This is a genomic window from Aliihoeflea sp. 2WW (assembly GCF_000497755.1).
In the GTDB taxonomy this organism is placed as follows: domain Bacteria; phylum Pseudomonadota; class Alphaproteobacteria; order Rhizobiales; family Rhizobiaceae; genus Aliihoeflea.
In genome coordinates, this window is sequence record NZ_AYOD01000011.1 from 55311 (window position 1) to 112981 (window position 57671).

Below are 57671 nucleotides of genomic sequence, written 5' to 3' on the forward strand. Positions count from 1 at the left end.
TACGCGCTGTGGCTGGAACTGACGCGCGACGGCACGCGCATCCTCGGATTGCAGCAGAAACTCGCGACCTACCGCGTGGGCGCGCGAAGCGTCTCGTCGGACAAGATGAAGGTGCTGCGCTTCTTTTGGCACATCTACCGCCATCGCGAAGGCTTCGGGGCGCTTCGAAGTGCATATCTGTGCGGACGCTATGCGGTGCTCAATCGCGCCAAATACGCTCGCTACGACGCAAGTTCCTCGTAGAACGCGACGAGCTTTTCGGCCTCGGCATTCCAGTTATAGCGCGCGACCACCGCCCGCCGACCAGCTTCGCCCATGCGCCTCGCGCGTTCTGGATCGGCGTTCAGGGCGTCGATCGCCGCGGCGATGGCGCGCGGATCGTTCGGGTCGACACAGATTCCGCAGCCCTCGCCTTCGATGATGGTCTTCCACAGCGGGAAATCAGAACCGATCACCGCAAGTCCGGCGGCCATGTATTCGAACAGTTTGTTGGGCTGCGCCGCGACATGGTTCGCGACGGGAAGGAACGTGACGAGACCGGCCACGCACCGCGCCATATGATCCCGCATCGCCGCGCGATCGAGCCTGCCGAACGCCTCGACCCGGCTCCAACCGGGGCTTGCCTCGCACATCGCCTGCCCGCGCTTTTCCGTGAACGGGCCGACGAGCAGCAGCTTCACCTGCGTCCTGCAAAGCGCCATGGCGTCGACGAGCTTCGGAACGCCGCGAATTTCCGTCACCGCACCCGTATAGCAGACGAATCCCGCAGAAATCTGCCGGCCGCCTTCAGGGACGATTTCCTCTTCGATCGGGTAGTTGTTGATGACGCGCGACGCGATACCGCGCGCGCTATAGGCATCGGCGATGGCGTCGTAGGCCGAAACGACGCCGTCGAACCGGGAAAGCGCCCGCTTCTCGAACCAGCCGAACGCTGCCGACACCGGCCGCGCGGAGCCGAATTTCAGATAGGGCTTGGTCAGGATGTCAGTGATGTAGTCTTCGTGGGAATCGAAGACGATCTTCGCGCCGTCGCGCTTCAGCCGCAGCCCGGCCGGGATCAGTTCCGGGTCGTGCAGATGATAGATGTCGGCGCCGGTCGAACGCGCCGCCTCTTCCACGCGGCGCGTCGTCTGCGTCATGCGCTGCGGACGCGATGCAGCCCGCCGGCCGGCATCGACGATGCGGACGCTGTCGCGCGTCTCCGGCCCACGGCCGTCCGCAACGACCAGCGTCACCTCATGACCGGCCCTTGCCAGCGAGCGGCACTGCTTGAGAAAGATGCGGATGTCGTAACGCTCGTGAACGGATGTGAGATGGCATATCTTCATGACGTCTGTCCGTTCTGCCGAGCCGCCCTCCCGCCTGTCTTCCAACCGCCGCTAGAGCGCGGTCGCCTTGAAGAGCGTCTGGCCGGGGCGGACCATGGTGCCGAGCTTCTTGAACTCGTTATGCGCCACCAGCAAGAGCAGGACGTCGGCCGTCTCGACAGCCGTCGCGAGATCGACCTTCTCGCGGCCCGCAAGGCCCTTCGGCAGTTCTTCCACGTTCGGCTCGACGAAGAGCAGCCGGCTTTCCAGCGTGCGCGCCAGTTCTTCGGCGATCTCGACGGCGGGGCTTTCGCGCAGATCGTCGATGTTCGGCTTGAAGGTCAGGCCGAGGCAGGCGATCGTCACGTCCCGCGCCGTGCGGTCGGGATTGTCGAGAAGGAACGCGCCGACCGCTTCCTTGACCTTCGAAATCACCCAGTGCGGCTTGGCGTCATTTACCTCGCGCGCCACGCGCACGAGACGCGCCTCGTTTGGCGTCCGCGCGACGATGAACCACGGATCGACCGCGATGCAGTGACCGCCGACGCCCGGGCCCGGCTGCAGGATGTTGACGCGCGGATGCCGGTTCGCAAGGCTGATCAGTTCCCAGACATCGATGTCCAGCTTGTCGCAGATCAGCGAGAGTTCGTTGGCGAACGCGATGTTCACGTCGCGAAAGCTGTTCTCCGTCAGCTTGCACATTTCGGCCGTCCGGGCATCGGTGACGATGCACTCGCCCTCGACGAAGATCTTGTAGAGATCGACCGCCGCCTGCGAACATTTCGGTGTCATACCGCCGATGACGCGGTCGTTCTGGACGAGTTCGCGCAGAACGTGGCCGGGCAGGACGCGCTCGGGACAATGGGCGATGCGGATGTCGGACGCCTCGCCATGTGTCTGCGGGAAGGTCAGGTCGGGCCGGGCCTCGGCCAGCCACGCCGCCATCTCCTCCGTCGCACCGACCGGCGAGGTGGATTCCAGAATGACGATGTCGCCCGCCTTCAGAACCGGCGCGATCGCCTTCGAAGCCGCCTCGATATAGGCGAGGTCCGGCTGGTTGCCGTCCTTGAACGGCGTCGGCACCGCGATCAGGAACGCATCTGCCGGCTCCGGCGTCGTGGTCGCGCGCAGCCATCCTTCCGTCACCACCGCGTGGACCACCACGTCGAGATCGGGCTCGACGATGTGGATCTTGCCCTGGTTGATCGCCTCGACGGCGCGCGTGGAGACGTCGACGCCGATCACCTTGGTCTTTCGCGAGGCGAAGACGGCGGCGGTGGGAAGGCCGATATAGCCGAGGCCGATGACGGAAATTGTCTTGTAGGTCATGAAATCAACGTTTCTCAAATCTGTTGGCCAGCGCGTCGAGGATGCGCTCGCAGGCCTTGCCGTCGCCATAAGGATTATGTGCCATGCTCATCCGGTCGTAGGCGTCGCGATCGCGCAGCAATTCGCCGATCTCGCCGACGATCCGGTCGACATCCGTACCCACCAGCCGAACCGTCCCCGCATCGACCGCCTCGGGCCGCTCCGTCGTCTCGCGCATGACGAGGACGGGCTTGCCGAGCGAAGGCGCCTCTTCCTGGATTCCCCCCGAATCCGTCAGGATCAGATGCGCCCTGTTCATCAGCCAGACGAAGGGCAGATAGTTGACCGGCTCGATGAGATGGACGCGATCGACGCCGGCCAGCAGCCGGTTGACCGGCTCGCGGACATTCGGATTGAGATGGACCGGGTAGAGGATTTCCACGTCGTCGAAATCCTGCACGATCTTCAACAACGCCTGGCAGATGCGCTCGAACCCGCCGCCGAAGCTCTCGCGACGATGGCCGGTGACGAGGATCAGCTTGCGGTCGTCGCTGAGGAAATCGAATTCCCCGGCGAACTCGCCCTGCAGCGCAGCGTCGGTCTGCGTCTTGTCGACGACATGCAGCAGCGCATCGACCACCGTGTTGCCGGTGACGTGGATGCTGGCCTCGTCGATGCCCTCGCGCAGAAGGTTGGCGCGCGAGCCGTCCGTCGGGGCGAAATGCAGCGCGGCGAGCGCGCCCGTCAGCTTGCGGTTGGCCTCCTCGGGCCAGGGCGAATAGAGATTGCCGGTGCGCAGGCCCGCTTCGACATGGCCGACCGGGATCTTGTGATAATAGGCGGCCAGCGTGGTCGCCAGCGTCGTGGTCGTGTCGCCGTGCACCAGCACGATGTCCGGCTTGAAGCTCTCGAAAACCTCGCCGATCGCGGTCAGGATCGAGGCCGTGATGCCCGACAGGTTCTGCCCCGGCTTCATGATGTCGAGGTCGAAATCGGGGACGAGATCGAAAAGTTCGAGCACCTGGTCGAGCATCTGGCGGTGCTGGGCGGTGACGCAGATGGCCGATTCGAACCTGGCGTCGCGCGCCAGCGCCTGGATCAGCGGTGCCATCTTGATGGCCTCGGGTCGCGTGCCGGTAACGGTCAGCACTTTGAGTGCACTCACGGACAAACTCCTGGGTCGGTTCTGGAAAAGCCCCACACGAGGTCCTTGTGGACGTCAAGCATGATGGAAGGCCGGCAGGCGGCATTGAATGGCGGGTCGGGTGTTACGCGATCTGGCCCCCCCTGACAATCCCCGCGCCGGCACGATGCCGAACCGGATGGGGCGCATTCGGCGAACTTATCCCCACTCCTTCCCGCTGCAGTAGGATCGGGCACAAAAGGAGAACCCGATGACCGCCACCCCCCATCTCGACCTGCCCTTCATCCTCCCGTCCCAGGCGCAGAAGCACGTCACACACAATGAAGCGCTGCGCATCCTCGACGCCGTGGTGCAATTGAGCGTCGCCAGCCGCACCGAAGCTGCGCCCGCAGGCGATATCTCCGAAGGCGTTCGCTACATCGTGCCTGCAGGCGCGAGCGCACCTTGGGCCGGCCAGGACGGGCGCGTCGCCCTTGCACAGGACGGCGGCTGGACGTTTCTGACGCCCCGCGAAGGCTGGCTCGCCTGGGTCCGCGACGATGGCGAACTCGTCGTCCATGACGGCGCTGCGTGGAGCAAGGTCACCTCGGGCGGCACCGATGCCGACATGCTCGGCCTCAATGCCACGGCCAGCGAAGCCAACCGTCTCGCGGTCAGCTCGCCCGCCAGCCTGTTCAGCCACGAAGGCGACAGCCATCGGCTCACCGTCAACAAGGCCACCGCTGCCGATACGGCGAGCCTCCTGTTCCAGACCGGCTTTTCCGGGCGGGCGGAAATGGGCACGGCCGGCACGGACAATTTTCATATCAAGCTGTCGCAGGACGGCACGACATGGAAGGAAGCGGTCGTCATCGACGCCGCCGACGGCGCGCCCACCCTGCCGCACGGCCTGCGAATCGGTGACGGCTCGCTTCTTTCGACCTTTCAATCGGGTGATTTCACACCGACGCTCACCTTCGCCTCGCCCGGCGACCTTTCCGTCAGCTATGCGACGCAAGCCGGGGCTTACTGGCGCATCGGCGATCTCGTCATTGCCTTGGTGCATGTCGCCGCCACCCCGGTTTACGGAACCGCCTCCGGCCAGCTTCGCATCGCCGGCCTGCCCGTCCCCGTCGGCGACCCGATGGTCGCCAACACGTTCCAGCACGGCAGCGGCACGACCTATCCACCCAACGCGCAGACGCTGGTCACGCGGCCGGAAGCGAGCACGACCTTCTTCACCTGCCTTGGCCTTGGACCCGGCGTCGCGAGCGCCCTCACGGTCGCCAACGTGCCGTCCGGACAAGGTTTCGTCGCGCGCGGATTGCTGGTCTACCGCGCCGCGAGTTGAGCGAACCTGCCGGCGGGCTGGTCAGGCGGCGGCACTCCTCATATATGGGGGTGCCTGCCGCGGATCGGACCTCCATGCCCCGCTGCAGAGGCTTGGCACGGAGTACGGCGCGGAATGATGCAGGTTCGAACGGAAGCCGAAGAGCGGGCGTTGGTCGACAGCCTGCACCCCGACATCCCCGGACCGTCAATCTCGGCAGGCCATCAGGACCGCGAACAGAAATGCTTGCGCGCGTTGCACAATTGCGTCTTCGAAATCCTCGACTGGGGCCTGGAAGACCAGCCCGATATCGATGAAGCGCTCGACAAGGTCTGGTCTGCGGCCTGCAAGGCCGGCTGGGGAGAAGCCGAAGTCGGCGTCGCCATCGACGAACTGGGATTGATCCACAGGTCGGGCGGTGCAAGCGAGTTCAGATCCAACGACGAGGATATACTCGATGAGACCACGGCCGTGGAGGACTTGGAAAATGAACCCCAAGAAAACCAAAGACCTTCAAAACGCGTTTCAACAATGGGGACGATAACCGGAATCGCGGCCCGAAACTATCTTGCTGAACGACGGAATGCTCCTTTGTGGCTTGCCGAACAAGACGTCGTGGCAATCTATTTTTCTCACATAGCGGACGGCGGTTCCGTTCTTGATATACCATTCCGCACAGGCCGTTTCGTTGATATTTACAATTCAAAGGGAATGCAAGTATCGGGGCTTGAGTTCTCATCGGATATGCTGCAAGCGGCGCGAGATGCACTCGGCACTACAGTATACGACTCAATCGATGTCCAGATAGGGCGAGCGGACGCATTGCCATATGCTGACGATACCTTTGACGTCGTCGTGTGCTTACGCTTCCTTGAATCTAGCCTACCGTCTCGTCTTGTTCCCGTCTGCCTGAAGGAGTTTCGAAGGGTCTCGAAATCAAACGCATTGGTGTGCTTGAACCATGGAATGGGCGACGTTTCGGGAGCTGATCCGGAGCTTCCGCTGAAAAACCGGCTGTCTAAAGACGGCATCGAGCAGCTCATTCGAGCTTGCGGCTGGCATATAGTCGACAGTCACGTGTTCAGCGAGACCCTGACTGAACAGAAACGTGTTTGGTTCCTTGAGTCAGACAAAGGGTAAGTCTACGTGGCATTCAAAATGTACGTCGATGGCGACGGCATACCTTACAGCGACTATGCCAATTACCGAGGCATCGAGTTGGGGCTTCAGCGATCAATCCTCGCCGTGGCCGAGCGTGGCCTTTGGTACTGGAATGAATTCCTTCGCGGTCGCTTTCAAAGGCCGCTGCTGCTCAGCTACGACTGGAAGCGCTGGCCGGAAAACCGAGGCGGCAATCCGAAAAATGCTGATGACGCGCAAGCCATGCTCATCAAGTGCGCCGACTGGGTGCAGTGACAGATCATCAGAGGTCCCGAATTCTCTTGGTGGGAATACCCATATCCATTCTCGTATTCGACGCCCGCCGGATGGAAATCCGGCCATGCACAAGCCGTCGGGTGCCAGATACTGAGCATCGCAGCCTCGTTGACGGGTAAGGATAGTTACCGAGCTCATATCCCGAGCCTATTGAGGGCATTTGCGGTCGAGATCGACAAGGGCGGGTTATGTGTTCGTACGCGACACGGAAATTTGTGGTTCGAGAAGATCGCCCATCCCAGAAACGATCAGCCACGCGTGCTGAATGGGCATCTCTTTGCGGTGCTAGGGCTATTGGACGTTGCGAAGCGCGAGCGGCTCCTCGACGCGCGGGAACTTGGAATGAGCGGCGTTGCTGCAGCCAGGGACGAAATCGCACGCTACGATCTTGGGCACTGGTCTGCCTACAGCATCGATGGCAAAAGAGCCTCGGCCCACTATCACGGAATCCACATTGAACAGCTTCGCCGGCTCCGCTGGCATGGAGGGCGTCCACTTCGACGCCATTATCTTCAATTTGTTCGACAACGCGACGTGATTAACCTCTAGATTCTTTGGAACGTCGTTTCGGAGGTTTAGGTTGGAGGTTACACGGCCTGGGAATTTCACTATGTTAAGCGCGAGCCGTCGCGCAGGATATTTCATTCTGAATGATTGGCGGTGCGTGGGTAAAGTGGATAGAACTGCAATATGGATAAACGTCTTTTTCGCTTCGGTTTTCTCGCCCATGACCATGACCACGCACCGTCCCCAGATTGGAGCCAGCCGTCTGTGCATTGGTCTGTGCTTGAGTTTGAAGGACTAACTGTCCACCTTCACCCCGAGACTGAATCGCGCATCGCGGCCGACGTTCTGTTTATCGGGGATGTCCACGCTATCCGAGGAACTGTCGAACAAGCAGCAATTGACCGAAACTGGGATGACCTTTCTGGTCGGTTCGCAGCGATATGGAACGATGGCGCACTGCGCATCCTCCACGACGCCTTCGGCGCGCGCACCATTTTTTGGCGGCGGCAGGGCGGTGCTGTGGCATCACATAGCGAAATACTGGCGCTAGCATATGGACATATCCGCTGCCCGGATATGCGCGAGTTCGTCGTGCTCCCGGAGTACAAGGCTCGCAACACCAAGTACCTTCCCGGCCTCCGTACGATTTATAGCGACGTGTTAGCACTCCCGCCAAATCATCACTACAATTTCAGCACGGGTAACATCAGGCGTTTTTGGCCTACAGTCGAATGTCAGCCTTCGACATTTGATCAGTTCGTAGACGAGATGAAAATCACCGTCGCTGCTTTAGCACGGAGCGTCCCGAATCCGGTCATCGGGATAACAGGTGGCATCGACACGCGAGTCTTAGCGGTTGAGTATGCTCGAAGCAGTGTGCCCTTCAAGGCGATTACGTGGTCCGAACCATGGATAAAGCCGAATGAACGTCCGATCATTCAGCGAACGATCGACATTCTGGGTCTTGACCATAGCTACCTAGCCATGACCGGGAGCATCGAAAGCCCAACGGCACGGCTGGCGGGAAGAAATTCTGGAGGCTTTCGGGGGAGGTCAAAGCTGACGGACGACATGATGACCAATCTCAACGAGGGCACATTCATTCGGGGCTACGGCGGTGAAATTATCCGGGGCTTCTATAACCTTACTTCACACAATAAGCTGTACAGCGCGACACCGTCGGAAATGCTTAAGGCCTATGGGAGTTCCATGAAGCCGGTCGAGGTTGGTGAGCGCTATATGTCGATAGGACTGGATGCGTTTTCTGAACTCTGTGAAATGTCTGACTATAGCGATCTCAAGGGATATGGACTCAGTGATGTATTCTACTGGGAACACCGAATGGGGATTTGGGGCGCAGCAATGCACAACGAGATGGATGCGGCCGTTAAGTCAATCACCGGAATGAATAGCAGGCGCCTATACGAGGTCGGACTAGGACTGCCTGAGGACGAGAGGCTGTCTAAGGATTTACTCCATCGCCTTACCGCACGAAGCATACCTGCGATGGCCAAAGTGCCGTACCTATAATTAATTGCCCCTTACCCAAGTTTACTGCAACTCTTCAATAATATATTTGATTTTATCAGCGGCAATCTTGGCAGTAGAATCCCATGTACGTTCTGCCTCCACCCAGCGGCGTCCTTCCCTTCCAAGCTGCATGCGCAGTTCGGGTTCAGCTATCAACAGAGCCAGTGTGTCGGTCAGGCTGGCAACATTATCTTTTTCAAATATAAGTCCCGTCTTGCCGTCCTGCACCATCTCCTGCAAGGCTCCGACGCTCGATGCGACGACAGCCTTTTCCATGGCATAGGCCTCAAGTGGCTTCATCGGCGAGACCATTTCCGTCACCGGCTGCGCCTTGCGCGGGAAAGGTGCTATATCGATCAGCGAGTAATAGCTCTCGACCTGGTCATGCGGTACGCGGCCGGGCATTATCAGCCAATCATCCAGCCCGCGTTCTTGGGCAATACGCTGAACCTCGGTCGTGATCGGACCGGCATCACCGGCTGCGACGTTTTCATTTCCAACAAGAAGCAGCCGGAACGAAAGCCCGCGATCGCGCAGGTTTGCCGCCGCTTCCACGAGGAGCTCAAGCCCCTCATATTGAACGAAGGTGCCGATATAGCCGATGACGGTGACCTCGCTTGGAATGCCCAGCCTTGCCGCTAGCGCCTCGTCGCGCGGGCGCGGGAGAAAACGTTCGGGCTGGCATGAATTTGGCAGAAGCGTAATGTGATCCGCCGCAACGCCACGGCGCACCATCTCCTGCTTCATGGGGCCAGTGAGCGTGAAAACATGGTCGGCACGCTTGGCGGTTTCAGCCTCAAGCAATTCTTGAATCTTGTATGAAGGGGTATGGATGAACTCCGGCTCGCGCGATATGCGCGTAATTTCCCAAAACCCCCGAATTTCATATGCAAACGGAATTCCCAGCCGTCGCGCAGCAAGGAGCGCCGGCAACGCCGTTTGATAGTTGGATGCTGCCAGCACGAATGCAGGCCGAATCTTTTCGAATTCCGCAGCCATCGCATCGGCGGCGGCTTCCATATAGCCAACGGCAGAACTCCCCTGCCGCGACGGGGTCAGCAGTCTACGGTAGGGGATGCCTTCGATCTCGTCCTGCAACGGGATCGAATCCGGCGTCAACTCAGGCTTGGCATCCAACGGGAATCCGGGACGCGTGAGTGCTACCACGTCAAAACCAGCACTTTTAAGACCGAGTGCAACCCCCTGCGCGCGCGTTGCGTATCCTCCTGATGCGAAAGGCAGACTGTTGTGCAGAACGTAACAAATTCGATTGGAAACCGGCGTCAGCTTCTTTTCAGAGCGCGTTTGAACTTTCTCTACGACGGAGAGTTGAAACGCGGCGCTTCTGCTGAGTTTAGCAAGACGCTCGCGCTGCACTTTTGTCGGCTTTTCCCCATACAAGGCGCGCAAGTCACGTATGACAGCCCAAGCGCCTTCCAAATCGACCTCTCGCTGTAGAGACCAATAGAGCGCGCGCAACGATGCATCCGTCTTATCAAGCTTCACGGCATGGCGAAGAAGCACAATGCCATCCAGATATTCACCTTTGCCGTCAAGTTCCTTGGCCGCGGACATCAATGAGGATCGAAGGGCGCCTTCATCTGTGGGATGAAGAGTCGCAATCCATTGGATAAGTCCGTTCGGGCCCGACTTTCGGTACACGCGCCAAAATTCCGACTCGTCGTCGTTGTCCTCGGCCAGCTTGAGCGAGCCTTGGCCCGTTTTTCTGAGCTTGCTGTCCTTGTAGATATTGAGCAAAACTTTCGGCAGGCCAGCGATTTCCTTTGGAGATCGTGCGCTAGCCACCAGCGCACTACCAATCCTGAGCGTCGTCGAGTTCTCAAGGTCGTGCAAACGCATTTCAAGTCGCGACACCCTTCGAGACCAATCCGCCTTCTGCGTGTGAAGGACGTCGTTCTGCGTCTTGACCGCCTGAAGGCTTTCCAGCGATTTTTCCAAGTTAGAGATTTGTCTCATTCGAAGGATGAGATCCGCTCTCAGCGCGTCACGCTCTTCTTTGGCTTTCTTGAGCTTGCCCAGGTCTGCTTCAAGCGCCTGAATTCGCTGCTCCCGTTCCTCAATCCGCAGCTCCAGTTCGTCACGTTCTGCGGTTATCTGCTTCAGTACCATAATCTGCTCTTCTAATAACTGGATACGGCGTCCGCCATGTTTCCATTTCTCAATAGCAGCATCATGGTCGATTTGAATACCTTCAAGCCCGATAATCGCATTTTCAAGTATCTCAATACGCTTTTGACTGTCTCGATTTTTTTGGCGACTAGCGTCCCGTTCAAAAGTCAGTTTCGCAATCATTTGATCACTAGCCTCGATTGCGGCCTGCATTTGCTCGGATTTGCTGTCGTGGTTTGTTAGCTGACGTCGCCGGCGATATGCATCGGCGCTGAATCGGTGCGCCTGCTCATGATAAAAACTACCTGCCGTCGCTGCCAAGGCGGCAATGTCCCGTGCATCTAAAGCACTGCGCCCGACCTGCACCCATTCGCCCTTCAGCCAATCCATCGTCGCAGCGCGCAATGCTTCAAGCCGGGCGGCGGTCTGGGAGAAGTCCAGCGGTCCCGTCGCCGCATCGAATGCCGCCTGTACGGTCTGGCCTACCTCCATCGTCGACAGGTCGAGACAGTCGCTGGGGCGGCCGACGAGGTCCATCAGGCCGGGGATTTTGTGACCGTGGCTTGCGAAATAGAGCCCGTAGCCCGGTTTGCCGCAGACCATGCCCAGGATGAGCGCATGAAATCGGGAGGCGACGACGTGGTCGGCGGCGCTCAGGGCCTCCAGATAGTCGTCGATCGTCGCGACCGGGCGCTTGAGAAAACGGGCCGCCTGCGGCGAGCCGGAAAGCTCGCGCTCCACCGCTTCTGCGATCGCGCGGTCGGCATCTGTCTGGACGAACATGGTGACGCGGTGTTCCGTCTCGTCCAGCACCTTGCGGCTAAAGTCGAGGCTGAAACGGTACGCGGTCTCCTGCTCGGCCATTTCCGGATCGTCGGCCTTGATGTTGAGGCGCGCGTCTTCGGCAATGCGCATGCCCCAATGGCCCGAGCGCATGACGAGGGCGATGTTGCGCGGACCCTCTTCCGGTGCCCGCGCAGGCGGCGGGACGATGAAGAAAGCCGGATCGAGCAGCGCCTGCGGCTCGAAGCCCGGAGCGAGCTCGCGCAGGACATCGATCGAACGCGTTTCTCGCGCTGCGATGCGCGGCCCACCCGCGATGAGCGCCTCCATCAGGGCGCGGGCGGACTTCGTCTCGTAAGGACCGAAGGTCGAAGGCATGACGAGGCATCCCTTGCCGGCCTGTCGGGCCGCGAACGCCGGCAGCGTGCGCCAGAAGAGATTGCGCGGATTCTCGTTGCCCTCGTAGCTGAACAGATGCTCGCCGGCGGCCAGAACGACCAGGTCGGCGTCGGCGACCCCGCAATGGGCCAGCCAACGCTCCGGATCGAGCGCCATGTCGACACCGCTGACGTCGCTGTCGGAGACTTCGACCAGCCGCACCGCGCCTTCGGGGCCGAACGACGCCTTCGACGTCTCCATGTAGCGCGAGTTCTTCACGTTCAGGAGGACGGCCGTTATCTGCGCCTGCGGATAGGCCGCCTGCAGAAGATTCACCTCGCCGCGATTGATCGCGATGTCGCCGACATTGCTGGCAACGTGCCCATAGAAAATGGCTATCGACTTGATGTTCATCTGGTCCAATCGGGTTTCGTGATGGTCGGCGCGTCAGGCGGCGGTGGATGTCCGTGCGGCGACGAGGTCGGAGGGCGCGAGGGCGGGATGGCGCGGCGCGTCGGCAGGCTTTTCTGCCATCATTGTCGTTTTGGCAAAAGCCAATTCGATCCTGCTCACCAGGTTGATCGCGGTGCGGTATTTCTGGCTGGCAAAGGCGCGTTCGAACTCGGACAGCAGCGCGACGAGCATGACGTCGTCGGCCGATACTGCGGAGAGATCGGCGCGTGCCTGGTGGGCATGAGCGAGCCATTCCTGCGCCCTCGCGTGGTCGCGCTTGCCGGTCGACCAGCCGACGCCGATCGGCTCCAGCGCCCAGCGTGCCCAGTGCGTGGCGACCGGCGGTTCGCTCTTGCGGTGCTTGACCTTGTCGATCGTGAAGTCGGGATTGTGGATCGCGAGCGGCATCCGCTCGAGCCACTCGATCAACGGCTGGCGGATGGCGCGCAGGCGCTCGACGTTGCCGCGCTCCTTCGCGCTCGTGGCGACCAGTTCCATCCGTTCGATGTCGATGCCTGCAAGCCGCTGCGGCAGCAGGCGGTGCGAGCGGCGAAAGCGCAGCACCATGTCGCGCGGCAACTGACACGCCCAGCAGCGGCCGCGGATTTCCGCCAGATCGGCCGACCATTCGCGCGCAGTCGGCGCCCGCCCCCTGCCGCGGCGATAGACGAGGCAGGTCATGCCGTCGACATCGGTCGCGCCAAGGAATTCCTGCGTGGGCAGTTGGCCATCCGGCAGCGCCTTCAGGAGAGCGGTCTCGTGGACGGCGGCATGGGCACGCCCTGCGCTGAAGAGCTTGACGAAATAGCGGTCCTCGCCGCGTGCGGCTTCAGCACGCACGTCGAAGACCAGCACATCGGACTGGCCGGTCTGGTGCCAAAGGTCCATTCGCGCCGTGTCGACCTGCGCGCCCGTCGCCGCCGTCAGCGCCGCGGGCAGCCATTTCTCGGGCTCGCCCTTGCCCAGAAGGTCCCAGACGCCCTTGCCGGCGATCGCCGATGCCCCCTGCCAGACATGCCCGCGGAAGAACAGCGAATTGATCTGCAGCTTGATCGGAGACAACGCGATGGCGTTGTTGACGATGCGGGCGAGGCTCTGGAACGTCTGCCGGCCGAGCAGCAGGCTGATGATCGCGAACAGGATGTGGAAGGACGCGCCGCTGATGAATTCCACCACGATCAGCGTCGTGATCGCGAAGAAACCGGTGGAACTCGCCTTCGAGACATATTGCGTGCCGTTGGCCTCCAGCCACTGGCGAAAACCGGGGCTGACGGCGCCGCCGATCGCGGCGACGGCGAACCAGGTGCCCGCCCAGGCGACGACGACGAAGCCGACGCTCGGGTGAAGGTAGCCGATGAGCACGATGACGAGCGCCACGAAGATCGTCGCCGCCAGCGTGTCGGCGAAGCGCCGGCAGGCCTTGTGGACCATGTCGTCCTGGTTGGCGAAGATCGGAAGCTTGTCGGCTTTGGCCAGCACCAGATCCCCGGTGCGCTCGGAGAAGATGTCGATAATCTTGTCGGCGATCAGATGCACGAAATAGATGCCCACGGTCGCGGCGCCGAGGGCGGCGACGAGCACTTCGCGCTCGATCGCCTGGAATGAACTCGGAAAATAGCTCGGCACATGCGGCGAGCCGACAAGGATGATGAGCTTCAGCGGCAGGAAGAACGCGAGCAGGTGCGACACGCGCGAGACGAGCGTCGCCACGACGATGACGGCAAGCGAGACCGGCGCGATACGCACGAGCCGGTTGCAGATCGACAGCGCCCAGCCCGCATAGGCGCGCACATTCCGGATCAGCCACATAGCACTATCCCAATTCGATCGGTCGACTTGCCCTGCAAGCGGCCTCGGCAGATGTTGGCGCGCCGCAGCATAGCGTCATGAGCGACATGTTTCATCATGATTTGACCCACTATCCCTCTATCCCTAAGGGTGGTCCGTCCGCACATAGGCGCGGGGCCTGGCTTCGTCGCCGCCTCCGTCCGTGCCGGAAATCTGCGCGATGGCTACCGCGCCGGTCAGGCGGGCATACATCTCGACCAGAAGATGCTCCTGCGCTTCCCAGTTCAGCCGTTCGGTGGCATTGCGTGCATTGGCCGCGAAGGTTTCCCGCAGGCCGCGATCCTCGACCATCCGTCGCAGCGCCGTCGCCAACGCCTCGGTGTCGTCGGAGGGCACGAGCAGGCCGAGACTGTCGGTCTGGACGATCTTGCGTATCTCCGGAAAATCGGACGCCACGACCGGCAGTCCGGCCATGACATATTCGAACAGCTTGTTGGAATCGGTCGTGTAGTGGTTGAGGCAGGTATTCTCGATCGGCTGCACGCCGATATCGGCCGAACGCGTATAATCCGGCAACTGGTCGAGATCGACCTTCGGGATCAGCTTCACCCGTTCCTCGAGTTTCAATTCGGCGATCACCTTGCGGACGGCGGGTTCCGACTTGCCGCTGCCGATATAGACGACATAGGCGCCCGGAACCGACGCTGCGGCGGCCGCCAGCCGTTCAAGGCCCCGGCCGGACTGGATGCCACCCTGATAGACGATGATCGGCCAGTCCTCGCGCAGCCCCAGTTCGTCGCGAATGCGGGTCGAAGGTACCCATTCCTGCCGGCGCGGCCGGTTCTGGAGAACCATCGGCCGGGGCACCTTGTAGGCCCGGGCGAAGAATTGCGCCCGCGCGTCGGTGGTGGTGATCGTGGCGCCGGCGCGGGGCATCAGATGCTTTTCGATCCAGCCGATGAACTTGCGCTCGCGCGCATAGCCCTCGCGATCGGTGCTGATCTCGTGCGCATCATAGACGAGCGCAGCGCGGGTGAAAACGGAGGCGAGCCAGGCGGTTGGTAGCGTATTGAAGTCATGTGCGTGGACGACATCGGGGCGCGATGCGACGAGCGCGGCGAGAAGCGCGCTGTGCGTCGTCCCACGCGTAACGATGCCGGCCGCCAGACGAAGCTTGCTGCGCGACGCCGGCTTGGCGGAGGTGGCCGAAGCCGCACTCGGCGCATGATCGCCTGCCGGCTTCGCCGTCAGGCCGAGGCGCTGGCGCAGGGTCCAGAACGGGCTGCGCATCACGCGCACGACCTCGACCCCGGAGCCGAGCGTCTCGCGCCGCTGCGTTTCTCCAGGCGTGTGAAGCGCGAACACCGTCACCTGGTGTCCGGCCGCCTGAAGCGTCTCGGCTTCCTTCAGCACACGCGCATCGTTGCGGAAATTGTTCCACACGATCATGGAAACTCGAGACATACCGAACTTTCTCTTGGGGCGGATCGCGGTGTTGCCGCTCAGAAGCAAGCGTCAGCGTAACCGTCGCGCCCTATCGCGAATAGCGCCGTGTCTGCCGCATTCGAAACAAGTCAATAGGGAGGCGCGGTTGCGCCTCCCCGTCGAGACTTTGCAGATAAGCCACCGGGCTACCGGGGAAAAGAGGCGGAACGTGGACCTCACTCGGCCGGGCGCACCGGCGCGGCCGCGCGGTCGATGTCCGCTTCGTCCACGCGGGCCTGCTGCGACGGCGGCGCTGGCTGATACTCCGGCACGATATGCCGCAACAAATCGATGACCCGGCCGGCATCCTCCGCCTCGGCGGCTTTCTGCAAATTGTCGAGCGTGCGCTTCATCAAGGTGCCGTCGATAATGCGCGGCAGGGCGATGACATAGCCGTCGTCGAGATGCGAACCCTTGAGTTCGCTCGGATCGAAAAGCTCCTCGTAGAGCTTTTCGCCCTGGCGGGGTCCGATGAATGAGATTTCGATGTCGATGCCCGGCCGCAGCCCGGCAAGCTGGATCATCCGCTCGGCCAGGTCGAGAATGCGCACCGGCTTGCCCATGTCCAGGACCGTGATCGTCCCGCGTTCCGGCCCCGTGTCCAGCGTCTTCGCGGTAGCGTGGAGAACGAGGCGCACCGCTTCGGGAATCGTCATGAAATAGCGCACGATCTGCGGGTGCGTGACGGTCACCGGACCGCCGGTCAGGATCTGTTCCTGAAAGCGCGGGACGACGGAACCGTTCGATCCCAGCACATTGCCGAACCGCACGGTCTTGAACCGGGTCGTCGCCGACGTCACGTCGATCGCCTGGCAATAGGCCTCGGCAGCCCGCTTCGACGCGCCCATGATGTTCGTCGGATTGACGGCCTTGTCGGTCGAGATCATCACGAAGATGGCGGTGCCGTGCTTCAGCGCCGCATCGGCCGCGTTGCGCGTGCCGATCACGTTTGTCTTGATCCCTTCGATCGGATTGTCTTCGACGATCGGTACATGCTTCAGCGCGGCCGCGTGGAAGACGATCTGCGGCCGGTGGGTGGCGAAAACCGCATCGAGCCGCAGGGCGTCGCGCACGCTGACAAGCTGGGTGACGATATCGAGATGCGGAAAGCTGTCGCGGATTTCGGTGTCGAGCAGGTAGGTGTTGTGCTCGGAATTGTCGGTCAACACGAGGCGGCTGGGATCGAACTGCGCGATCTGCCGGACGAGTTCGGAGCCGATCGACCCGCCCGCGCCGGTCACGAGCACGACCTTGCCGCGAATGAGGTCGGCGACCGAACTGACGTCGGTGACGATCTCGGTCCGGCCGAGGAGTTCGCGTATCTCGATCGGGCGCGGTTCGAGGACGCCGGTCGGACCGACATGCGACATTTCCATCTGGTCGGGAATGCGCGTCGTCCTGAGGCCGGCGGCCGTTGCCCGGTCGACGATCTCGATCAGCCGCTGCCGGTCAGGCCGCGATTCCGCGACGACCAGTTCCGATACGTAAACCCGCTGGCGCTTCAAACGGGCCACGACGGCATCAATCTCGTCGAGCCGGCCATAGACGCGCACGCCCTGCATGGACTGCGAGGTGATGCGATCATCGAGTATGCCGACGACGTCGAACTGATTGACGGGCGAGCGGCGCGTGGCACGAATGAACGCATCGGCCTCGGATGTGTAGCCGAGGATCAACACGTAGCGAGTGCCTGCCGCATGCTTGCGGATGCCGCGTCGCAGAAACCCGCCCTCGACCGCCAGGCGATACATGATGCGCGGTCCGGCAAGCCCCGCGAACATCAGGAAGCTGGTCAGGATCAGCACGCTTCTGGGCACGTTGCTGCCGCGCGAGACGAGAAAGGCACCGGCCGTGTAGACGACCACCGCAAGGACCGTGGCCTTGCCGAGATTCATCATCTCCGGCAGCGAAACGAACCGCCAGGAGCCGCGATGCGTGGCGAAGAGGATGAAGGAGACCGCGCAGATCGCCGTGAACATCAGCGTCTTTTCGGCGATTCCCGGCACGGAGGGCACGAATTCGATGCGAAACACGATGCCGTAGGCCGCCAGAAACGCGATTGCAGCGACCGCGCAGTCCAGGAGGAAACTGAGCGGCCTCCACAAAACCGTTCTGGGCATTGACAGTTTCATACTCGAACCAATCCAGGCATCGCCCTCAAGGGATGGTCAATGAACTGAGCGCCGCGACGATCCAGCAACGCCACAGGTTGCATCACCTCGGCGACGAAGGCGATAAACAATGTTACAGATTCCGGTCCAATGCGCGTCGAAATGCGAGAATCCCCCAGATGAAGCGGATCGTGATTACCGGCGCCAGCGGAGTGATCGGCACCGCGCTACTCGACAATCTGCGGGAGACAGGCGACGCGATCACGGCCGCATCAAGGCGTGAAGCGCATTTCCCACCGGGCGTCCGGCATGTCAAGGTCGGGGAGGTCGGCGCCGAAACCGACTGGCGCGACGCTCTCGAGGGTCAGGACGCGCTCGTCCATCTGGCTGCCCTCCTCCCGAGCCCCGCGCATTCGCCCGACGATTTCGACCGCGTGAATGCGGCCGGTACGGCGCGAATCGTCGAGCAGGCGGAGCGATATGGCATCAAGACCATCATCTTCCTGTCGAGCATCGCCGTCGTGACCGCCAACGCGAACAGTGTGGCAGTCGACGATATAACGCCGCCCAACCCGGCAAACGCCTATGGGCGGTCCAAGCTCAGGGCGGAAGAAGCCGTCATGCGTTTCGCATCGATCGGCCGGACCGGCATTTGCCTGCGCCCGCCGCTCGTCTACGGCGCGCAATCGCGCGGCAATTGGCGCGCGATGATGACGCTCGCCGCATCCGGCCTGCCGCTGCCTTTCGGGGCCGTCGACAACCGGCGGACCATGATCAGCGTCGGTAACCTCGTCGGCGCCATCCGCCACTGCCTTGAAAACGCCTCGCCCGAAAGGAGCGGCGCATATGCAGTTGCCGATCGCGAAAGCGTCAGTCTTGCGCAGATGTTTCGAGACCTGCGCGAAGGCATGGGTCGGCGGCCCTTGCTCGTGCCCGTTCCCGCCCCGCTTCTGGCTGTCCCGCTTCGCCTTGCCGGCAAGGGGCAGATCGCGGACAGCCTGTTCGGCGATCTCGAGGTGGACTCAAGCCGCTTTCGCGATGCGTTCGCCTGGTCGCCGCCGGAAAGCGCGCGCGACGCGATCCGACGCTCGGGGCAGGAATTCGCCGCTACTCGACGGTGACGGACTTGGCGAGGTTGCGCGGCTGGTCGACGTCCGTGCCCTTGAGCACGGCCGTGTGATAGGCGAGCATCTGCAGAGGCACGGCGAAGACGAGCGGCGCGAGAAGTTCGGGTGCGGTCGGCACGACGATCGTCTCCAGCGTCTCGATACCGGCCTTTTCAGCGCCCTTCTCGTCGGTGATCAGGATGATCTTGCCGCCCCGCGCCGCCACTTCCTGCATGTTCGACACGGTCTTTTCGAAGACGCGGTCATGCGGTGCGACGACGATGACGGGCATGTTCTCGTCGATCAGGGCGATCGGGCCATGTTTCAGTTCGCCCGCGGCATAGCCTTCGGCGTGGATATAGGAGATTTCCTTCAGCTTCAGCGCGCCTTCCACGGCGAGCGGATAGCTGGTGTCGCGACCGAGATAGAGGGCGTGGCGGGTGTGCTGAAGTTCGCGCGCGACCTTCTCGACCTGCTCGACGACCTTGAGCGCGGAATTGATGTAGCGGGGGGCCTCGGCAAGCTGGCGCACCAGACGCGCCTCGTCCTCAGCATTGATCGTGCCGCGCTGGACGCCGGCGCGAACGGCGAGCGAGGCGAGGACGGCGAGCTGGCAAGTGAATGCCTTGGTCGATGCAACGCCGATTTCCGGACCCGCGAGCGTCGGGAAGGTCCCGTCGGATTCGCGCGCGATGGTCGATTCGCGAACATTGACGACCGCGCCGATCTTCATGCCCGCCTGGCGGCAATAGCGCAGCGAGGCGAGCGTGTCGGCGGTCTCGCCGGACTGCGAGATGAACAGCGCCGCGTCCTTGGCCGCCAGCGGCATCTCGCGGTAGCGGAACTCGGAAGCGATATCGATGTCGACCGGAAGGCGCGCATGGCGCTCGAACCAGTATTTGCCGACGACGCCGGCAAGGTAGGCCGTGCCGCAGGCCGAGATGGCGAGGCGGTCGATCGACGAAAAGTCGAACGGCGCGGCCATGTCGCGGGTGCGGCCGGTGGAGAAGTCGAGATAGTGGGCGAGCGTGTGGGAGACGACCTCCGGCTGCTCGAAGATCTCCTTCTCCATGAAGTGGCGGTAGTTGCCTTTGTCGACGACATAGGCCGCGTTGGCAGCCTGCCTTCTCTCGCGATTGACCGCGTTGCCGGCAGCATCGAACACGGCAAAGCTGTCGCGGCGAACCACCGTCCAGTCACCGTCTTCCAGATAGGTGACGGCATTGGTGAAGGGCGACAGCGCGATGGCATCGGAGCCGAGGAACATTTCGCCCTTGCCGTGACCGATCGCCAGAGGGGGGCCGTTGCGGGCGCCGACGATCAGGTCGGCATCGTCGGCGAACATGATGGCGAGCGCGAAGGCGCCCTCCAGCCGCCGGATCGCGGCATGGGCAGCCTCAACCGGGCTGGCGCCGTTCTTCACCCCATGCGCGACGAGATGGGCGACGACTTCGGTGTCCGTCTGCGAGGCGAAGGAATACCCGTCGCGCTTCAGCTCCTCGCGAAGCTCCGCGAAATTCTCGATGATGCCGTTATGGACGACCGCGACGCCGCTGGAAAAGTGCGGGTGGGCATTGGTCTCGTTCGGAACGCCGTGCGTGGCCCAACGCGTGTGGCCGATGCCGATCGTGCCGTCGAGAGGCTCCTCGTCGAGGCGGCGCTCCAGATTGACGAGCTTGCCCTCCGCGCGCCGGCGATCGAGCCCGGCGTCCGACAGCGTCGCGACGCCGGCGGAGTCGTAACCGCGATATTCGAGGCGCTTGAGCGCGTCCACGATCAGGGGGGCGACGGGGCGTGTGCCCACGATTCCAACGATACCGCACATATCAGGACCTCATCGGGAGAGTACCGCCCCGCGTGACGGCATCCATTTCGGTTAAAGCTGCATTGCGACTCCGAAAACCCGTTCGGGATCGCGCAGATCGATGTTTCGGCGGCCATAGCATTGCGGTTTTGACGCCGCAAGGCTGGCCACCCGGTGCGTCAGGCCCGTTCGTCCCGGATCATCGCTTCCACGATCGCCTGTCTGTCGGCGAGAAGCGCGACGTCGCCGCGCGTCTCCAGATTGAGACGCAGAAGCGGCTCGGTGTTCGATGCGCGCAGGTTCAGGCGCCAATCGTCGAATTCCATCGACAGCCCGTCCAGCCAGTCGGTCGTGCGCGCCTTGCCGGCCAGATTGTCGGCGATGCGCTCCTGAACCCGGCGGCTGTCCGGTACGGTGAAATTGATCTCGCCCGAACACGGAAACGCCGCGATGCGGTCGGCGAGGAGATCGGCCAGCGACACGTCGCGCGCCGAGAGTTCCGCGACGACCGCGAGCCAGGCCAGCATGCCGGAATCGCAATAGGCGAAATCGCGGAAATAGTGATGCGCGCTCATCTCGCCGCCATAAATGGCGTCCTCCTCGCGCATCTTCTGCTTGAAGAAGGCGTGCCCGGTCGGGCAGGCTTTCGCGACACCGCCCATCTGGCCGACGATGTCGATCGTGTTCCAGCAGACGCGCGGATCGTAGATGATCGGCGAGCCGGGATGGTCGCGCAGCATGGTCGCCGCGATCATGCCGACGAGGTAATAGCCTTCGACGAATTCGCCGCGATGGTCGTACAGGAAGCAGCGGTCGAAGTCGCCGTCCCAGGCAATGCCGAGATCGGCGCCCGTCTCGCGCACGGCGGCGCTCGCGCGCAGGCGCTTTTCCGGCAAAAGCGGGTTCGGGATGCCGTTCGGCAGGCGCGGATCGGGCTCGTGGTCGACGCGCACGAACTCGAAGGGCAGATGCGGCTCGAGCATGTCGAGTACGGGCCCGGCGCAACCATTGCCGGCATGGACGACGATCTTCATCGGCCGCAAGGGCTTGGCTGCGACGGATGAGAGCAGCCGGTCGACATAGGCCCGGCGCGGCAGGATGTCGTGCAGGTGCCCGCGCGCGGCGTAGTCCGCCACCGCCGGCAGCGGGATTTCTGAAAGGACGACGTTCTCCAGCGCGTCGAGCGCGTTCTCGCGGGTCGCGGCGCGTGCGCCCGAAAGCACCATCTTCAGCCCATTGTAGTCGGCCGGATTGTGGCTCGCCGTGACCATCAGCCCGGCATCGGCGCCGCTTGCGGCGGTGTGGAAATAGACCTCCTCCGTGCCGCACATGCCGAGCGGAAGAACGTCGACGCCCACATCCAGCAGTCCCTGAGCCAGCGCCAGCGCGAAGGCCGGGCTTTCCTGGCGCATGTCGTGGCCGACGACGACCGCGCGCGGGGTCAGCTCGCGCCCGACGGCCTTGCCGAAGCGGTGCATGAAGGCGACGTCGATTTCCTGCGGGATGCGGCCGCGAACGTCATAGGCCTTGAAGGGCGATCCCAATGGCGTACTCCGCTGAAGACTTGATGGGGCAAGTTGCACAATTTGCGTTCACGACATGTAAATTGGACTTTGTCATGAATACTCCGGAACGGAACCGGGAAAGACAGCGGGGACGCGCGAATGCTTTTGCCTATCATCATGGCTGGCGGGTCGGGGACCCGGCTCTGGCCGCTTTCGCGACAGCTCTACCCCAAGCAGTTCCACGCGCTGGTCGGCAATGAAACCATGCTGCAGGCAACAGTCTCCCGCCTCGATGGCCTCGACGCGCAGACGCCGCTCATCATCTGCAACGAGGAACAGCGCTTTCTGGCCGCCGAGCAGATGCGCGTCGCGGACGCGGGGGATGCGACGATCCTGCTCGAGCCGGTCGGCCGCAACACGGCGCCCGCGATCGCACTTGCTGCGATCCGCGCGTCGGCAGGCGGGCACGATCCGGTCCTGCTCGTCCTTGCCGCCGACCATCACATCCGCCAATCCGAGGCGTTCCGCGATTGCGTGCGCGCCGGCGTGAAGCTGGCGACGGAAGGCAAGCTCGTCACCTTCGGCATTGTCCCGGCGAGCGCCGAGACGGGCTATGGCTACATCCGCAAGGGCAATCCGCTTGGGGCGGGCTTCGAGGTCGCCGCCTTCGAGGAAAAGCCCGACGCCGCCACCGCCGGGCGCTACGTCTCGGAAGGCAACTACCTCTGGAACAGCGGCATGTTCATGTTCCGCGCCCGCCGCTATCTGGAAGAGTTGAAGAAATTCCGGCCAGATATCCTCGCCGCCTGCCGCCAGGCGATGGCCGCGACGACGCCCGACATGCAGTTCGTGCGCGTCGACGCCAAGGCGTTCGCCGAGTGTCCCTCCGAATCCGTCGACTATGCGGTCATGGAAAAGACCAAGGACGCCGTCGTTCTGCCGCTCGACGCCGAGTGGAACGACATCGGCTCGTGGTCGGCGCTGCTGTCCGTGCAGGAGCGCGACGGCGACGGCAACTCGTTCTCAGGCGATGTGCTGTCGATCGGCACGCGCAACACGCTGGTGCGCGCCGATGGCCGCCTCGTCGCGCTCGTCGGCATCGAGGACCTGGTCGTGGTCGAGACCAAGGATGCGCTGCTCGTGGCGCACCGGGACAAGGTTCAGGACGTCAAGGGCATCGTCGACCAGTTGCGCGAGGCCGGCCGCACCGAGCACCTGAACCATCGCGACGTCTACCGGCCGTGGGGCCACTACGATTCCATCGATGTCGGGGAGCGCGACCAGGTCAAGCGCATCACGGTCAATCCGGGCGCCAAGCTCTCGGTTCAGATGCACCATCACCGCTCCGAGCATTGGGTCGTCGTGCGCGGCACCGCGCGGGTGCACAAGGGCGAGGAGACAATCATGCTGACGGAGAACGAATCCGTCTACATCCCGCTCGGCGAAATCCACGCACTCGAAAATCCCGGCAAGATCCCGCTCGAACTGATCGAGGTCCAGACCGGCTCCTATCTCGGCGAAGACGACATCGTGCGCTTCGAGGACCGCTACGGCAGGTCGTAGACCGAGCTAATCGAGCGGCAGCACGTCGACGGCCTGCGTGGCCGTCTGGCCGCCGGCGGTGCGGATGACGCCGCGCACCGGCGGCACGTCGGCGTAGTCGCGGCCATAGCCGACGACGATGTGGTCGGCGCCGACCACGAGGTCGTTGGTCGGGTCGAACTCGACCCAGCCGGTCTTCGCCCCGCACCAGGCCGACACCCAGGCGTGCATGGCATCCGCGCCCTCGAGCCGCTCTTCGCCCGCCGGCGGAATCGTGCGCAAATAGCCGCTGACATAGGCGGCGGGAATGCCGAGGTGCCGCAGGGCGGCGATCATGATGTGGCTGAAATCCTGGCAGACGCCGTGCCGCGCCTCGAAGGCCTCGGCCAGCGGCGTGTCGACATCGGTCGCCTCGGCGTCGTAGCGCATGTCCTTGTAGAGTGCGGCGTTGAGCGACAGCGCCGTATCGAAGACCGTGCGCGCTGAATGCTCCCGCGCATAGTCGCGGATGCCCGCATGAGGCGGGACGAGCGCCGACGCGTTGAGGAAATGCGCAGGCGAGCGCCCCAGAAGTGTCCTGTCGGAATCGAGTTCGGCACGCAGATCGGCAAGGGAAACCGAATCCGAAATGGCATAGGACGGCGCCGTGCGCTCCACCCGCGCCTGCGCGGTGTAGACCAGATCGTCGGGGATGGCGTCGAAGGCGCAGTCGGTGACGGGATTGCCGAAAAAATCCACCCGCGCCGAGCGCTCACGCGGCACCGGATCGACGTCGACATGGCCGGCGATCAACCTTTGGTGCGCGCCGATCGTCTGCGGCAGGACGCGGATCGCGTGGCGCCCGCCGCCGGCAAGGCCGGAATAGTCGAAGCGCATGGTCAGCCTGATGTCATAGAGCATGGCGCGTCATCCAAGGTAGGCCGCGGCGACGAGGTCGGAGATGATCTCCAACTCGCCATGCACGCGTTCGAGGAAGAGGGCGTCGACCTCCTGCGCCTGCGCGGTCGCAAGCTCGGTGTGGAGCCGGAGCGTCGCGCGCGCCAGGTCGCCGGCCCGGCCGGCAAGCCCGCCATCGGGCAGCAATTGCACCTGGTCGTTGATTTCCGCGACCTGGAACAGGATGGAGCGCGGGTTCATCGGGTCGAGCGCCAGCAGCGCCACGACGCTTTCAGCGCTTGCTTCGAGCGAAAAGCGGCGGCGATGGGTCAGGACGCTGTCGCCGATCTCGATGGCGATATCGAGCGCGCCTTCCGGCGCATCGTCGGCGATCATGAAGCCGAGCATGGAGGCCGTCGCGATGGCGCGCTCGATCGAGCGGCCGATCCGCATGAAGCGCCAGCCGGTGAAACGGTACATATTCTCATGCGCAAGGCCGGAAAAACCGGTGATTTTGCGCAGAAGAACGCCCATTATCCGCCCGTTTGGGTCTGAAACCTCGTCTTTCTCGCTCATATTCCGGGTCGTTGCGGCCAAATCCTTGAGCGCCGCCCAGCCATCGATCGAGAACCGGTCGCGCACTTTCGAGGCGCTGAAGACGGCCGAGCCGATGGTCGCGGACAGTGCTTCGGGAATGCGCTGGGCAAGGTCGATGCCCGAATCTTCCAGCAACTCGCCGAAATGGACGAGCAACGGCGTTTCCTCGCCGCCCGCCTCCGCCGCGCGCACGCGATAGGCACGCACCAGTCGCATCGTGTCTTCGGCGCGTTCCACATAGCGCCCGAGCCAGAAGAGATTGTCGGCGGCTCGGGCCGGCAGCGCGCCCTGCTGCGCCTTGAGATTGGCCGCATGCTCGCCGGAAAGGAGGCTGATCGCTTCGACCGGCTTGTCGGCGACGACCCAGACATCGGCGACCTTGCCGCCGAGCGCCAGGCTTGCCGCACCGCCCTCGCCCGCCGCGATGCGTGCATAGCCGCCGGGCAGCGCCTGCCAGCCATCGGCGGTGCGCGCCAGGAAAACGCGCAGGCTGAACGGCCGCGCGACCAGCGTTTCGCCGTCGAGAGCCGGCGTCGAGCCGAGAGAGACGATCTCCTGCGCGACGAAGAGTTCGGGATGCGTTTCGGGCGAAGCGTCGACCGAGAAGCCGTGGGTGGACAGCGGCACGTCGCCTTCATAGGGGAGGCTGGTCGAGAGCGCGGAGGAGCGGTGCAGATCGGTCCGCTCCGCGACGGCCGTGCGCGTCGCCTCGTCGCCGCACCACCATGTCGCGACATTGGGCAGGGCGAGCGGTTCGCCATGGAGGATTTGCGAAAGGCGCGGCATGAAGGCGAGGAGTGCGCGCGTTTCGAGAATGCCGACGCCGAGCGCGTTGACCATGGCGAGGCTGCCCTGCCGCAACGCCGAGACGAGGCCCGGCGTGCCGAGGCGCGAGCGGTCGTCGAGTTCGAGCGGATCGGCATAGCTCGCGTCGAGACGCCGCCACAGGACGCCGACCGGCTGCGGGCCGGAGACGGTGCGCACCATCAGGCGGCCGTCGCGCACGGTCAAATCCTCGCCTTCGAGAAGCGACAGGCCGAGATAGCGCGCGATGTAGGCGTGCTCGAAATAGGTGTCGCTGTGCGGCCCCGGCGTCAGGATCGCGGCACGCCCTTCCCCGCCCGGCGCCAGCGATTGCAGGCTGGAGCGGAAATCGCGGAAGAAGCCGGCCAGCCGGTGGACGTTGGTGTGGGCGTAGAGTTCGGCAAAGATGCGCGCGGTTGCGACGCGGTTTTCGAGCGCGAAGCCGGCACCGGAGGGCGCCTGCGTGCGGTCGCCGAGCACCCACCAGCTACCGTCGACCGAGCGCGCGACGTCGAAGGCGACGATGTTCAGGCGGTGGCCGGAGGCGGGCGGCACGCCAGCCATCGGGCGCAGCCATTCGGGGCTCTGCGCGACGATTGCCGCCGGCAGGTGCCCGTCCGCGACGAGCCGGTTTTCGCCGTAGATGTCGGCCGCGACGGCTTCCAGAAGCTCGGCGCGCTGGACGAGGCCGGAAACGAGGCCGGACCAGTCCTTCTCGTGGATCAGGACGGGGAGATGGCTGAGCGGCCAGACGCGCTCGGCATCGCCAGCGCCGAACTGGCGCAGATACACGCCGGCATCGCGCAGATATTCGTCGCCGCGCGCGACGCGGCCTTCGATCTCGCCCGGCTTCATCCGGGCCAGATCGTCGACGAGGCCGCGCCAGAGCGGACGTACCGCGCCGTCGCCATCCAGAAGCTCGTCATGCGTTCCGGGGAACGCACGATAGGTTTCCAGAAGCGCGGAGCGCCTTTTCGGCAGGGATGGGCGGGGCGACGGGGCGGTCATAGGTTCGCCGGACGCCTCAAATCGAGGGTGGACGGGAACTCGGGATGCGGCGTCTCGCGCACCGCTTCGAAGCGGCCGGGCGTGTGCCCCCAAGGCTCGAAACGCGACAGCCGCCGGGCCTCTGCCTCGTTGTTGTTGATCGGGAACGTTTCGAAGTTGCGCCCGCCCGGATGGGCGACGTGGTAGACGCAGCCGCCGAGCGAGCGCCCCGTCCAGTTGTCGTAGATGTCGAAGGTCAGCGGAGTATCGACCTTGAGGACCGGGTGAAGCGCCATCGAGGGCTGCCAGGCTTTGTAGCGCACGCCCGCCACTGCGATGCCGTTCCCCACCTTTTCCAGCGGCATGCGCCGGCGGTTACAGGTCACGGCATAGCGCGAGGGGTCAGCCGCCTGAAGCTTGACCTGAAGGCGCTCTGTCGAACTGTCAGTGTAGCGAACCGTGCCTCCAATCGCGCCGGTTTCGCCGAGCACATGCCACGGCTCCAGCGCCTGACGCAGTTCGAGCCTGACGCCCTCGACCTCGATTTCACCGCAGAACGGGAAGCGAAACTCGGCCTGCGCCTCGAACCATTCGGATCGGAACGCGAAACCGTGGTCCTTGAGGTCAGCCAAGACGTCGAGGAAATCGGTCCAGGCGTGGTGCTGGAGCATGAAGCGGTCGTGCAAAGCCGTGCCCCAGCGCGTGAAGGCGCCCTTGACCGGCGCCTGCCAGAGGCGGGCGATGATGGCGCGGACCAGCAACTGCTGGGCGAGCGACATGCGCGGATTGGGCGGCATCTCGAAGCCGCGGAATTCCACCAGCCCCAGCCGGCCGGTCGGCCCGTCCGGCGAATAGAGCTTGTCGATGCAGATTTCCGCGCGGTGCGTGTTGCCGGTCACGTCGGTCAGGAGATTGCGCAGCAGGCGATCCGTCAGCCAGGGCAGCGGCTGGCCGCCCTCCTGCGGATCGGGAATCTGCGCCATCGCGATCTCGAGTTCGTAGAGCCCATCGTGGCGAGCCTCGTCGATGCGCGGCGCTTGGCTTGTCGGGCCGATGAAGAGGCCGGAGAACAGGTAGGAGAGTGACGGATGGCGCTGCCAGTAGAGGATCAGGCTGCGCAGCAGATCGGGACGACGCAGGAACGGACTGTCCATCGGCGTGCGGCCGCCGACGACGACATGGTTGCCGCCGCCGGTGCCGGTGTGGCGGCCGTCGATCATGAACTTGTCGGCGCCGAGGCGGCACTGGCGCGCCTCCTCGTAGATCGCCTCGGTCGTCGCCACGCAATCCCGCCAGGACGAAGCCGGATGGATGTTGACCTCGATGACGCCCGGATCGGGCGCGACGCGGATGACGTTCATGCGCGGGTCGGCCGGCGGGGCGTAGCCTTCGATATGAACCTTGACGCCGAGCTTCTCGGCCGCGTTCTCGGCGGCGGCGACCAGTTCGAGATAGTCCTCGATGCGCTCGACCGGCGGCATGAAGACGCAAAGCCGGCCGTCGCGCGGCTCGACGGAAAGCGCGGTGCGCACGGCGCCGCCGAGTTCGCCGATCTCCTGCGGGACGATGGCCTGCTGGGGCGTCGCGGCGGTGAAGCTCGCCACCTTCTGATCCGGTTCCGGCGGTTCGGGCAGCGACCCGCGCTCCTCGGTCGGATCGGCCGGGTTCACATAGGGATATTGCGCCGGCGGCACGTAGGGGAGCGAGCCCAGCGGAAGGCGATAGCCGACCGGGCTGTCGCCGGGCACGAGGAAGAGATGCCCGCGCCGCACGTTCCAGACCTCGGACATCCAGCGCGGCGCGGTCGCCGCCGCCTGCCAGCGCTGCACCGGCAGGACGTAGCCGGACGGCTCAGTCAGCCCACGGCCGAAAACACGCGCGATGCGGTAGCGCTCCTCGGGGTCCTTCAGTTCGGAGTTTTCCGGCGTGACGTTCTCGGGAAGCTGGCCTTCCTTCAACAGCCACTCGGCCGGGTCCTCATAGGCGGCCACCACGTTCTCGCCGGGAAGCCCGAGCTCTCCGGCGATGGCCTGGAGCAGGCTTTCCGCCTCCTGCGGCGAAGCCGTGCCGCCGCCCGCTTCCGTCGCGATCCGGTCCGCATCGCGCCAGATATGCTTGCCGTCGTCGCGCCAGTAGAGCGAGAAGGTCCAGCGCGGCAACGTCTCGCCCGGATACCACTTGCCCTGCCCGTAATGCAGGAAGCCACCGGGCGCGAAGCGGTCGCGAAGCCGTCGGATCAACTGGTCTGCAAGCGCGCGCTTGGTGGGGCCGACCGCGTCGGTGTTCCATTCGGCGGATTCGAAATCGTCGATCGAAACGAAGGTCGGCTCGCCGCCCATCGTCAGCCGCACGTCGCCGGCCGTCAGCGCCGCGTCCACCTGCTCGCCCAGTCGGTCGAGCTCGGTCCAGGCTTCGTCGGAAAAGGGCTTGGTGATGCGCGGATGCTCGGCGACACGCGTCACCTTCATGTCGAAGGCGAAATCGACCTCGGCATAGCTCGCCAGTCCGGAAATCGGCGCGGCGTTGGAGAAGTGCGGCGTCGCGGCCAGCGGGATGTGGCTCTCGCCGGTCAGGAGGCCGGATGTCGGGTCGAGCCCAATCCAGCCCGCGCCGGGCAGATAGACCTCGGCCCAGGCGTGAAGGTCGGTGAAGTCATGGTCGGTGCCTGCCGGCCCGTCGAGCGCGACGAGATCAGGCTTCAACTGAATGAGGTAGCCCGAAACGAAGCGCGCGGCGAAGCCGAGATGGCGCAGGATCTGGACGAGCAGCCAGCTCGAGTCGCGGCACGAGCCGGAAGCGCGCTCGAACGTCTCCTCGGGCGCCTGTACGCCCGGCTCCATGCGGATGACGTAGCCGATCTCGCGCGCCAACCGCGCATTGAGGTTTACGACGAAATCGACCGAGCGCGTCCGCTCGCGCGGGATGGTGTCGAGAAAAGCCTGAAGGCGCGGGCCGGCGGGCTCCGGCCTGCGGTAGATGACGAGATCATCTTCCAGCGCGGCGGGGTAGTCGAACGGCCAGTGCTCGGCCTCCTCCTCGACGAAGAAATCGAACGGGTTGTAGACCGTCATGTCGGCGACGAGGTCGACCTCGATCTTCAGCTCGCGAACCGGCTCTGGAAAGACGTAGCGTGCCAGCCAGTTGCCGTAAGGGTCCTGCTGGTAGTTCACGAAATGGTTGTCCGGCGCGACCTTCAGCGAATGCGAGACGACCCGCGTGCGGCTGTGCGGCGCGGGGCGCAGACGGATGATCTGCGGGCCGAGCGTGACCGGGCGGTCGTATTTGTAATGGGTCAGATGGCTGATGGCAGCGAGGATCGACATCGGGCGGATGGAGTTTCCATGTGGGATCGGGTCGTGCGGACGTTTCCACAAATAGGTGCGTTGCACCACAGCTTTGTTGGAAAAGAGTTGCATGGTCCGTTCGTGACCATCACCTTGCGCACCGACCATGGAGAGAACGATGAAAACGAAGGCAATCGTGACCGGACACAGCCGCGGGCTCGGCGAGGCGATCGCTGCCGCACTGCTCGACAAACAGGTCGACGTGCTCGGCCTGTCGCGGCGCGCATCGACGCATCTGGCGCCAAGCGACGGGGCGAAGCTGACGCAGGTCGCGCTCGACCTCGGCGATGTGGGCGCGCTGACCGACCGGTCGCTTTCCGACCGGATCGAAGCGTTCTGCGCTGGCGCCGACCGCGTGATCCTCGTCAACAATGCCGGCATGGTGAAGCCGATCGGCCCGGTCGGGACCGGCGGCGCAGCAGACATCGCCAAGGCGGTGACGCTGAACGTGACCGGCCCGCTGGTGCTGGCCGATCTCTTCCAGGCGGTCGCGGCGCCGGTGAAGGATCGCCGGCTCCTGCACATCTCGTCCGGCGCAGGGCGGCGAGGCATGGCGGGTTGGAGCGTCTATTGCGCGACCAAGGCCGCCCTCGACAACCATGCCCGCGCAATCAAGGAGGATGCGGTTCCCGGCCTTCGCGTCGCCAGCCTCGCGCCCGGCGTTATCGACACCGACATGCAGGCCGACATTCGCGGCTCCAGCGTCGAGCAGTTCCCGGCCATCGACCAGTTCAAGGCGATGAAGGCCGACGGCGTCCTCGCCTCGCCCACCGAGGCGGGAGCGAAGATCGCAGCCTATCTGTTGTCGGATGCTTTCGGCGCCGAGACCCTCACCGACCTGCGGACGCTTTGAGCCGCACCTGCGCGCGCTGCCTGTTGCGCGCCGCGACGGCGATCATGACACCCAGATAGAGGAAGATGCCGCAGATCGTCGTCTCGTGCAGGAACGGATTGTGGAGCGAACCGTAGGACAGAAGCGCTGCCAGGAAATAGAAGGCGTTTCGTTTCGCAGCCATGTCGCCGACATGCCGGTAGACATAGCCGAGCCCGGCGACCAGCAGGCCGGAAAGGATGAACAGCCCCGGCAGGCCATGCGTCAGCGCCTCGTCGAGGAACATGTTGTGCGCGTGCTTGAACTCGCGCAGCACGTCGTGCATCGCGGGGGCGTGATGGATGATGTGCGCCATCCGGTCCTCCCCGTAACCCAAGAAGGGCCGCTCCGCGATCGAGACCACCGCGCCCTCCCACAGGGCAAGACGGATGTCGCCCGTCGCGCTGTTCCATTCGACGTCTTGGCCGGTGTAGTGGAGGATGACGGGCGTGAAGACCCGTTCGATCAGATCGTGGACCGGGCCGGCGGACAAGAGGCCCGCGCTTAGAACCACGCCCGCGACTGCCCCCAATATCTGCGACCCTCGCGGCTTCGTCCGCAGCCAGACCAGATATTCGACGACCAGGACGAGCGGGACGATCACCAGCAATGCGCGGGTTTCGGAAAAGAAGATCGGAACCGCTCCGATCAGGGCGTAGACGATCGAATTCGGTGCCCAGCGCGGCGGATTCCTGACGGGAAGGACTGCAGCGATCATGCAGATTGCGGCAACCATCGCGAATGGCGCGGGGTTGCCGCCAAGACCGACGCGGCTTTCGCCGAGCAGATGGAAACTCAGTGCGGCGATGGTCGCGGCCACCACGCCCACCCGGCTACCAACGACGAAGAATCGCAAAGGGTCGCGGACCAGGACGAGCCCGTTGGCGATGAACGCCAGACTGCCGATCAGGAGGGAATAGCTCATCTGCTGGTTGTTCATGACGGGATCGCCGCGCACGAATACGAGCACAAGCGACCAGACGAGATAGGCAAGAGCGAGACCGGTGAACCACGGCGCGAGCGCACGGGCGCGGCGATGATTGATGGCGACCAGATAGATGCCGACCGCTGCGAAGAACACCGTCACGAAGGGCGTGACGCCATGGCGTAGCGGCATCGCCGCACCGCCGACCGCCGTCAGCCAGGAGTCCCAGCGTCTGCGCTGCAGGAAATGTCGCGTGGTCCATTTCATCGCGACGATCCCGTCGCAGCGCCACGCAAGGCGAACGCCATACGGCGAACGTACTCGTTGGCGCGGAACAAAAGCGTGCCGCCTCGACGGTAGAACGGATATTTGATGAGCCCCCCCTGGCCCACGATGGTGCTCGCCTCGCCGGGCTGCAGACCGATTGCCCGACGGTCGGTCGTGTAGAACCGGATCGCGCCCTTCCAGCCACGCTCCAGCGCGACGTCGAAAGGCAGCATCATCGGCAGCAGATTGTCGAGGAGCCGCCGCGCGCCCTCTCGCGTCACGGCGTAGGCCGCCGAACTGCCCGACGGCCCGTGCAGGCAGCGCCCGATTACCCATCCGTCCTGAAGATGGCGATGGGGGAGGAAGCCGCGATATCGGAAATTGAACAGCTTGACGACATCCCAGCCGGATGTGGCCGCGAGAGTGGTCATCAGTGGCAATGTATCATCGGTGAAGGCGATGTCGTCTTCGCAGATCAGGCCGATCTCGCGTCCATCGGCCAGGAACGCCTCGAGCGCCTTGATGTGGCTGAGATAGCAGCCGAGTTCCCCCGGCACGAGGGTGCGGCCGTTGACGCGCTCGAACCGCGCCACGTCGACGCCCGGATGGTTTTCGGCGGAAATCGCGCGGCCTTCGACGGCGGCCACCCGGTTGACGGGAAACGCATAGACGTCCGCACTCGCCTTCACGGCGGCGAGGCGCGCGGGCGACCGATCGAGGTTGATCACATAGACCTGGAAGGCGTTGGCAGACATCGAACCTGCGAAAATCGGCACTCGGCAAAACCGATGCGCACGCGTTTCGCGGCGACCGGCAGCGTGCCCTAGCCCCAATATCCCCGGACGTCAAACAGTCGTCGGTCGCGCAGCGCCTTCCAGTTCGCGCTCCAGCCTGTCGAGCACGCGCTGGATTTCTTCGGGGCGGATGCAGTCGCTTTCCATCAGACGGAGCGACCAGAACCCCTCGATCGCCAGGAATGCGATCGTCGACAGTTCGAAATCGGCCGAGCGCTCGCGCAGCCGTTCCATCACCTGCTTTTGATAGCGGCGCACCGGATCGATGAATTCGGGGTTCTCCGCGATGGCCGCCAGCACGCCGGATGCCGGCTCCGGCCGATCGATCATCTCCTGGCGACAGTAGCGCAGATAGGCCAGCGCCATGGCGTTGCGGCCTTTTGGGCCGGCTTCGACGCTCTGCGCAAGCGCCGCTTCGGCGCGTTCGATATGCATTTCGACCAGCGCTTCCAGCAATTTGGCCTTGGTTGGAAAATTGTAGAGCAGGCCGCCTTTCGACAGGCCTGCCCTTGCGGCAACGGCGTCGAGCGATATGTTGCCGGGACCTTGCTCGCGCGCCAGCGCCTCCGCCGCCTCGAGGATGCGCTGTCGGGAGCTGGGTCGGCCAACTGGAAGCTTCAATTCGTCACGCGCTGCCTTTGCAGATTAGCAAATGTTGACAATACCGTCCGGACGGTACAGTAATGCGCCGCACAATTGCAAGTCCTCCACGCATCATAGCGCATTTGAGCGCCATCCAGCTTCGTCACGGGCCCACCGATGATCAAACGTTTTCTCATTGCCATCGTCTTCGTCGCAATCGTCGTCGGCGGCATCGTCGGCTTCAACATGTTCCGCGATCAGGCGATCCAGGATTTCTTCGCTAACCGGCAGGCGCCCGCCTTCCCGGTCGATTCGGTCGTTGCCGAGCCAGCCGACTGGCAACCCGGCATCGAGGCGATCGGAACGGTCTATGCGGCGCGCGGCATCGATCTCGCCGTCGAAGCGACCGGCGTCGTCCGCGAGATCAACTTCCGCGCCAATGACGAGGTCAACGAGGCCATGCTGCTGGTCCAGATCGACGACACGATCGAGCGTGCGGAGATCGCCGCCGCCCAGACGCAGGTCGATGTGAGCACGCAGGCACTCACGCGCGCGCAGACCCTTTCGGATCGCGGGGTCAGCTCCGCCTCGACCGTGCAGGAGGCCGAGGCTGCCGCCGCGTCCGCCCGCGCCCAGATCGAGCGGCTGCAAGCGGTGCTCAGCCAGAAGGCGCTCGAAGCGCCGTTCTCCGGCACGATCGGCCTGCCGCGCGTCGAGGTGGGACAATACATCGCCGCCGGCACGACGGTCGCCACCTTGCAGGCGCTGGATACGCTGCGGGTCGACTTCACCGTTCCCGAGCAGCAGCTTGGACGCCTCTCGATCGGCCAGACCGTCAACATCGCGACGGAAGCCGGCGGCGCCGTCTCGTCCGGCACCATTACGGGCATCGAACCGCGCATCGACCCGCAGACGCGGCTCGTCAGCGTGCGCGCCGAGGTCGATAACCAGGAAGGTGCGCTCAATCCCGGCCAGTTCGTGCGGGTTCGCGTGGAGATGCCGGTCGAAAGCGACGTCATCGCCCTGCCGCAAACCGCCGTGACGACCAGCCTCTACGGCGATTTCGTCTATGTCGTGAGTGCGCCGGAAGAGGCGCAGGAGCCCGCGGAAGGCGAGGCCGAGCGCTTCGTCGCCCGCCAGGTCTTCGTCCAGACCGGACGACGCAACGGACAGCTCGTCGAGGTGACCTATGGCGTCAGTGCGGGCGACCGTGTCGTCGTCGCCGGCCAGAACCGCCTGTCGAACGGCGCGCCGGTGACGCTCAGCCCATCCGCCGACGCCCCGGATGGCGCAGACGCTTCCGTCGAAGCTGCGGAGAGCGACCAGTGAACATTTCCGAACTCTTCACGCGCCGCCCGGTCCTGTCGACGGTCCTCGGCGCACTCATCCTGCTCCTGGGTTTCCAGGGCCTCTTCAACCTCTCGATCCGGGAATATCCCGAGGTCGAAGAGACGGTCATCACCATCAACACCGTCTATCCGGGCGCGAGCGCGGAGCTCATCCAGGGCTTCGTGACGGCGCCGATCGCCTCGGCGGTCTCGACGACAGAGGACATCGACTACGTCACTTCGGCCAGCCGCCCCTCGTCGAGCACGGTGACGGTCCAGATGCAGCTCGGCGCCGATCCCGACGTGGCGCTGACCGAGGTCATGTCCAAGGTCCAGCAGGTGCGCGGGCAGTTGCCGTCGGACTCCGAAGACCCGGTCATCGTCAAGGGAACGGGCCAGCAATTCGCCATCATGTATCTCGCCTTCCAGAACGAGAACATGACGGCCGAGCAGCTCACCGAGTATCTGGAGCGCGTCATCCGGCCGCGCATGTCGACCATCGAGGGCGTCGCCGAGGTGCAGATCCTCGGTGCGGCGAACTATGCGATGCGCGTGTGGATCGACCCGATCCGGCTCGCCAGCCGCGGCGTGACGGCATCGGAAGTTCTGCAGGCAATCAATGCCTCCAACTTCCTGTCGGCCCCCGGCCAAACCCGCAACGAATATGTCGCCTATTCGATCACGCTCGAATCGACGCTGCAGACGCCCGAGGCCTTCGGCGCCCTGCCCCTGCGCTCGGACGGCGACGAGGTCGTGCGGCTGCGTGACGTCGCAAATGTCGAGCTTGCAGCCGAGAACACCGACACGGTCGTCAACTTCAACGGCAATCCGGGCACGTTCATCGGCATCTTCCCGACGCCGTCGGCCAACCCGCTCGACACCGCAGATGCCGTCAACGCGGAACTGCCGGCGATCCAGGCGACGCTGCCGGACGGGATGAATGTCTCGCTCGTCTACAACGCGACCGACACGATCCGGGCCTCCATCGACGAGGTGTTCGTCACCATCGCGGAAGCGGTCGCGATCGTGGTCGTGGTCATCCTTCTGTTCCTGGGCTCGTTCCGCTCCGTGCTCATGCCGGTGGCGACGATCCCGCTGTCGCTGATCGGCGTCTGCTTTTTCCTCCTGATGATGGGTTATTCCATCAATCTGCTCTCGCTTCTGGCCATGGTGCTCGCCATCGGCCTCGTGGTCGACGACGCGATCATCGTGGTGGAAAACATCCACCGGCATATCGAGGAAGGTCTTTCCCCGATGGCGGCGTCCATCAAGGGCATGCAGGAAATCTCGCTCGCCATCGTGGCCATGACGCTGACGCTCGTCGCCGTCTTCATGCCGCTCGGCTTTACCGGCGGCCTGACCGGGGCGCTCTTCCGCGAGTTCGCCTTCACGCTTGCCGGCGCGGTCGTCATTTCGGGCATCGTCGCTTTGACCATCACGCCGATGATGTCGGCGCGGCTCTTGAAATCGGGCGGGCACAGCCGCTTCCAGATGTTCGTCGACCGCACCTTCGACCGCCTGTCGAACTGGTATGGCCGCATGGTTTCGGGCTCGCTGAACTATCGCCCGGTGACGCTCTTCATCTCGGCCGCGCTGGTGGCCGTGACCGCCTTCATGTTCTTCAACACGTCGAGCGAGCTCGCGCCCGAAGAGGATTCGGGAGCGCTTTTCTCGCTCGTCACCGCACCGCGCTATGCGACGACGCCCTATACCTCCGGCTATGCGGGACAGATCGAGGCCGCGACCACCGACCTCGAGGAAGTGCGCTCGCGCTTTTCTATCGTCGGGCTCGGAGGTCAGACCAATTCGGGCTTCGTGGTCTGGGCTCTGAAGGATTGGGCCGAACGCGACCGGAGCCAGGCCGAAATCCAGCAGGACATCCAGGCCCGGATCGGCACGGTAGACGGCGTCGAGGCGCTCGTCTTCGCGCCGCCCTCGCTGCCGGGTGCCGGCGGCGGCCTGCCGATCTCGCTCATCGTCCAGTCGACCGGCGATCCGAGCCAGGTCTACGAAGTCGCAGACCAGATCCGGCGCGAGGCGGAGGCGACGGGACAGTTCATCGTCGTCCAGAATTCGCTCGCCTTCGACGCGCCGCAGGTGACGATCACCATCGACCGCGAACGCGCCGCCGCGCTCAACGTGCCCGTCAGCGATGTCGGCACGACGCTCGGCGCGCTGGTCGGCGGCGGGGCCGTGGCGCAGTTCGACCGCGAGTCGAACAGCTACGACGTCATCACCCAGGTGCCGCAGCAATATCGCGACAACCCGGAAAGACTGGGCGAGTTCTTCATCCGCGCGACCACCGGCGAGATGATCCCGCTTTCCTCGGTCGTGACCATCTCGACCAATGCCGCGCCAGCCGCGATCGAGCAGTTCAACCAGTTGAACTCGGCCACGATCTCGGCGCTGCCGCTGCCCGGCATCACGACGGGTGCCGGTCTGCAGACGATCACCGAAATTGCGCAGGCGGCGCTGCCGGATTCGTTCTTCATCGAATATTCCGGCCAGTCGCGGCTCGAGGTCCAGCAGGGCAACACGATCCTGATCGCCTTCTCGCTGGCAATCGTGGTGATCTACCTCCTGCTCGCTGCGCAGTTCGAAAGCTTCCGCGACCCGTTCATCATCCTGATGTCGGTTCCACTGTCGATCTTCGGCGCGATCCTGCCGCTCAATCTGGGGCTGGGGACGCTGAACATCTACACGCAGGTGGGTCTCATCACGCTGATCGGCATCATCACCAAGCACGGCATCCTTCTGGTCGAGTTCGCCAACCAGAAGCGTGACGAGGGCATGTCGATCCGGGAGGCGATCGTCTATTCGGCGACGGTGCGCCTGCGGCCGATCCTGATGACGACCGCCGCGCTGGCGCTCGCCGTCATTCCGCTGATGATTGCGGCCGGCGCGGGTGCAGCGGCCCGCCAGGCGATGGGTCTCGTGATCTTCTCGGGCCTATTGATCGGCACGTTCTTCACGCTGTTCGTGGTGCCGATGTTCTATACGCTCATCACCTCGAAGGAGCGTTCCGAGGCGACGCGCAAGCCTGTCGCGAACATTTCGCCACAGCCGGCGGAATAGCAATTCCGGCTTCCGGCGTCCAAATGAAGGGGCGGCTCGCGATCGCGGGCCGCCCTTGGCATTTTCGGCCCACGGCCTTATGTCGCGCCGATACGAATTGTGTAGCGGCCTCCCCCTTACCTTCGTGAAACCAATCGCGTTTGAATCGGTTTAGCGTCCGCCTGACATGCGTCGGGCGTTCGACAGCGCTTAGACGGATTCTTTTTGAGCATGAACATCCAGACCGATCCGGCCCGCATCCGCGACGCCGCTCCGCTCCTGCCTGCTGCAGTCGATACGCCCATTCGCTTCGCCCCCGGAAAAGACCTGACCCTGCACGCGCTGGGCTACGACCTCGCGGCCGGGCGCTTCGAGGCCGAGTTCGACCTTTTCGAGCTTGATCTGCGCCAGCGGGCCAACGAGAACGCCGACACGATCCTCGCGGTCGTGACCTATCTGGGAACGGCGCAACAGAACGGCGAACCGGTCACGCCGGCAGCGAACTGGCTGCTCGACAACCACTATCTCGTCGAGGACACCATCCTCCAGGTCCGCCGCGACCTGCCGCCGCGCTTCTTCAAGAAGCTGCCGCTGACGACGCTGCCGGACGGCCGGCAGGTGCCGCGCGCACTGGTCCTAGCCTGGACCTACGTGGCGCAATGCGACAGCGCGATCTCGGTCGCCGGTTTCGAGACCATGGTGGCGGCCTTCCAGGAGGTCGATCCGCTGTCGATCGGCGAATTGTGGGCACTGCCCTCGCTGCTGCGCTTCGTGCTGGTGGAGAACCTGCGCCGGCTCGCGGTCCGCGTGAAGCGCGCGCACGAGATGCGCGCGGTGGCCAACAAGGTCGCCGACGAGGCGCTGGCGCAGCGCTCCGTGGAGGAAGAGCTGCGGGTTCTGGCCGCCTACGACGCCCATGCGCGCGACACGACCTTCGCCACCCAGCTACTGTTCCGCCTGCGCGACGGCACGCAATATGCCGCGAGCGCGCTCGGCTGGCTCGAGACCGAGCTCGAGCGCTTCGACCTCGATGCCGAGGAAGTCGCGCGGCGCGAGCATGCCACCTTGTCGGCGGGCAACGTCACAACCGGCAACATCATCAAGGGCCTGCGGCTCGTCGACGACACGGACTGGACCGTGTGGTTCGAGGAGTTGAGCCATGTCGACCGGACATTGCGCGCGCATACCGACTTCGCCGAACTCGACTTCCAGTCGCGCGACCAGTACCGGCGCGCGATCGAGGAACTGGCCGGCGGGACGGAGCTTTCCGAGCGCGATGTGACCGAGCGCGCGATCGCCATGGCCGCAGACCGCGCCATCGCGATCGGCCAGCAGACCTGTCCCGATATCGGGATTTTCGTCGTTGGTCCGCGTCGGCCGGAATTCGAGCAGGCGATCGGCTATGCGCCGAAATGGCCGAGCCGGGTCCGCCGCTTCTACAAGCGCACCGGATGGATGGGGATCGTGCTTCCGGCCGCGCTGTTGACGGGGCTCCTGCTCATCGCCGTCGGCTTCACGCTCGAAGGCATCGGCCTGTCGACATTCGCGGTGACGCTGCTTCTGGCGCTGTTCCTCCTGCCGGCGAGCGAGGCGGCGCTCGGCCTTTTCAACACCGTTGCCTCGCTGCTCGTCGAGCCGACCCGGCTGATCGGCTACGAATACAAGGACGGCGTGCCCGCCCATGCGCGCACGCTGGTCGCGCTGCCGATCCTGATCGGATCGCGCGACGACGTGGAGGACGCACTCCACAATCTCGAGGTGCACTATCTCGCCAACATGCAGGGCGAACTCGACTTCGCCATCCTCTCGGACTGGCGCGACAGCCAGTCGGAGCAGACCGTCGAGGACATGGAAATCCTCGAACACGCCCGCAAGCGTGTCGCGGCGCTGAACGCACGCTATCCGCGAGAGGATCGACCGCGCTTTCACGTCCTCCACCGCCGCCGGCTGTACAACGAGGCCGAAGGCGCCTGGATGGGGTGGGAACGCAAGCGCGGCAAGCTGCACGAGCTCAACGCGCTCCTGCGCGGCGACCTCGACACGACCTTCATCGCACCGACGACGCCGCTGCCGGCGAACGTGCAATATGTGCTGACGCTCGATGCCGACACGCGCATGACGCGCGACGCGGTCGCCAAGCTCGTCGGCAAGATGTCGCATCCGCTGAACCGACCGGTCATCGACGCCAGGACAGGCCGCATCCTCACCGGTTACGGCATCCTCCAGCCGCGCGTGACACCGTCGCTGACGACGGGCAACGAGGCGTCGTTCTTCCAGCGCATCTTCTCGGCCAATCGCGGCATGGACCCCTACGTCTTCGCCGTCTCGGACGTCTATCAGGACCTGTTCGATTCCGGCACCTTCACCGGCAAGGGGCTCTACCACATCGACGCGATGGAGGCCGCGCTCAAGGACCGGATTCCCGAGAACGCCGTCCTCAGCCACGACCTTCTCGAAGGCGCATGGGCGCGCTGCGCGCTCGTGACCGACGTCGAACTGATCGAGGACTATCCGACCCGCTATTCGGTCGACGCCTCGCGCAACCATCGCTGGATCAGGGGCGACTGGCAGCTTCTGCCGTTCATCCTCGATCCGCGCTCGGAAATTCCGGGCCTGTCGCGCTGGAAGATGATCGACAATCTGCGCCGCTCGCTGACGCCGATCTCCTGGGTGCTGGCCTCGATCGCCGGCTGGACGCTGCTGCCCTTCGCCTATGCCGCGCAATGGCAGGCGCTTTTGATCCTGAGCCTCGTCCTCGCACTGACCTATTCGATCGTCGACGCGCTCATGCCGCGCAATTCCGAGGCGACATTGCGCAGCCATTTCTCGGCGCTGGCGCGCGAATTCGCATTCGCGACCGCGCAGGTCGTTCTCAAGGTCCTGCTCATCGCGCATCAGGCATGGGCGTCTGCGGACGCGATCGTCCGCACGCTCACCCGGGTCTTCTTCACCCGTCGCAAGCTGCTCGAATGGCGGACGGCCTCCGATGCGGCGCGCGGCGGGGAGACGCTGCCGACCTACCACGCCATGATGATCGGCTCGCTCGTGATCGCGCTGGTCGGCTTTTCGGTCGCGGTCATCGGCGAGCGGACCGGCGTCATCGTGGCCGGCATCTTCCTACTTTTCTGGGCCGGCGCTCCCAGCTTCGCCTGGCTGATCAGCCGCTCGGCGGAGACGGAGGACCAACTCGTCGTCGATCCGGCCGATGCCGCCAAGCTGCGCACTGCCGCCCGACGGACCTGGCTCTATTACGAGACCTTCGTTACGGCCGAGCACAATTTTCTGCCGCCGGACAATTTCCAGGAGACCCCCTCCCCGGTCGTCGCACCGCGCACCTCGCCCACGAATATCGGCATCTATCTCCTGTCGATCGTCTCAGCCCGCGATTTCGGCTGGATCAGCCTGGCGGATGCCGTGCGGCAGATGGAAAGCACGATCTCGACGATCGAGCGCATGGAGCGTCACCGCGGACATCTTTACAACTGGTACGACACGCAAACGCTGAAGCCGCTCCTGCCGCTCTACGTCTCGTCGGTCGACAGCGGCAATCTGGCCGGGCACCTCGTCACCGTGGCGGCGACCTGCAACATCTGGGCGCAGGCGCCCGCCGCGCATCTCCAGGGCGACTACACCGGCATCCTCGACTGCGTGACGATCCTCGAGGAAAGCCTCGACGAACTGCCGGACGACCGCCGTCCGCTCCGGCCGCTTCGCCAGCGCCTGCGCGAGCGCGTGGACGGCATGCGCCGCGCGGTCGAGACGATCCGCAGCGAGCCCGAAACGGCCGCGATCCGTACCATCAATCTCGCGGTCCTCGCCGCCGACATCCGCAAGCTGGCGCGATCCATCGACGAGGAAATCGGTTCGCGCGCCAGCGAGACGCTGGCGCTCTGGGCGAACAAACTCGAAGCGACCTGCCAGTCCCACATCGCGGATTCCCACATCGAGGACGCGCATGTGACAGCCCTGCGCCGCGACCTGATCGCGCTGCGCGACCGGGCACGCCAGTTCGCCTTCGAGATGGAATTCTCCTTCCTGATGCGCGCCGACCGCAAGCTGCTCTCCATCGGCTATCGCGTCGACCAACGCCAGCTCGACGAGGCCTGCTACGATCTGCTGGCCTCCGAAGCGCGACTGACGAGCCTCTTCGCCATCGCCAAGGGCGATTTGCCGACGGACCACTGGATGCGGCTCGGCCGTCCGGTGACGCTCGTCGGCTTTTCCGGCGCGCTCGTCTCCTGGTCGGGGTCGATGTTCGAGTATCTGATGCCCCCGCTGGTGATGAAGGAGCCGCTCGGCGGCATCCTGAACCAGACCAACAATCTCATCATCGCCCGCCAGATCCGCTATGCGCGCTCGAAGGGCATTCCGTGGGGTATTTCGGAAAGCGCCTACAATGCGCGCGACCGCGAGATGACCTACCAGTACACGAATTTCGGCGTGCCCGGCCTCGGCCTCAAGCGCGGCCTCGCGCAGAACACCGTCATCGCGCCCTATGCGACGCTGCTCGCCGCGCAGTTCAAGCCGCGCGAGGCGGTGCTGAACCTCGCCGAGCTAGAGGCGATCGGCGGACGTGGCCGCTACGGCTATTACGACGCCATCGACTTCACCCCGACGCGCGTGCCGACGGGCGCCGCCTGCGCCGTCGTACGCAACTACATGGCCCACCACACCGGCATGTCGATCGTCGCGATCGCCAACGTCGTCTTCGAAGGTCGCATGCGCGACCGCTTTCATTCCGACGCGGTGATCGAGGCGGCAGAGCTGCTGCTGCAGGAAAAGGCGCCGCGCGACGTGCCGGCCACCAAGGCCCGCGCGGAAGCTGGCGACCGCACGACGGCGGAAGAGGTCGAGACGAGCTCGGACATCCGCGTCGTCGCCGACCCGGTCCACGCGTTGCCGGCCACCAGCCTGATGTCGAACGGCTATTACATCGTCATGCTCACGGCCAAGGGCACCGGCTACAGCCGTTGCGGCGATATCGCGGTCACGCGCTGGTCGGGCGACCCGGTCGAGGACCGTTCCGGCACCTTCATCTTCGTCTCGGACCCGGCGACGGGCGCATGGTGGTCGGCGACCGGCGACCCGAAGGCCGCAGAGAACGAGCGGACCGAAGCGATCTTCAGCGACGACAAGGCGACGTTCATGAAGCGCGTCGGCCCGATCACGACCAAGGTCGAGGCGATCGTCACCTCCGAGGCGAATGGCGAGGCGCGGCGGATCACCATCTCCAACAATGGCGACGCTGACCAGCATCTCGAGATCACCTCCTATGGCGAACTCGCGCTGGCGCCGGAAGCGAGCGACCAGGCGCATCCGGCCTTCTCCAAGATGTTCGTCAAGACGACCATCGCCAACGAAGGCAGCCTGATCCTGGCGCGGCGCAACAAACGCGCGCCGGGCGAGGCGGACGTCGCCTTCGCGCATTTCGTCACCGCCGGCGCCGGCATCTCGCGCGAGGCGCGCGCCCAGACCGACCGGCGCGAATTCCTCGGGCGCGGCCGCTCGATCGTCGACCCCGCCGCCTTCGACCGCAATGCGGCGTTCGAGGGCAAGGACGGGTTCACGCTCGACCCGATCCTGTCGATCCGCTGCAAGGTGCGCGTGCCGGCCGGCAAGGAGGTCTCGCTGACTTTCTGGACCGTCGTGACCGCGACCGAGGACGATGCGCGCGCCGCCGCGACCCGCTTCGACAATCCCGAATCCTTCGAACGGCAGGCAATGCTCGCCTGGACGCGCTCGCAGGTGCAGACGCGCCATGTCGGCCTCTCGCTTGCCGACGCCGCCGGCGTCCAGAAGCTCGCGCGCTATCTCCTCTATCCCGACCCGGCGCTGCGTGCGCCGTCGGAATCGATCATCGAGGGTCTCGGCTCGCAATCCGCGCTCTGGCCGACCAGCATCTCCGGGGATTTTCCGATCTTCGCGCTGCGCATCGCCGACGTCGCCGATCTGGAGATCGTCGCCTCCGCGCTTCGCATGCAGGAGTATCTGCGCACGCACGGCCTCGTCGCCGATCTGGTCATCGTCAACGAGCAGGCCTCGTCCTATGTGCAGGATCTGCAGCAGGCGATCGAGCAGTTGTGCGACAACAGCCGCATGCGCGGGCGCGAACTCGGGCCGCGCCAGCACATCTTCGCCGTGCGCCGCGACCTGATGGACGACCGCACCTACAAGACGCTGCTCGCGGTGGCGCGCGTGGTGCTCCACACGCGCAACGGCACGATCTTCGACCAGATCGACCGTGCCGAGGCGATCGCGCATCAGGAACTCGGCCAACGCCGGGCGCTTGCGCCCGCGCAAGCGGCGAAGCCCGTCGTACGGCTGGCACCGGTGGCCGCTGCCGACGGAACCGGCCTTGCGATGTGGAACGGCTATGGCGGCTTTGCCGACGATGGGCGCACCTATGTCGTGCGGCTCGATGGGCGCAGCCACACGCCGCAGCCTTGGATCAACGTGATCGCGAACGAGAATTTCGGCTTCCACGTTTCGGCCGAGGGCGCCGCCTTCACCTGGAGCCGCAACAGCCGCGACTTCCAGATCACGCCGTGGACGAACGATCCGGTGACCAACCGGCCGGGCGAAGGCCTCTATATCGTCGACCGGGATACGAACGAGGCCTTCTCGCCGATCGCCGCCGTGCTCCGCGATCCCTCTCTGATCTACGAAGCGCGGCATGGCCAGGGTTCCTCGACCTTTGCCGTCGAGCGCGGCCGGATCGCGGCCGAGCTGACGCAGATCGTCGATCCCGCGGACCCAATCCGCATTTCGCGGCTCAGGCTTTCCAACACTGGCGACATGCCGAAGCGCCTGCGCGTCTATGCCTATGTCGAATGGGTGATGGGCGTGAACCGCACCCGAAGCAGCGCGACCACGGTGCCGGGGCATGACGCAACGGTCGACATGGTGACGGCGACGAACCCCTATCATCTCGACTATGGCGACCGCGTCGCGTTTCTCGCCGGTGACCGAACGGTTCAGTCCTTCACCTGCGACCGGGCCGAGTTTCTTGGCCTGCGCGGCTCGTCGGAGCGGCCGGCGGCAGTCGTATCGGCAGCCTCCCTGTCCCGGACGGCCGAGGCCGGACGCGACATCTGCGGCGCCGTCGCCTTCGACATCGACATCGGCGCGGGCGCCGAGGAGATGCTGACGCTCTATCTCGGCGATGCGGGCTCGCTCGCCGAGGCGCGCAATCTCGTGCAGCATCACCGCCAGCAATCCTTCGACGCGCGCCTGACGCGCAACGTCGAAAGCTGGCGCGATTTCGCCGATGCGCTGCAGGTCGAAACACCCGATCCGGCCTTCGATGCACTGGTCAACACGTGGCTGCCCTATCAGGCCTTCGCCTGCCGCATCCGCGCCCGCGCGGCCTTCTACCAGGCGAGTGGCGCCTATGGGTTCCGCGACCAGTTGCAGGACACGCTGGCGCTTCTCCTTCACGACCCGTCACTCGCCCGCGCGCAGATCCTGAACGCCGCCGGGCGCCAGTTCCGCGAAGGCGACGTGCAGCATTGGTGGCTGCCGCGCTCGGGCGCCGGCGTTCGCACCATGATCTCGGACGACGTGGTTTGGCTGGCGCATGGTACGCATCGCTATGTGACCGTGACCGGCGATGCGGCCGTTCTCGACGAAACACTGCCCTTCCTCGAAGGCGAGATGTTGCAGGAAGGCCAGCACGATGCCTTCTTCACGCCGCAGCCCTCGAAGGAAAGCGCGTCGCTCTACGAACATTGCGCGCGCGCGCTCGACCTTGCCGTCAGGCGCACCGGGCCGCATGGCCTGCCGCTGATCCTCGGCGGCGACTGGAACGACGGCATGAACCGCGTCGGCGAAGCGGGCCGCGGCGAAAGCGTCTGGCTCGGCTGGTTCCTGGCCGCCACGCTGCGCGACTTCTCCGTCATCGCCGACGAACGCGGCGACGCCAGGCGCGCCGAGGCATGGCGCCGCCATCTCGACCAGCTCAAGATCGCGATCGAGGATGCCGGATGGGACGGCGAATGGTATCGCCGCGGCTATTTCGACGACGGCTCGCCGCTCGGCTCCAGCCAGTCCGACGAATGCCGGATCGATTCGCTCGCCCAGTCCTGGGCGGTGCTGTCGGGCTTCGGCCCGAAGGACCGCGCGAGCCAGGCGATGACGAGCGCGCAGGACTGGCTGCTCGACGAGGAGCACGATCTGATCCGTCTTTTCACCCCTCCCTTCGAGAACACGCCGAAGGAGCCTGGCTACATCAAGGGCTATCCGCCGGGCGTGCGCGAGAATGGCGGGCAGTACACACATGCCGCCACGTGGTTCGTCCTTGCCCTTGCGGCACTCGGTCGCAGCGACGACGCCTACCACGCCTTTTCCGTGATCAACCCGGTCAACCATTCGCGTGATCGGGCTGCGGCCGACGCCTATCGCGTCGAGCCGTACGTCGTGGCCGCCGATGTCTATTCGGAAGCGGACCGCGCCGGACGGGGCGGCTGGACGTGGTATACAGGGTCGGCAGGGTGGCTCTATCGGGCCGCGGTCGAAGGGATTCTCGGCATCGAGCGGATCGGCGACACGATCTCCATCGATCCGCGCCTTCCCTCCAACTGGCCGGGATTCCACGCGAAAATGCGTTTCGGCCAGGCCGAGTATCGAATTTCGATCGTGCGCGGTACGGCGAAATCGATTGTTCTTGACGGAACGCAGGTGCAGCAAATAAAGCTTGCCGATCAGGGCCATCACGAGGTCGTCGTTACCGTCGCAAACGGTGAATTGGGCTAGTCATCAGGCGCCGCATTGGTACCGCATTTGCGGCGCACGCTCCCAATTGATCAAACATTTCCGATTGTTAAAGCATCACGGAAAGTAACGACCGTTCGCTCTTCTTGTAGCGAAATTCGAAACCCGTCCCCCACATACCCGATTGTCCAAGTCCGCAACCTGACGTAGCGTCATTTATGTTGCGGCGCACAATGAACGCTGAAAGGCCTGATGCTGTGTCCCTAGTGGAAGTGTACTGGAGAGCGCTGACCTATCTTGCCGTCGCCCGCGGCAAGGTCGCGATCATCTGCGGCTCCAACGTCCTGCTCGCGATCGTCGCCATTGCCGAGCCGATCCTCTTCGGCCGCATCATCGACTCGATCTCGGAAAAGACGGACGTGACGCCGGCGCTGGCCATGTGGGCGGGTCTGGGCGTGTTCAACATCATCGCCTTCGTGCTCGTCTCGCGCGGCGCCGACCGGCTCGCGCACGCCGTGCGCGGCGACGTCCTTGCGCGTTCCTACGAAAACGTCATCACCATGCCGCTCGCCTGGCATTCCAAGCGCGGCACGTCCAACTCGCTGCATACGCTGCTGCGGGCCGTCGAGGCGCTGTTCAGCCTGTGGCTGGAATTCATGCGCCAGCATCTGTCGACGGCCGTCGCCCTCGTGCTTCTCGTCCCGACCGCGATCTCGCTCGATCTGCGTATGTCGATGGTGCTGTTCACGCTCGGCACGACTTACGTCATCATCAGCCGTCTCGTCATGAAGAAGACCAAGGAAGGGCAGGCCGAGGTCGAGCAGCACTATCACAAGGTCTTCGCCCATGTGAGCGACTCGGTCTCCAACGTGTCGGTTCTGCAGAGCTATGGCCGCATCCAGCAGGAGACGCAGGCGCTCAAGGAGCATATCGGCCGCCTGATCGGCGCCCAGTATCCGGTCCTCGACTGGTGGGCGCTGGCCAGCGCGCTGCAGCGCCTGTCCTCGACGATCTCGATGATGGTCGTGCTCATCATCGGCGCGCTGCTCGTCTCGCGCGGTGAACTGCGCATCGGCGACGTCGTCGCCTTCACCGGCTTCGCCACGCTGCTGATCAGCCGCCTCGACCAGGTGACGGGTTTCGTCAACCAGGTGTTCGAGGCGCGCGCCAAGCTCGAAGCGTTCTACGAGATCGAGGATTCGGTCGAGGAGCGCGCCGAGGCCTATGACGCCAAGGTTCTCGACAGGGTCGACGGCAACATCGTCTTCGACAACGTCAATTTCCGCTTTCCCGGCACCAGCGAAGGCGTGAGCGACATCTCGTTCTCCGTCGGTGCCGGCCAGACGGTTGCGATCGTCGGCCCGACGGGCGCCGGCAAGACGACACTGATCAACCTCCTCCAGCGCGTCTACGACCCGCATTCGGGCGCGATCTATGTCGATGGCGTGGACACGCGCACGGTCACGCGCAATTCGCTGCGTCACCAGATGGCGACGGTGTTCCAGGATGCGGGCCTGCTCAACCGCTCGATCGAGGACAATATCCGTCTCGGACGCGACTCGGCGCTCAATGACGACGTGCATCACGCCGCGCGCGCCGCCGCCGCCGAAGAGTTCATCCTCGGCAAGTCCGGCGGCTACGACACGCTCGTCGGCGAGCGCGGCGGGCAGTTGTCCGGCGGCGAGCGCCAGCGGATCGCGATCGCCCGCGCCATCCTCAAGGATGCGCCGATCCTCGTCCTCGACGAGGCGACGAGCGCGCTCGACGTCGAGACCGAGGAGCAGGTCAAGCAGGCCATCGACCGGCTGCGCGAAAACCGCACCACCTTCGTCATCGCCCACCGCCTGTCGACGGTTCGCGACGCCGATATGGTGATCTTCATGGATCGCGGCCGCATCGTCGAAATGGGCGGCTTTGCCGAACTCGCGCAGAGCAACGGCCGCTTTGCCGGTCTCCTGCGCGCAGGCGGGCTCTTGAACGACGAGGAAGTGCGTCGCTCCTTCCGCCTGGCGCCGGCCATCGAAGCCGCCTGAGCCAAGCAACCATGCGGAATGTGAGGCCGCCGACTCGGCGGCCTCTTCCATTTCAGCGTCTGCTGAAACGAAGTTTAGCGAAACGTGATCCTCCCCGCGGATCGGATTCGGTACTTAACGCGTTGACGACATGCTTCGAGCGCTGCCGCAATTCCGTCCGGCGATGCTGTCAGAGCGGTGTCTTCACCGCAGGAAGGGACGCCTGGCCTGCGAAGCGGCATGAACCCGTTTCGCACCGTTGGAATCGATTTGCATGATGAATGCCAAGACCCCCGTTCGAGATACACGGATCGACGTCATCCGCGCCGTCGCGCTGCTGTCGATCTTCATCAACCACGTCCCGGGCAATCCGATCGAGGTGATCACGCACAAGAACTTCGGCTTCTCCGATGCCGCGGAAGCCTTCGTGCTGATTTCCGGCGTCTCGGCGGCGTTGGCCTACGGGCTGAAATTCGAGGCGGGCAACCGGCTGATCACGACGCTCAAAACGTGGCGGCGCGCTGGCGTGCTCTATATCGCACAGCTCGGCACCACGATGGCGACGCTCGGGATCTTCTCGTTCTTCGCGCTCTATTTCGGCGCGCCGCATCTGCTTGCCAAGATCAATATCGAGCCGGTCGTCACCGACACGGCAGCGTCGCTGATCGGCATCGTCACGCTCGGCCACCAGCTCGGCTACAACAACATCCTGTCGATGTACGGCATCGTGCTGTTGCTGCTGCCGCTGTTCCTGCTGATCGGGACGCTGAGCATCGGCTGGATGGTCGTCGCGTCCGGCCTGTTGTGGATGGTCGCCGGCCTGCTGCCGATCGCGCCGCCGCAGTTTCCCAATGGCGGCTACTGGTTCCTGAACCCGTTCTCCTGGCAGTTCCTGTTCGTCATCGGCATGGCCGTCATGATGCACGTCAAGCGGGGCGGCTCGCTGCCGGTCAATCGCTGGCTGGTCGGCGCGGCGGCGCTCTACCTCGTCACCGCGCTCCTCTGGGTCCGTGTCCCGCTATGGGGTATCGACGTCTCGATGGGCCTGCCGAAGATCTTCACCGGCTTCGACAAAACGTTCCTCTCCTTGCCGCGGATGCTGCACGTGCTTGCCGCCGGCTACCTTCTCTATGCGCTGCCGCAGCTTTCGAACCTCTTCCGCACGAGCTTCGACAATCCGCTGGCGGTGCTCGGACGCCACGCGCTGCCGGTGTTCGTCGTCGGCACGATCCTGTCGATGGGCGCACAGGCCTGGCGCGGCGTCTTTGCCCCGACCGTGCTGTCCGACATCGTCATCGTGACGGCCGGTATCGCGCTTCAGTTCGCGCTTGCCTACTACATCGAATGGTATCGCCGCCTGCTGAAGAGCGCGCAGGCCGCACGCGAGCCCAAGCGCGTCGTCCTGCATGGACGCGACCTGGCAACGGTCCCGGTGCGCAGCGGCCAGTCGCAGCACCGATAGACGCCTGCCCCGGAAACGAACAAAGCCCCGGCAGCGATGCCGGGGCTTTTTCGATTGGAGGTATTCGCGTCGGTTAAAGCGGCTTCCTGATCAGCTTGGACAGGACACCGACGATGCCCTCGCGGAACAGCAGCACGCCGAGGACGAAGATGATGCCCTGGACGATGGTGACCCAGGCGCCCCATGTCGCCAGATAGTTCTGCATGGTCACGATCACCGCCGCACCCACGATCGGGCCGAACACCGTGCCCATGCCGCCGAGCAACGTCATCAGCACGACTTCGCCCGACATCGACCAGTGAACGTCCGTCAGTGAGGCGAGTTGGAAGACGAATGCCTTCGTCGCCCCGGCAAGGCCGGCCAGCGTCGCCGAAAGGACGAACACGGTCAGCTTGTAACGGTTGACGCGGTAGCCGAGCGAAATCGCGCGCGGCTCGTTCTCGCGGATCGCCTTCAGCACCTGGCCGAACGGCGAGTGGATGATGCGGTAGATGATCAGGATGCCGATGAAAAAGATCGCCAGCACCATCCAGTAGACCGCGAAGTGGCTCTGCAGGCTGATGATGCCGAACAGATTGCCGCGCGGCACGCCCTGGATGCCGTCCTCGCCGCCGGTGAACGGGGCCTGCAGCGCGAAGAAGTACACCATCTGGGCGAAGGCCAGCGTCACCATGGCGAAATAGATGCCCTGGCGGCGAATGGCGAGCGAGCCGAAGGCAAGCCCGAGGAGCGCGGCGGTCGCGGTGCCTGCCAGGATCGACAGTTCCGGCGACAGTCCCCACACCTTTGCGGCATGGGCGGAGATGTAGCTGGCCGAGCCGAAATAGGCGGCATGGCCGAAGGACAGAAGCCCGCCGAAGCCGAGTAGAAGGTTGAAGGCGCACGCGAAGAGCGCGAAGCACAGAACCTTCATAACGAAGACGGGGTAGAGCATGAACGGGGCGACGATGCCGGCCGCCAGCAACATGGCGAAGATCGCCATATGGTGGGTCGGCATGCCCATCGTCTTCTTGCGGATGCGCGGCTCGGCAACCGCCGAGGTCGGTTCCGTATCGGTCACTGAAACCATCAGGCGGTCCTCCCGAACAGGCCGGCGGGCTTGATCATGAGCACGATGGCCATGATGACGAAGATGACGACGGCGGAGCCTTCTGGATAAAAGACGCGGGTCAGCCCCTCGACGAGGCCGAGGCCGAAGCCGGTCAGGACCGAGCCGAGGATCGAGCCCATCCCGCCGATGACGACCACGGCGAAGACGACGATGATCAGGTCCGCGCCCATGTTCGGATTGACCGAATAGATCGGCGCGGCAAGGACACCGGCAAAGCCGGCAAGCGCCACGCCGAAGCCGTAGGTCAGGGTGATCATCAAGGGCACGTTGATGCCGAAGGCGCCGACCAGCGTCGGGTTCTCGGTGGCGGCGCGCAGATAGGCGCCGAGCCGGGTCTTCTCGATGACGAACCACGTGCCAAGGCACACGGCGAGCGAGGCGATGACGACCCAGCCGCGATAGTTCGGCAGGAACATGAAGCCGAGATTCTGGCCGCCGGCCAGTTCCGCCGGAATGCCGTAGGGCAGACCCGAGATGCCGTATTCGTTGCGCAGAAGGCCCTGCATGATCAGCGCCAGACCGAAGGTCAGGAGCAGGCCGTACAGATGGTCGAGGTGATACAGCCTCGATATCAGAAGCCGCTCGATGATGATGCCGGTCGCGCCAACAATGATCGGAACGAGGAGCAGCGCCCACCAGTAGCCGATGCCCAGATAGTTGAGCAGCATCCAGGCCACGAAGGCGCCGAGCATGTACTGCGCGCCGTGGGTGAAATTGATGATGTTGAGCAGGCCGAAAATGATGGCAAGGCCAAGGGACAGCATCGCGTAGAACGAGCCGTTGATCAGACCCAGCAGCAACTGGCCGAAGAGAGCTTGCGGCGGAATGCCTAGGAGCTCGAACATGTGCGCATCCCGTGGTCGAGAAATACTGGAGATGAAATGCGGCGCGGCTCAAAGGCCGCGCCGCACCGGATGACAATTACTGGACGAGCGAGCAGCCGCCGTCCTCGAGCGGACGGAACGCCTGTGCGGCCGGGGTCGTCGAGACGGTCTCGTAGTAGTCCCACGGGCCTTCCGACTCGTCCGGCGACTTGACGCGGAACAGGTAGGAATCGTGGATCTTGCGACCGTCGGCGCGGATTTCACCCTGGCCGAAGAGCGGATCGTCGGTCGGCAGTTCCTTCATCTTGGCGACGACGTCCTGCGCGCCCTTGTCGCCGACAGCTTCGACGGCCTTCAGATAGTGCAGGATGCTGGCATAGACGCCGGCCTGAACCATCGAGGGCTTCTTGCCGTTCTCTTCCTCGAAGCGAGCCGACCATTCGCGGGTCTGGTCGTTGAGGTCCCAGTAGAAGCTCTCGGTGAGCAGGAGGCCCTGCGCGACGTCGAGGCCGAGCGCATGGATGTCGTTGATGAAGACGAGCAGGCCGGCAAGCGACTGGCCGCCCTGGGTGATGCCGAATTCGGAAGCCTGCTTGATCGAGTTGATCGTGTCGCCGCCGGCATTGGCAAGGCCGATGACCTTGGCGCCCGACGACTGTGCCTGGAGCAGGAAGGACGAGAAGTCCGTGCCCGGGAACGGCGTGCGAACGGTGCCGACGATCGTGCCGCCGGCGCCTTCCACGACGGCCGAGGTGTCGCGCTCGAGCGCATGGCCGAAGGCGTAGTCGGCGGTCACGAAGAACCAGGAATCGCCACCGTTTTCGACGACGGCGCGGCCCGTACCGTTGGCGAGCTGCCAGGTGTCATAGGTCCAGTGGATGGTGTTCGGCGAGCAGGCCGAACCGGTGAGGTCCGACGAGGCGGCGCCCGAATTCAGGAAGACCTTGTCGGATTCGCGCGTGATGTCGTTGACGGCGAGCGCGACCGAGGAGGTCGGGACGTCGACGATAACGTCGACATTTTCCTGATCGTACCACTGGCGGGCGATCGTCGAGCCCACGTCCGGCTTGTTCTGGTGATCGGCCGAGACGATCTCGACATTGATCCCCTTGCTTTCGGCGTCGAAGTCCTCGACCGCCATACGGGCGGCCACGACAGAGCCTTCGCCGGCGATGTCGGCATAGATGCCGGAACGGTCGTTCATGACGCCGATCTTGATGTCGACGGCATAGGCCGGCGCGGCGAAGACCGCGGCGGCGATCGATCCGAGAAGAATCGTCTTCAGTTTCATGTCCTCACTCCTCCACATGCGACGCTTGCGAGCGCCTTTCCTCAGTCAGACGCCCAGATAGGCGTGCAGTTTCTCGATGTTGGCATCGAGTTCGTCGTTCAGGATCTGGTCGACGACCTTGCCCTGCTCGACGACGAAATGGCGGTCCGCGACGGTCGAGGCGAACCGGAAATTCTGTTCGACCAGAACGATGGTGAAGCCCTCCTGCTTCAGCCGCGCGATGGTCTTGCCGATCTGCTGGATGATGACCGGGGCAAGGCCCTCGGTCGGCTCGTCGAGCAGCAACGTCTTGGCGCCCGTCCGCAGGATGCGTCCGATCGCCAGCATCTGCTGCTCGCCGCCGGATAGCTTCGTGCCCTGAGAGTTCAGGCGCTCCTTCAGGTTCGGGAACAGTTCGAAGATGCGATCGACCGTCATGCCGCCGGTCTTGACCTGCGGCGGCAGCATCAAATTCTCCTCGACGGAGAGCGAGGAGAAGATGCCGCGCTCTTCGGGGCAATAGGCGATGCCGGCGCGCGCGATGGTGCGTGCGGGCAGCTTGATCGTCTCGCGGCCCTCGAAGGTCACCGATCCGGTGCGCTTGGGCAGGATGCCCATGATCGCCTTCAGCGTCGTGGTCTTGCCGGCGCCGTTGCGGCCCAGGAGCGTGACCACTTCGCCCGGCTTCACGTCGAAATTGATGCCGTGCAAGGCATGGCTTTCGCCGTACCAGGCGTTGAGGTCGCGGACGGCGAGAAGCGGCGCTGAGGTCGACTGTACCGCGGGCTTTGCGGCCTGGGCTGCATCATGCATGGCCGGCTCCGATATAGGCTTCGACCACGCGCGGGTCCTTGGAAACGGTGGCGTAGTCGCCTTCGGCAAGCACCTTGCCGCGGGCGAGCACCGTGATCGTGTCCGACAGCGAGGCGACGACCGACAGATTGTGCTCGACCATCAGCACCGTCCGGTTGGCCGAGATGCGCTTGATCAGCGCCGCGATGCGCTCGACATCCTCGTGGCCCATTCCGGCCATCGGCTCGTCGAGAAGCAGCATTTCCGGATCGAGCGCGAGTGTCGTCGCGATTTCGAGCGCGCGCTTGCGTCCGTAGGAGAGTTCGCCGGCGAACGTGTCGGCGAATTCGGAAAGGCCGACATCGGCCAGAAGCTCGTGAGCGCGGTCGTCATAGTCCGTCAGGACTTTCTCGGAGCGCCAGAAATCGTACGAGTCGCCGCGTTTGCGCTGGAGCGCGATGCGGACGTTCTCCATCGCCGTCAGGTTCGGGAACACCGCTGAAATCTGGAACGAGCGCACCAGACCCAGCCGCGCAATGTCGGCCGGCGACATCGAAGTGATGTCCTCGCCCTTGTAGGTGATCTGGCCGCGCGAAGGCGACAGGAACTTGGTCAGGAGATTGAAGCAAGTGGTCTTGCCGGCCCCGTTGGGACCGATGAGCGCGTGAATCGTGCCCCGCTTCACGCTCAGATCGACGCCTTCCACGGCGAAGAAGCCCTTGAACTCCTTCGTCAGGTCGCGCGCCGACAGAATGATACTGTCAGTCATGCGTATATGTTCCTCCTCGGCACCCGTGCGAGCGTTGCGTGGTTTGTTGCCGGGCTCTCCCATGGCCCACCATCGCACCGCCCTTGGTCCAGGCGCTTGTCGTTGCCGCATGAATGCACGCCGGCGCGGCAGATGCAAGTTCGTAGAAATACGCTGCCTTGCACCGCACAAAGCCTTGCAAAATCAGTCGTTTCAGCCTTCGCAAGCGCGAATTCTACGACTTAAGTCTAAGATTCTTTTCGCGGTGACCATTGGTCAGATCGCGCTCTGGTTGACGCGCCTTGACACCTCTTCAACCGTCTCGACGCGTTCCGAATACCGGTCGGTGAGGTAGTCGGTGCGGCCACGCAGAAGAAGCGTGAATTTAACCAGTTCCTCCATCACGTCGACGACCCGGTCGTAATAGGAGGACGGGCGCATGCGGCCGGCATCGTCGAACTCGTTGAACGCCTTGGCGACGGAGGACTGGTTGGGGATCGTAACCATGCGCATCCAGCGGCCCAGGATGCGTAACTGGTTGAGCGCGTTGAAGCTTTGAGACCCGCCACAGACCTGCATCAGCGCGAGCGTGCGGCCCTGCGTCGGCCGCATGCCACCCAGTGAGAGCGGCAGCCAGTCGATCTGGGCCTTCATGATGCCGGTCATGGCGCCATGTCGTTCGGGCGAGCACCAGACATGCGCTTCGGACCACATGGACAATTCGCGCAGTTCGCGAACCTTCGCGTGGTCGGCACTGTCGGCGTCGGGCAAGGGAAGCCCGCGCGGGTCGAAAATCTTCACCTCGGCGCCCAGCGCTTCGAGAAGGCGCGCAGCTTCGAGGGTCAGGAACCGCGAATAGGAGCGGTCGCGCAGCGAGCCGTAAAGCATCAGGACACGCGGCTTATGCGTCGCATGGTCCTGCGCAAAGAGTACTTCACGGTTGAGCGGGCGGAATGCGTCGGGGCGCAAGGCTGGAAAGTCGGTCATGTCAGCCCGTCTTTACGACCTCGCCGTCCTCCTTGACGAAATCCTCGGCGAGCGGGCTCGGCAGGATATCGAGCACGCGTTCGGATGGCCGGCAAAGGCGGGTTCCTTTCGGCGTATCGACGATGGGGCGGTTGATGAGGATCGGATGCGCGAGCATGAAGTCGACGAGGTCGCCATCGCTCCATCGGTCTTCGGCGAGGCCGAGCTCGCCGTAGGGCGTACCCTTCTCGCGCAGGAGTTCGCGCGGCGACAAGCCCATCGCGTCGATCAGTTCGACGAGGCGCTCACGCGAAGGCGGGGCCTTCAGATATTCGACGACGACTGGCTCCTCGCCCGAGGCGCGGATCATCTCCAGCGTGTTGCGCGAGGTTCCGCAGGCGGGATTGTGGTAGATCGTGATGGTCATTGCAGACTCCTTACGAAAACCAGTGGCGGGTTCGGTTGGCGAAGGCGACCAGCGACAGCATCACCGGCACCTCGACCAGAACGCCGACGACGGTCGCGAGCGCGGCACCCGAATTCAGGCCGAAAAGGCCGATGGCGACCGCCACGGCGAGTTCGAAGAAGTTGGACGTACCGATCAGCGCACAGGGTGCGGCGACATTGAACGGCACCTTCCAGGCGCGCGCGGCGAAATAGGCGAGGAAGAAGATGCCGTAGGACTGGATCAGGAGCGGAATGGCGATCAGTACGATGACCAGCGGATTGGTAAGGATCACATTGCCCTGGAAGGCGAAGAGCAGGACGACCGTCGCGATCAGGCCGACGACCGAGGCCGGCTTCAGCTTTGCCGTGAACGCGGATACCGCAGCCTCTCCACCGCGCCCGTTCGCCCTGCCTATCAGCCAGGCACGCACGAGTGCGCCGGCCACGAGCGGGATGACGATGTAGAGTGCTACCGACAGGAGCAGGGTTTCCCACGGCACCACGATGTCGGTGACGCCAAGGAGCAGCGCGACGATGGGGGCGAAGGCGAAGACCATGATGATGTCGTTCACCGAGACCTGAACCAGCGTGTAGTTCGGGTCGCCGCGCGTCATCTGGCTCCAGACGAACACCATCGCCGTGCAGGGTGCGGCGCCGAGCAGGATCAGGCCGGCGATATATTGCTGGGCGTCGGCCGGGTCGATCAGCGGTGCGAAGAGATATTCGAAGAAAAGAACGGCCAGGGCCGCCATGGTGAAGGGCTTCACCAGCCAGTTGACGACGACGGTCAGCACGAGGCCCTTCGGCTTGTCGCCGACATGGCGCAGGCTGGCGAAATCGACATTGACCATCATCGGGAACACCATCGCCCAGATGAGGATGGCGACCGGCAGGTTGACCGAGGCGATCTCGAGACCTGCGAGCGCGCCGACAAAACCAGGCGCAACGGCACCAAGGGCGATGCCGGCGACGATCGCTGCCGCGATCCAGGCGGACAGCCATTTTTCGAAAAAGCCGATGCCCGCGGGCGCCGGCACGCTCAAACTCTCATGCGTCATCAGGAAATCCGTTCAGGCGAGCGCGTCGCCGCTTTGGCCGATCTCGTCCAGCCGGCGCTTCAGCGCGAGCCGGTCGACAGCCTCGAGGGGAAGTGCGGTGAAGACCGATATGCGGTTTGCCAGCATGCGGTAGGCTTCGGCGAAGGCGAGATGCCGCTCCGCTTCCGTCCCGTCCGCGCGTGCCGGGTCGGGCACGCCCCAATGCGCCGTCATCGG

37 protein-coding genes (2 of these 37 cut by a window edge) are annotated in these 57671 nt (G+C 64.3%); 13 read left to right on the forward strand and 24 right to left on the reverse strand.

What is annotated here, in order from left to right:
* Positions 1-243 carry the 3' end of a glycosyltransferase family 2 protein gene (locus tag ALII_RS0107030; protein ID WP_024586615.1) on the forward strand. 522 nt of this gene lie to the left of the window's left edge, so 243 of the gene's 765 nt are visible here — the last part of the coding sequence; its start codon lies beyond the left edge, outside the window; its stop codon occupies positions 241-243.
* Here the strand turns inward: ALII_RS0107030 and ALII_RS0107035 are convergent.
* From ALII_RS0107035 to wecB, 3 genes are read right to left on the reverse strand one after another with little or no spacing between them, the layout of a single operon-like run.
* On the reverse strand, positions 222-1328 hold the full coding sequence (locus ALII_RS0107035) for a glycosyltransferase family 4 protein (protein ID WP_024586616.1): 1107 nt from the start codon (positions 1326-1328) through the stop codon (positions 222-224). The two genes, ALII_RS0107030 and ALII_RS0107035, sit on opposite strands and share 22 nt — an antisense overlap.
* A 51-nt stretch (positions 1329-1379) precedes the next feature.
* Positions 1380-2636, reverse strand: a complete 1257-nt coding sequence (gene wecC, locus ALII_RS0107040; RefSeq protein ID WP_024586617.1) for a UDP-N-acetyl-D-mannosamine dehydrogenase — start codon at positions 2634-2636, stop codon at positions 1380-1382.
* 4 nt (positions 2637-2640) lie between these two features.
* Positions 2641-3780 carry a UDP-N-acetylglucosamine 2-epimerase (non-hydrolyzing) gene (gene wecB / locus ALII_RS0107045; RefSeq protein ID WP_024586618.1) on the reverse strand — a complete coding sequence of 380 codons (1140 nt, stop codon included), beginning with the start codon at positions 3778-3780 and terminating at the stop codon, positions 2641-2643.
* 229 nt (positions 3781-4009) lie between these two features.
* Between wecB and ALII_RS21575 the strand changes: the two genes are divergently transcribed.
* From ALII_RS21575 to ALII_RS0107070, 4 genes are all read left to right on the forward strand, one after another.
* Positions 4010-5089, forward strand: a complete 1080-nt coding sequence (locus ALII_RS21575; protein ID WP_024586619.1) for a DUF2793 domain-containing protein — start codon at positions 4010-4012, stop codon at positions 5087-5089.
* A gap of 114 nt (positions 5090-5203) precedes the next feature.
* Complete coding sequence (locus tag ALII_RS0107055) at positions 5204-6208, forward strand: methyltransferase domain-containing protein (RefSeq protein WP_024586620.1); 1005 nt, start codon at positions 5204-5206, stop codon at positions 6206-6208.
* Between the two features lie 18 nt (positions 6209-6226).
* Complete coding sequence (locus ALII_RS0107060) at positions 6227-6484, forward strand: hypothetical protein (RefSeq protein ID WP_024586621.1); 258 nt, start codon at positions 6227-6229, stop codon at positions 6482-6484.
* A gap of 711 nt (positions 6485-7195) precedes the next feature.
* Complete coding sequence (locus tag ALII_RS0107070; protein ID WP_152529558.1) at positions 7196-8542, forward strand: hypothetical protein; 1347 nt, start codon at positions 7196-7198, stop codon at positions 8540-8542.
* Positions 8543-8563: 21 nt separating this feature from the next.
* Here ALII_RS0107070 and ALII_RS21580 read toward each other — a convergent pair whose 3' ends face one another.
* From ALII_RS21580 to ALII_RS0107090, 4 genes are all read right to left on the reverse strand, one after another.
* Complete coding sequence (locus tag ALII_RS21580; RefSeq protein WP_024586623.1) at positions 8564-12247, reverse strand: glycosyltransferase; 3684 nt, start codon at positions 12245-12247, stop codon at positions 8564-8566.
* Between the two features lie 33 nt (positions 12248-12280).
* Complete coding sequence (locus tag ALII_RS0107080; protein ID WP_024586624.1) at positions 12281-14095, reverse strand: hypothetical protein; 1815 nt, start codon at positions 14093-14095, stop codon at positions 12281-12283.
* A gap of 123 nt (positions 14096-14218) precedes the next feature.
* Positions 14219-15523 (reverse strand): glycosyltransferase family 4 protein, encoded by a 1305-nt coding sequence (locus ALII_RS0107085; protein WP_244437362.1) that lies wholly within the window; start codon positions 15521-15523, stop codon positions 14219-14221.
* A 212-nt stretch (positions 15524-15735) separates the two neighbouring features.
* On the reverse strand, positions 15736-17679 hold the full coding sequence (locus tag ALII_RS0107090; protein ID WP_152529560.1) for a nucleoside-diphosphate sugar epimerase/dehydratase: 1944 nt from the start codon (positions 17677-17679) through the stop codon (positions 15736-15738).
* A 170-nt stretch (positions 17680-17849) separates the two neighbouring features.
* On the opposite strand from ALII_RS0107090, the gene ALII_RS0107100 reads away from it, so the two are divergent.
* Entirely contained in the window at positions 17850-18791 is a 942-nt protein-coding gene (locus tag ALII_RS0107100) for an NAD-dependent epimerase/dehydratase family protein (RefSeq protein WP_024586627.1), read from the forward strand.
* Here the strand turns inward: ALII_RS0107100 and glmS are convergent.
* Positions 18778-20601: a glutamine--fructose-6-phosphate transaminase (isomerizing) gene (glmS, locus tag ALII_RS0107105; protein WP_024586628.1), complete on the reverse strand. Its 1824-nt coding sequence runs from the start codon at positions 20599-20601 to the stop codon at positions 18778-18780. The two genes, ALII_RS0107100 and glmS, sit on opposite strands and share 14 nt — an antisense overlap.
* A gap of 158 nt (positions 20602-20759) precedes the next feature.
* Complete coding sequence (locus ALII_RS0107110; RefSeq protein WP_024586629.1) at positions 20760-22124, reverse strand: phosphomannomutase/phosphoglucomutase; 1365 nt, start codon at positions 22122-22124, stop codon at positions 20760-20762.
* A 120-nt stretch (positions 22125-22244) separates the two neighbouring features.
* Between ALII_RS0107110 and ALII_RS0107115 the strand changes: the two genes are divergently transcribed.
* The gene (locus ALII_RS0107115) at positions 22245-23648 is read left to right on the forward strand and encodes a mannose-1-phosphate guanylyltransferase/mannose-6-phosphate isomerase (protein ID WP_024586630.1); all 1404 of its coding nucleotides are present in this window, start codon (positions 22245-22247) and stop codon (positions 23646-23648) included.
* A 6-nt stretch (positions 23649-23654) separates the two neighbouring features.
* Here the strand turns inward: ALII_RS0107115 and ALII_RS0107120 are convergent, their stop codons facing one another.
* From ALII_RS0107120 to ALII_RS0107130, 3 genes are read right to left on the reverse strand one after another with little or no spacing between them, the layout of a single operon-like run.
* On the reverse strand, positions 23655-24527 hold the full coding sequence (locus tag ALII_RS0107120; RefSeq protein WP_024586631.1) for a transglutaminase family protein: 873 nt from the start codon (positions 24525-24527) through the stop codon (positions 23655-23657).
* A gap of 6 nt (positions 24528-24533) precedes the next feature.
* Positions 24534-26912: a circularly permuted type 2 ATP-grasp protein gene (locus ALII_RS0107125; protein WP_024586632.1), complete on the reverse strand. Its 2379-nt coding sequence runs from the start codon at positions 26910-26912 to the stop codon at positions 24534-24536.
* Complete coding sequence (locus tag ALII_RS0107130) at positions 26909-30214, reverse strand: transglutaminase family protein (protein WP_024586633.1); 3306 nt, start codon at positions 30212-30214, stop codon at positions 26909-26911. The genes ALII_RS0107125 and ALII_RS0107130 overlap by 4 nt, the downstream gene beginning before the upstream one ends.
* A 139-nt stretch (positions 30215-30353) precedes the next feature.
* Here ALII_RS0107130 and ALII_RS0107135 point away from each other — a divergent pair, with 139 nt between their 5' ends.
* Positions 30354-31088: an SDR family oxidoreductase gene (locus tag ALII_RS0107135; RefSeq protein ID WP_201767711.1), complete on the forward strand. Its 735-nt coding sequence runs from the start codon at positions 30354-30356 to the stop codon at positions 31086-31088.
* Here the strand turns inward: ALII_RS0107135 and ALII_RS0107140 are convergent.
* The 3 genes from ALII_RS0107140 to ALII_RS0107150 all read right to left on the reverse strand — a co-directional run bounded on the left by ALII_RS0107140 (position 31066) and on the right by ALII_RS0107150 (position 33713).
* Complete coding sequence (locus tag ALII_RS0107140) at positions 31066-32298, reverse strand: O-antigen ligase family protein (protein WP_024586635.1); 1233 nt, start codon at positions 32296-32298, stop codon at positions 31066-31068. The two genes, ALII_RS0107135 and ALII_RS0107140, sit on opposite strands and share 23 nt — an antisense overlap.
* Positions 32295-33053 (reverse strand): glycosyltransferase family 25 protein, encoded by a 759-nt coding sequence (locus ALII_RS0107145; RefSeq protein WP_024586636.1) that lies wholly within the window; start codon positions 33051-33053, stop codon positions 32295-32297. The genes ALII_RS0107140 and ALII_RS0107145 overlap by 4 nt, the downstream gene beginning before the upstream one ends.
* A 90-nt stretch (positions 33054-33143) precedes the next feature.
* Positions 33144-33713, reverse strand: coding sequence for a TetR/AcrR family transcriptional regulator (locus ALII_RS0107150; RefSeq protein ID WP_024586637.1), 570 nt, complete (start codon positions 33711-33713; stop codon positions 33144-33146).
* Positions 33714-33851: 138 nt separating this feature from the next.
* On the opposite strand from ALII_RS0107150, the gene ALII_RS0107155 reads away from it, so the two are divergent.
* From ALII_RS0107155 to opgC, 5 genes are all read left to right on the forward strand, one after another.
* On the forward strand, positions 33852-35003 hold the full coding sequence (locus ALII_RS0107155) for an efflux RND transporter periplasmic adaptor subunit (protein ID WP_024586638.1): 1152 nt from the start codon (positions 33852-33854) through the stop codon (positions 35001-35003).
* Positions 35000-38077 (forward strand): efflux RND transporter permease subunit, encoded by a 3078-nt coding sequence (locus tag ALII_RS0107160; protein ID WP_024586639.1) that lies wholly within the window; start codon positions 35000-35002, stop codon positions 38075-38077. Before ALII_RS0107155 ends, ALII_RS0107160 begins: the two co-directional genes overlap by 4 nt.
* A 210-nt stretch (positions 38078-38287) precedes the next feature.
* The gene (locus ALII_RS0107165) at positions 38288-46807 is read left to right on the forward strand and encodes a glucoamylase family protein (protein WP_024586640.1); all 8520 of its coding nucleotides are present in this window, start codon (positions 38288-38290) and stop codon (positions 46805-46807) included.
* A 215-nt stretch (positions 46808-47022) separates the two neighbouring features.
* Positions 47023-48798 carry a glucan ABC transporter ATP-binding protein/ permease gene (locus tag ALII_RS0107170; RefSeq protein WP_024586641.1) on the forward strand — a complete coding sequence of 592 codons (1776 nt, stop codon included), beginning with the start codon at positions 47023-47025 and terminating at the stop codon, positions 48796-48798.
* A gap of 256 nt (positions 48799-49054) precedes the next feature.
* Positions 49055-50239: an OpgC domain-containing protein gene (gene opgC, locus ALII_RS0107175; protein WP_081718928.1), complete on the forward strand. Its 1185-nt coding sequence runs from the start codon at positions 49055-49057 to the stop codon at positions 50237-50239.
* A 73-nt stretch (positions 50240-50312) separates the two neighbouring features.
* On the opposite strand, the gene ALII_RS0107180 is transcribed toward opgC, so the two are convergent.
* The 9 genes from ALII_RS0107180 to ALII_RS0107220 form a co-directional block, all read right to left on the reverse strand.
* A complete protein-coding gene (locus tag ALII_RS0107180; protein WP_244437369.1) occupies positions 50313-51221 on the reverse strand; it encodes a branched-chain amino acid ABC transporter permease in 909 nt (302 codons plus the stop codon).
* 86 nt (positions 51222-51307) lie between these two features.
* A complete protein-coding gene (locus ALII_RS0107185; RefSeq protein ID WP_024586644.1) occupies positions 51308-52195 on the reverse strand; it encodes a branched-chain amino acid ABC transporter permease in 888 nt (295 codons plus the stop codon).
* Between the two features lie 76 nt (positions 52196-52271).
* Entirely contained in the window at positions 52272-53465 is a 1194-nt protein-coding gene (locus ALII_RS0107190; RefSeq protein ID WP_024586645.1) for an ABC transporter substrate-binding protein, read from the reverse strand.
* 45 nt (positions 53466-53510) lie between these two features.
* On the reverse strand, positions 53511-54257 hold the full coding sequence (locus tag ALII_RS0107195) for an ABC transporter ATP-binding protein (RefSeq protein ID WP_024586646.1): 747 nt from the start codon (positions 54255-54257) through the stop codon (positions 53511-53513).
* The gene (locus tag ALII_RS0107200; protein ID WP_024586647.1) at positions 54250-55005 is read right to left on the reverse strand and encodes an ABC transporter ATP-binding protein; all 756 of its coding nucleotides are present in this window, start codon (positions 55003-55005) and stop codon (positions 54250-54252) included. Before ALII_RS0107200 ends, ALII_RS0107195 begins: the two co-directional genes overlap by 8 nt.
* Before the next feature lie 255 nt (positions 55006-55260).
* Complete coding sequence (arsH, locus tag ALII_RS0107205) at positions 55261-55971, reverse strand: arsenical resistance protein ArsH (RefSeq protein ID WP_024586648.1); 711 nt, start codon at positions 55969-55971, stop codon at positions 55261-55263.
* A gap of 1 nt (position 55972) precedes the next feature.
* Positions 55973-56377, reverse strand: coding sequence for an arsenate reductase (glutaredoxin) (arsC, locus tag ALII_RS0107210; protein ID WP_024586649.1), 405 nt, complete (start codon positions 56375-56377; stop codon positions 55973-55975).
* 10 nt (positions 56378-56387) lie between these two features.
* Complete coding sequence (gene arsB, locus ALII_RS0107215; RefSeq protein ID WP_024586650.1) at positions 56388-57455, reverse strand: ACR3 family arsenite efflux transporter; 1068 nt, start codon at positions 57453-57455, stop codon at positions 56388-56390.
* 12 nt (positions 57456-57467) lie between these two features.
* A protein-coding gene (locus tag ALII_RS0107220) for an arsenate reductase ArsC (RefSeq protein WP_024586651.1) crosses the window boundary here: on the reverse strand, positions 57468-57671 show its 3' portion. Its footprint extends 306 nt past the window's final position; only the last 204 of its 510 coding nucleotides appear in the window; its start codon lies off the right edge, out of view — the gene reads right to left on this strand; its stop codon occupies positions 57468-57470.

Excerpts from the sequence above, each read along its gene's own strand:
- ALII_RS0107035 (WP_024586616.1), bottom strand. The coding sequence starts at position 1,328 with ATGAAGATATGCCATCTCACATCCGTTCACGAGCGTTACGACATCCGC.
- wecC (WP_024586617.1), bottom strand. The coding sequence starts at position 2,636 with ATGACCTACAAGACAATTTCCGTCATCGGCCTCGGCTATATCGGCCTT.
- ALII_RS21575 (WP_024586619.1), top strand. The coding sequence starts at position 4,010 with ATGACCGCCACCCCCCATCTCGACCTGCCCTTCATCCTCCCGTCCCAG.
- ALII_RS0107055 (WP_024586620.1), top strand. The coding sequence starts at position 5,204 with ATGATGCAGGTTCGAACGGAAGCCGAAGAGCGGGCGTTGGTCGACAGC.
- ALII_RS0107060 (WP_024586621.1), top strand. The coding sequence starts at position 6,227 with ATGTACGTCGATGGCGACGGCATACCTTACAGCGACTATGCCAATTAC.
- ALII_RS0107070 (WP_152529558.1), top strand. The coding sequence starts at position 7,196 with ATGGATAAACGTCTTTTTCGCTTCGGTTTTCTCGCCCATGACCATGAC.
- ALII_RS21580 (WP_024586623.1), bottom strand. The coding sequence starts at position 12,247 with ATGAACATCAAGTCGATAGCCATTTTCTATGGGCACGTTGCCAGCAAT.
- ALII_RS0107080 (WP_024586624.1), bottom strand. The coding sequence starts at position 14,095 with ATGTGGCTGATCCGGAATGTGCGCGCCTATGCGGGCTGGGCGCTGTCG.
- ALII_RS0107085 (WP_244437362.1), bottom strand. The coding sequence starts at position 15,523 with ATGATCGTGTGGAACAATTTCCGCAACGATGCGCGTGTGCTGAAGGAA.
- ALII_RS0107090 (WP_152529560.1), bottom strand. The coding sequence starts at position 17,679 with ATGCCCAGAACGGTTTTGTGGAGGCCGCTCAGTTTCCTCCTGGACTGC.
- ALII_RS0107100 (WP_024586627.1), top strand. The coding sequence starts at position 17,850 with ATGAAGCGGATCGTGATTACCGGCGCCAGCGGAGTGATCGGCACCGCG.
- glmS (WP_024586628.1), bottom strand. The coding sequence starts at position 20,601 with ATGTGCGGTATCGTTGGAATCGTGGGCACACGCCCCGTCGCCCCCCTG.
- ALII_RS0107115 (WP_024586630.1), top strand. The coding sequence starts at position 22,245 with ATGCTTTTGCCTATCATCATGGCTGGCGGGTCGGGGACCCGGCTCTGG.
- ALII_RS0107120 (WP_024586631.1), bottom strand. The coding sequence starts at position 24,527 with ATGCTCTATGACATCAGGCTGACCATGCGCTTCGACTATTCCGGCCTT.
- ALII_RS0107125 (WP_024586632.1), bottom strand. The coding sequence starts at position 26,912 with ATGACCGCCCCGTCGCCCCGCCCATCCCTGCCGAAAAGGCGCTCCGCG.
- ALII_RS0107130 (WP_024586633.1), bottom strand. The coding sequence starts at position 30,214 with ATGTCGATCCTCGCTGCCATCAGCCATCTGACCCATTACAAATACGAC.
- ALII_RS0107135 (WP_201767711.1), top strand. The coding sequence starts at position 30,354 with ATGAAAACGAAGGCAATCGTGACCGGACACAGCCGCGGGCTCGGCGAG.
- ALII_RS0107140 (WP_024586635.1), bottom strand. The coding sequence starts at position 32,298 with ATGAAATGGACCACGCGACATTTCCTGCAGCGCAGACGCTGGGACTCC.
- ALII_RS0107145 (WP_024586636.1), bottom strand. The coding sequence starts at position 33,053 with ATGTCTGCCAACGCCTTCCAGGTCTATGTGATCAACCTCGATCGGTCG.
- ALII_RS0107155 (WP_024586638.1), top strand. The coding sequence starts at position 33,852 with ATGATCAAACGTTTTCTCATTGCCATCGTCTTCGTCGCAATCGTCGTC.
- ALII_RS0107165 (WP_024586640.1), top strand. The coding sequence starts at position 38,288 with ATGAACATCCAGACCGATCCGGCCCGCATCCGCGACGCCGCTCCGCTC.
- opgC (WP_081718928.1), top strand. The coding sequence starts at position 49,055 with ATGAATGCCAAGACCCCCGTTCGAGATACACGGATCGACGTCATCCGC.
- ALII_RS0107180 (WP_244437369.1), bottom strand. The coding sequence starts at position 51,221 with ATGGCGATCTTCGCCATGTTGCTGGCGGCCGGCATCGTCGCCCCGTTC.
- ALII_RS0107185 (WP_024586644.1), bottom strand. The coding sequence starts at position 52,195 with ATGTTCGAGCTCCTAGGCATTCCGCCGCAAGCTCTCTTCGGCCAGTTG.
- ALII_RS0107190 (WP_024586645.1), bottom strand. The coding sequence starts at position 53,465 with ATGAAACTGAAGACGATTCTTCTCGGATCGATCGCCGCCGCGGTCTTC.
- ALII_RS0107195 (WP_024586646.1), bottom strand. The coding sequence starts at position 54,257 with ATGCATGATGCAGCCCAGGCCGCAAAGCCCGCGGTACAGTCGACCTCA.
- ALII_RS0107200 (WP_024586647.1), bottom strand. The coding sequence starts at position 55,005 with ATGACTGACAGTATCATTCTGTCGGCGCGCGACCTGACGAAGGAGTTC.
- arsH (WP_024586648.1), bottom strand. The coding sequence starts at position 55,971 with ATGACCGACTTTCCAGCCTTGCGCCCCGACGCATTCCGCCCGCTCAAC.
- arsC (WP_024586649.1), bottom strand. The coding sequence starts at position 56,377 with ATGACCATCACGATCTACCACAATCCCGCCTGCGGAACCTCGCGCAAC.
- arsB (WP_024586650.1), bottom strand. The coding sequence starts at position 57,455 with ATGACGCATGAGAGTTTGAGCGTGCCGGCGCCCGCGGGCATCGGCTTT.